Source organism: Vibrio chagasii, from assembly GCA_041879415.1.
In the GTDB taxonomy this organism is placed as follows: domain Bacteria; phylum Pseudomonadota; class Gammaproteobacteria; order Enterobacterales; family Vibrionaceae; genus Vibrio.
In genome coordinates this window covers 922,745-980,415 of sequence record CP090852.1, presented here as the reverse complement: position 1 = coordinate 980,415, position 57,671 = coordinate 922,745, and the positions used below count along the sequence as shown (strand labels likewise).

Annotated in this window: 56 protein-coding genes (1 of these 56 cut by a window edge); 22 read left to right on the top strand and 34 right to left on the bottom strand. The window is 44.5% G+C overall.

The window, feature by feature from the left end:
- Window positions 1-164 precede the first annotated feature (164 nt).
- On the top strand, window positions 165-962 hold the full coding sequence (locus L0991_18230) for a Cof-type HAD-IIB family hydrolase (protein ID XGB63970.1): 798 nt from the start codon (window positions 165-167) through the stop codon (window positions 960-962).
- A 91-nt stretch (window positions 963-1,053) separates the two neighbouring features.
- Here the strand turns inward: L0991_18230 and L0991_18225 are convergent, their stop codons facing one another.
- Entirely contained in the window at window positions 1,054-2,253 is a 1,200-nt protein-coding gene (locus tag L0991_18225) for an MFS transporter (protein ID XGB63969.1), read from the bottom strand.
- 193 nt (window positions 2,254-2,446) lie between these two features.
- Between L0991_18225 and L0991_18220 the strand changes: the two genes are divergently transcribed.
- Together L0991_18220 and L0991_18215 are read left to right on the top strand one after the other, a co-directional pair.
- The gene (locus tag L0991_18220; protein XGB63968.1) at window positions 2,447-3,094 is read left to right on the top strand and encodes a DsbA family oxidoreductase; all 648 of its coding nucleotides are present in this window, start codon (window positions 2,447-2,449) and stop codon (window positions 3,092-3,094) included.
- 34 nt (window positions 3,095-3,128) lie between these two features.
- Complete coding sequence (locus L0991_18215; GenBank protein XGB63967.1) at window positions 3,129-4,322, top strand: winged helix DNA-binding domain-containing protein; 1,194 nt, start codon at window positions 3,129-3,131, stop codon at window positions 4,320-4,322.
- 63 nt (window positions 4,323-4,385) lie between these two features.
- On the opposite strand, the gene L0991_18210 is transcribed toward L0991_18215, so the two are convergent.
- A complete protein-coding gene (locus L0991_18210; protein XGB63966.1) occupies window positions 4,386-5,324 on the bottom strand; it encodes a LysR substrate-binding domain-containing protein in 939 nt (312 codons plus the stop codon).
- Window positions 5,325-5,430: 106 nt separating this feature from the next.
- On the opposite strand from L0991_18210, the gene L0991_18205 reads away from it, so the two are divergent.
- Window positions 5,431-5,733, top strand: coding sequence for an antibiotic biosynthesis monooxygenase (locus tag L0991_18205; protein ID XGB63965.1), 303 nt, complete (start codon window positions 5,431-5,433; stop codon window positions 5,731-5,733).
- Window positions 5,734-5,735: 2 nt separating this feature from the next.
- On the top strand, window positions 5,736-6,710 hold the full coding sequence (locus L0991_18200; GenBank protein XGB63964.1) for a Gfo/Idh/MocA family oxidoreductase: 975 nt from the start codon (window positions 5,736-5,738) through the stop codon (window positions 6,708-6,710).
- Between the two features lie 110 nt (window positions 6,711-6,820).
- On the opposite strand, the gene L0991_18195 is transcribed toward L0991_18200, so the two are convergent.
- The 7 genes from L0991_18195 to L0991_18165 all read right to left on the bottom strand — a co-directional run bounded on the left by L0991_18195 (window position 6,821) and on the right by L0991_18165 (window position 13,402).
- The gene (locus L0991_18195; protein XGB63963.1) at window positions 6,821-7,462 is read right to left on the bottom strand and encodes a 2-dehydro-3-deoxy-6-phosphogalactonate aldolase; all 642 of its coding nucleotides are present in this window, start codon (window positions 7,460-7,462) and stop codon (window positions 6,821-6,823) included.
- Window positions 7,452-8,360 (bottom strand): 2-dehydro-3-deoxygalactonokinase, encoded by a 909-nt coding sequence (locus L0991_18190; protein XGB63962.1) that lies wholly within the window; start codon window positions 8,358-8,360, stop codon window positions 7,452-7,454. Before L0991_18190 ends, L0991_18195 begins: the two co-directional genes overlap by 11 nt.
- Window positions 8,361-8,500: 140 nt before the next feature.
- Complete coding sequence (locus tag L0991_18185) at window positions 8,501-9,646, bottom strand: mandelate racemase/muconate lactonizing enzyme family protein (protein ID XGB63961.1); 1,146 nt, start codon at window positions 9,644-9,646, stop codon at window positions 8,501-8,503.
- Between the two features lie 14 nt (window positions 9,647-9,660).
- The gene (locus L0991_18180) at window positions 9,661-10,929 is read right to left on the bottom strand and encodes a TRAP transporter large permease (GenBank protein ID XGB63960.1); all 1,269 of its coding nucleotides are present in this window, start codon (window positions 10,927-10,929) and stop codon (window positions 9,661-9,663) included.
- 9 nt (window positions 10,930-10,938) lie between these two features.
- Window positions 10,939-11,412, bottom strand: coding sequence for a TRAP transporter small permease (locus tag L0991_18175; GenBank protein ID XGB63959.1), 474 nt, complete (start codon window positions 11,410-11,412; stop codon window positions 10,939-10,941).
- Between the two features lie 148 nt (window positions 11,413-11,560).
- Window positions 11,561-12,616, bottom strand: a complete 1,056-nt coding sequence (locus tag L0991_18170) for a TRAP transporter substrate-binding protein (GenBank protein XGB63958.1) — start codon at window positions 12,614-12,616, stop codon at window positions 11,561-11,563.
- A gap of 60 nt (window positions 12,617-12,676) precedes the next feature.
- On the bottom strand, window positions 12,677-13,402 hold the full coding sequence (locus tag L0991_18165) for an IclR family transcriptional regulator (GenBank protein ID XGB63957.1): 726 nt from the start codon (window positions 13,400-13,402) through the stop codon (window positions 12,677-12,679).
- 224 nt (window positions 13,403-13,626) lie between these two features.
- Between L0991_18165 and L0991_18160 the strand changes: the two genes are divergently transcribed.
- Entirely contained in the window at window positions 13,627-13,965 is a 339-nt protein-coding gene (locus L0991_18160; GenBank protein ID XGB63956.1) for a Fis family transcriptional regulator, read from the top strand.
- Between the two features lie 379 nt (window positions 13,966-14,344).
- Window positions 14,345-16,576, top strand: coding sequence for a hypothetical protein (locus L0991_18155; GenBank protein ID XGB63955.1), 2,232 nt, complete (start codon window positions 14,345-14,347; stop codon window positions 16,574-16,576).
- A 72-nt stretch (window positions 16,577-16,648) separates the two neighbouring features.
- On the opposite strand, the gene L0991_18150 is transcribed toward L0991_18155, so the two are convergent.
- The 4 genes from L0991_18150 to ulaR all read right to left on the bottom strand — a co-directional run bounded on the left by L0991_18150 (window position 16,649) and on the right by ulaR (window position 19,568).
- Window positions 16,649-17,110, bottom strand: a complete 462-nt coding sequence (locus tag L0991_18150) for a hypothetical protein (GenBank protein ID XGB63954.1) — start codon at window positions 17,108-17,110, stop codon at window positions 16,649-16,651.
- 203 nt (window positions 17,111-17,313) lie between these two features.
- Window positions 17,314-17,556 carry a hypothetical protein gene (locus L0991_18145; protein XGB63953.1) on the bottom strand — a complete coding sequence of 81 codons (243 nt, stop codon included), beginning with the start codon at window positions 17,554-17,556 and terminating at the stop codon, window positions 17,314-17,316.
- Between the two features lie 66 nt (window positions 17,557-17,622).
- Window positions 17,623-18,690 carry an L-ascorbate 6-phosphate lactonase gene (ulaG, locus tag L0991_18140; protein XGB63952.1) on the bottom strand — a complete coding sequence of 356 codons (1,068 nt, stop codon included), beginning with the start codon at window positions 18,688-18,690 and terminating at the stop codon, window positions 17,623-17,625.
- Window positions 18,691-18,812: 122 nt separating this feature from the next.
- Entirely contained in the window at window positions 18,813-19,568 is a 756-nt protein-coding gene (ulaR, locus tag L0991_18135) for an HTH-type transcriptional regulator UlaR (protein XGB63951.1), read from the bottom strand.
- A 341-nt stretch (window positions 19,569-19,909) separates the two neighbouring features.
- On the opposite strand from ulaR, the gene L0991_18130 reads away from it, so the two are divergent.
- The 6 genes from L0991_18130 (at window position 19,910) to L0991_18105 (ending at window position 25,389) form a co-directional block, all read left to right on the top strand.
- Window positions 19,910-21,742 carry a PTS ascorbate-specific subunit IIBC gene (locus tag L0991_18130; GenBank protein ID XGB63950.1) on the top strand — a complete coding sequence of 611 codons (1,833 nt, stop codon included), beginning with the start codon at window positions 19,910-19,912 and terminating at the stop codon, window positions 21,740-21,742.
- 72 nt (window positions 21,743-21,814) lie between these two features.
- Window positions 21,815-22,282 (top strand): PTS sugar transporter subunit IIA, encoded by a 468-nt coding sequence (locus L0991_18125; GenBank protein ID XGB63949.1) that lies wholly within the window; start codon window positions 21,815-21,817, stop codon window positions 22,280-22,282.
- 9 nt (window positions 22,283-22,291) lie between these two features.
- A complete protein-coding gene (locus L0991_18120; protein ID XGB63948.1) occupies window positions 22,292-22,990 on the top strand; it encodes an L-ribulose-5-phosphate 4-epimerase in 699 nt (232 codons plus the stop codon).
- Window positions 22,991-23,010: 20 nt separating this feature from the next.
- Window positions 23,011-23,832: a pyridoxal phosphatase gene (locus L0991_18115; protein ID XGB63947.1), complete on the top strand. Its 822-nt coding sequence runs from the start codon at window positions 23,011-23,013 to the stop codon at window positions 23,830-23,832.
- A gap of 4 nt (window positions 23,833-23,836) precedes the next feature.
- Entirely contained in the window at window positions 23,837-24,484 is a 648-nt protein-coding gene (locus tag L0991_18110; GenBank protein ID XGB63946.1) for a 3-keto-L-gulonate-6-phosphate decarboxylase UlaD, read from the top strand.
- A gap of 8 nt (window positions 24,485-24,492) precedes the next feature.
- A complete protein-coding gene (locus tag L0991_18105; GenBank protein XGB63945.1) occupies window positions 24,493-25,389 on the top strand; it encodes an L-ribulose-5-phosphate 3-epimerase in 897 nt (298 codons plus the stop codon).
- Window positions 25,390-25,606: 217 nt separating this feature from the next.
- Here the strand turns inward: L0991_18105 and L0991_18100 are convergent, their stop codons facing one another.
- Window positions 25,607-25,816 carry a hypothetical protein gene (locus L0991_18100; protein ID XGB63944.1) on the bottom strand — a complete coding sequence of 70 codons (210 nt, stop codon included), beginning with the start codon at window positions 25,814-25,816 and terminating at the stop codon, window positions 25,607-25,609.
- Between the two features lie 243 nt (window positions 25,817-26,059).
- Between L0991_18100 and L0991_18095 the strand changes: the two genes are divergently transcribed.
- From L0991_18095 to L0991_18085, 3 genes are all read left to right on the top strand, one after another.
- On the top strand, window positions 26,060-26,665 hold the full coding sequence (locus tag L0991_18095; protein XGB63943.1) for a beta-phosphoglucomutase family hydrolase: 606 nt from the start codon (window positions 26,060-26,062) through the stop codon (window positions 26,663-26,665).
- Between the two features lie 33 nt (window positions 26,666-26,698).
- Window positions 26,699-27,364: a ribulose-phosphate 3-epimerase gene (gene rpe, locus L0991_18090; protein ID XGB63942.1), complete on the top strand. Its 666-nt coding sequence runs from the start codon at window positions 26,699-26,701 to the stop codon at window positions 27,362-27,364.
- A gap of 246 nt (window positions 27,365-27,610) precedes the next feature.
- Window positions 27,611-27,748, top strand: coding sequence for a hypothetical protein (locus L0991_18085; GenBank protein XGB63941.1), 138 nt, complete (start codon window positions 27,611-27,613; stop codon window positions 27,746-27,748).
- Between the two features lie 158 nt (window positions 27,749-27,906).
- Here L0991_18085 and L0991_18080 read toward each other — a convergent pair whose 3' ends face one another.
- The 13 genes from L0991_18080 to yiaK all read right to left on the bottom strand — a co-directional run bounded on the left by L0991_18080 (window position 27,907) and on the right by yiaK (window position 39,254).
- The gene (locus tag L0991_18080; GenBank protein XGB63940.1) at window positions 27,907-29,118 is read right to left on the bottom strand and encodes an MFS transporter; all 1,212 of its coding nucleotides are present in this window, start codon (window positions 29,116-29,118) and stop codon (window positions 27,907-27,909) included.
- Between the two features lie 71 nt (window positions 29,119-29,189).
- The gene (locus L0991_18075) at window positions 29,190-29,513 is read right to left on the bottom strand and encodes a hypothetical protein (GenBank protein XGB63939.1); all 324 of its coding nucleotides are present in this window, start codon (window positions 29,511-29,513) and stop codon (window positions 29,190-29,192) included.
- Window positions 29,514-29,522: 9 nt separating this feature from the next.
- Window positions 29,523-30,392: an L-ribulose-5-phosphate 3-epimerase gene (locus L0991_18070; GenBank protein ID XGB63938.1), complete on the bottom strand. Its 870-nt coding sequence runs from the start codon at window positions 30,390-30,392 to the stop codon at window positions 29,523-29,525.
- A gap of 9 nt (window positions 30,393-30,401) precedes the next feature.
- On the bottom strand, window positions 30,402-31,160 hold the full coding sequence (locus tag L0991_18065; protein XGB63937.1) for an IclR family transcriptional regulator: 759 nt from the start codon (window positions 31,158-31,160) through the stop codon (window positions 30,402-30,404).
- Between the two features lie 7 nt (window positions 31,161-31,167).
- Window positions 31,168-31,833, bottom strand: a complete 666-nt coding sequence (locus tag L0991_18060; protein XGB63936.1) for a 3-keto-L-gulonate-6-phosphate decarboxylase UlaD — start codon at window positions 31,831-31,833, stop codon at window positions 31,168-31,170.
- On the bottom strand, window positions 31,826-33,319 hold the full coding sequence (locus L0991_18055; protein XGB63935.1) for a carbohydrate kinase: 1,494 nt from the start codon (window positions 33,317-33,319) through the stop codon (window positions 31,826-31,828). Before L0991_18055 ends, L0991_18060 begins: the two co-directional genes overlap by 8 nt.
- Window positions 33,319-33,807, bottom strand: coding sequence for a YhcH/YjgK/YiaL family protein (locus tag L0991_18050; GenBank protein ID XGB63934.1), 489 nt, complete (start codon window positions 33,805-33,807; stop codon window positions 33,319-33,321). Before L0991_18050 ends, L0991_18055 begins: the two co-directional genes overlap by 1 nt.
- An 8-nt stretch (window positions 33,808-33,815) precedes the next feature.
- Window positions 33,816-34,658: a Cof-type HAD-IIB family hydrolase gene (locus L0991_18045; GenBank protein ID XGB63933.1), complete on the bottom strand. Its 843-nt coding sequence runs from the start codon at window positions 34,656-34,658 to the stop codon at window positions 33,816-33,818.
- A gap of 10 nt (window positions 34,659-34,668) precedes the next feature.
- Window positions 34,669-35,361 carry an L-ribulose-5-phosphate 4-epimerase gene (locus L0991_18040; protein ID XGB63932.1) on the bottom strand — a complete coding sequence of 231 codons (693 nt, stop codon included), beginning with the start codon at window positions 35,359-35,361 and terminating at the stop codon, window positions 34,669-34,671.
- 102 nt (window positions 35,362-35,463) lie between these two features.
- Window positions 35,464-36,438: a DctP family TRAP transporter solute-binding subunit gene (locus L0991_18035; GenBank protein XGB63931.1), complete on the bottom strand. Its 975-nt coding sequence runs from the start codon at window positions 36,436-36,438 to the stop codon at window positions 35,464-35,466.
- A 21-nt stretch (window positions 36,439-36,459) separates the two neighbouring features.
- Window positions 36,460-37,740 (bottom strand): TRAP transporter large permease subunit, encoded by a 1,281-nt coding sequence (locus tag L0991_18030; GenBank protein XGB63930.1) that lies wholly within the window; start codon window positions 37,738-37,740, stop codon window positions 36,460-36,462.
- The gene (locus tag L0991_18025) at window positions 37,740-38,228 is read right to left on the bottom strand and encodes a TRAP transporter small permease (protein XGB63929.1); all 489 of its coding nucleotides are present in this window, start codon (window positions 38,226-38,228) and stop codon (window positions 37,740-37,742) included. Before L0991_18025 ends, L0991_18030 begins: the two co-directional genes overlap by 1 nt.
- A gap of 24 nt (window positions 38,229-38,252) precedes the next feature.
- The gene (gene yiaK, locus L0991_18020; protein XGB63928.1) at window positions 38,253-39,254 is read right to left on the bottom strand and encodes a 3-dehydro-L-gulonate 2-dehydrogenase; all 1,002 of its coding nucleotides are present in this window, start codon (window positions 39,252-39,254) and stop codon (window positions 38,253-38,255) included.
- Between the two features lie 425 nt (window positions 39,255-39,679).
- Between yiaK and L0991_18015 the strand changes: the two genes are divergently transcribed.
- The 3 genes from L0991_18015 (at window position 39,680) to L0991_18005 (ending at window position 43,589) form a co-directional block, all read left to right on the top strand.
- Window positions 39,680-40,849 (top strand): glycerate kinase, encoded by a 1,170-nt coding sequence (locus L0991_18015; protein ID XGB63927.1) that lies wholly within the window; start codon window positions 39,680-39,682, stop codon window positions 40,847-40,849.
- Window positions 40,850-41,049: 200 nt separating this feature from the next.
- Complete coding sequence (locus L0991_18010) at window positions 41,050-42,501, top strand: catalase (protein XGB63926.1); 1,452 nt, start codon at window positions 41,050-41,052, stop codon at window positions 42,499-42,501.
- A 215-nt stretch (window positions 42,502-42,716) separates the two neighbouring features.
- Complete coding sequence (locus L0991_18005; GenBank protein ID XGB63925.1) at window positions 42,717-43,589, top strand: patatin family protein; 873 nt, start codon at window positions 42,717-42,719, stop codon at window positions 43,587-43,589.
- Window positions 43,590-43,688: 99 nt separating this feature from the next.
- Here the strand turns inward: L0991_18005 and L0991_18000 are convergent, their stop codons facing one another.
- The 3 genes from L0991_18000 to L0991_17990 all read right to left on the bottom strand — a co-directional run bounded on the left by L0991_18000 (window position 43,689) and on the right by L0991_17990 (window position 46,108).
- Window positions 43,689-44,684: a 2-hydroxyacid dehydrogenase gene (locus L0991_18000; protein ID XGB63924.1), complete on the bottom strand. Its 996-nt coding sequence runs from the start codon at window positions 44,682-44,684 to the stop codon at window positions 43,689-43,691.
- A gap of 222 nt (window positions 44,685-44,906) precedes the next feature.
- A complete protein-coding gene (locus L0991_17995) occupies window positions 44,907-45,239 on the bottom strand; it encodes a DUF1971 domain-containing protein (protein ID XGB63923.1) in 333 nt (110 codons plus the stop codon).
- Between the two features lie 68 nt (window positions 45,240-45,307).
- Complete coding sequence (locus L0991_17990) at window positions 45,308-46,108, bottom strand: ferredoxin--NADP reductase (GenBank protein XGB63922.1); 801 nt, start codon at window positions 46,106-46,108, stop codon at window positions 45,308-45,310.
- Between the two features lie 331 nt (window positions 46,109-46,439).
- On the opposite strand from L0991_17990, the gene L0991_17985 reads away from it, so the two are divergent.
- Window positions 46,440-47,333: an acyltransferase gene (locus L0991_17985; GenBank protein XGB63921.1), complete on the top strand. Its 894-nt coding sequence runs from the start codon at window positions 46,440-46,442 to the stop codon at window positions 47,331-47,333.
- A gap of 155 nt (window positions 47,334-47,488) precedes the next feature.
- On the opposite strand, the gene L0991_17980 is transcribed toward L0991_17985, so the two are convergent.
- The 3 genes from L0991_17980 to glgX form a co-directional block, all read right to left on the bottom strand.
- Window positions 47,489-48,217, bottom strand: coding sequence for a tRNA (adenine(22)-N(1))-methyltransferase TrmK (locus tag L0991_17980; GenBank protein XGB63920.1), 729 nt, complete (start codon window positions 48,215-48,217; stop codon window positions 47,489-47,491).
- A gap of 142 nt (window positions 48,218-48,359) precedes the next feature.
- Window positions 48,360-50,102 (bottom strand): diguanylate cyclase, encoded by a 1,743-nt coding sequence (locus L0991_17975; GenBank protein ID XGB63919.1) that lies wholly within the window; start codon window positions 50,100-50,102, stop codon window positions 48,360-48,362.
- 241 nt (window positions 50,103-50,343) lie between these two features.
- A complete protein-coding gene (glgX, locus tag L0991_17970) occupies window positions 50,344-52,323 on the bottom strand; it encodes a glycogen debranching protein GlgX (GenBank protein ID XGB63918.1) in 1,980 nt (659 codons plus the stop codon).
- A 433-nt stretch (window positions 52,324-52,756) separates the two neighbouring features.
- Here glgX and lamB point away from each other — a divergent pair, with 433 nt between their 5' ends.
- Together lamB and L0991_17960 are read left to right on the top strand one after the other, a co-directional pair.
- Window positions 52,757-53,995, top strand: coding sequence for a maltoporin LamB (gene lamB, locus L0991_17965; GenBank protein ID XGB63917.1), 1,239 nt, complete (start codon window positions 52,757-52,759; stop codon window positions 53,993-53,995).
- Between the two features lie 165 nt (window positions 53,996-54,160).
- Window positions 54,161-54,988 carry a MalM family protein gene (locus tag L0991_17960; GenBank protein ID XGB63916.1) on the top strand — a complete coding sequence of 276 codons (828 nt, stop codon included), beginning with the start codon at window positions 54,161-54,163 and terminating at the stop codon, window positions 54,986-54,988.
- Between the two features lie 477 nt (window positions 54,989-55,465).
- Here L0991_17960 and pulA read toward each other — a convergent pair whose 3' ends face one another.
- On the bottom strand, window positions 55,466-57,671 hold the 3' portion of the coding sequence (gene pulA / locus L0991_17955; protein ID XGB63915.1) for a pullulanase-type alpha-1,6-glucosidase. Its footprint extends 1,493 nt past the window's final position; the window shows 2,206 of its 3,699 coding nt (coding positions 1,494-3,699); its start codon lies off the right edge, out of view; its stop codon occupies window positions 55,466-55,468.

Here is a 57,671-nt window from a genome sequence, read left to right as displayed (position 1 = left end):
TCTCATTAGGCATAAACAAGATCTTAGATTTAGGCAAATAAACCAACCGAAAAGCATTGCACTTACTGGCTACTCTAACGATATAATCGAACGCAGAACCGTTACCCAAGATAACGAAAAATCATAATTTACAATTTTATTTATATTTATAGGTAAGCTCTGAAATGCCACAACAGAACATCAAATTTATCGCTGCTGATATGGACGGCACTCTGCTTAATGAACACGGAAAATTAGACCCAGAATTTTTTAACCTCTACGAGCGACTAGAAGCTCAAGACATTATCTTTGCTGCTGCGTCGGGTCGTCAGTACTACAGCTTAATGGAAACTTTTGCTCCTATTAAAGATCGCATGATGTTTGTTGCTGAAAACGGCACATTAGTGATGCACAAAGGTGAAGAACTCTACAGCTGCTTGCTAGATACAGATGCAATCAAAGACATCATCAAAGAAGCGCGTGCTATCGAAGGTGCCCATGTTGTGTTGTGTGGTAAGAAGTCGGCATACATCGAAACCAAAGACGAGCGTGCCCTAGAAGAGATCTCTAAGTACTACCATCGCCGTGAGCAAGTAGAAGACCTGTTGGCGGTTGAAGATGAGTTTATCAAGGTTGCTATTTGCCACTTTGACGGCTCGCAAGAGAAAGTAAACCCAAGCATCAACGCTAAGTTTGGTGAAAATTACCAAGTGGTTGTAAGCGCAAAAATTTGGTTGGATGTAATGAACGCTGAGGCTTCAAAAGGGGCGGTAATTAAGCATCTTCAGAACACATTAGGTTTCACTTACGAACAGACTATGAGCTTTGGCGACTACCTAAATGATTACGAGATGCTTAAAGAAAGTTACCACTCATATGCGATGGAAAATGCACATCCAAAACTGAAAGAGATAGCTCGTTTTGGCGCGCCAAGTAATGTTGATGCGGGCGTATTCCAAGTGCTGGAGAAGCTTCTCGCGTAACGTTCGAAATCCTATTTAGATTTATATCAAAGCCGACTCACTAACATGAGCCGGTTTTTTTATTGGAAATCTCGAATTTTGATAATTCGCTTTAACATTGATTTGCTAAGGTACATTCCGGCTTGATTTGTCTGCCAAGTTTACCCATCCAAAATGTGGCAGCCAGAACCACGGCTCCAGCAATGGTAAAACCATAAATAATCGCATCGGCTTGCGCCAGTACGGCAATCAACACATAGCTTAGGCTCTGGGTTAAGGTAGCGAACAGCGCTAGCCCTCCATCTACTCTTCCTCTTTGTTTTATTGCTACCGCATGGTGCATCCAATTGGTTCGGGCAATTCTATTGAGTGCGTTGAATGCACCGAAAATGAAAGTAAGAACAATAAGATACGCAGGATTCTCTGCTTGGCTCATCAACAATAAAGAGAGTCCGATGATGTACATCGCTATTTGGATGGTTGTTTTGTGAGACGCGGACTTCAGAATCAGTGGTAAAGATATCCCAATAATCAGTGCCCCCATGCCGAGAGAGATATTGTAAAGTGCAAGCCAGTCTCCGGTGATATTCAGTTCGGAAAACCAAATCGGAATTAAACGGCTCAAAAAGGTCACCATCGGATATGAGAGACAAGAAACGATCAGGAAACCGTAAAATTGAGGCGATTGAGAGAACACATCCTTAATTTCGACCAATTGCTGCTTGAATGGTGTGTTCACACTCTCCGTGATTTGTCTTCTGTAAGGTGTCACCAAGTAACTTATCGCTGAAATGCTCGAGGCAATACCTGCAAAAATCGCAAATTCAATAATGCTCCACTGCTCGAGTAACACAACGCCAAGAGCGCCAGCACCCAAGGTTGTTAACTGCAAAATAATCTCCTGATGACTCGAAATTTTGGCATATTCATCGTGGTCGTAATTCTCTTGCGTAAAGGCATTGTTGGTGTGCCAGGCGAGGCTACTTGAAACCCAAAAAATGAGTTGAGCGGCACCTAGGACGACAATAGAACCGACGCCAAACCAGTAAATTGCAGCGACAATAAATGCGGTTGAAGCCTGGATTAGCTGCGCGATGATCAAAATATTTTTACGAGAATGGCGGTCGATCAAAGCTGAAAAATAGGGTGTAGCAAGAAAGGTGGTGATCGTACAGACTAGAGCCGTGAGCGCAACAAAAGTGCCCATATTGGGCATTGCTAGCATTAACCATGGAAGTGCCAACATAAATAGCCCAGAGCTAATGCCATCAAAGAAGCGTCCGGTAAGGTAGGGTGGTGTTTTTCTTTTCATATCTCTGTCTCATTGTCTCTGTTTTGTATCACTCTACAACTTAAAGTTAACTTTAAGTCAAAGGCTAATTGAGAGAAATTTGAGAGCGAATACGCTGGTATTTGAACGAGTGTTCAGATTATTGTAGTCTTAATGGCAACACGGATATCCACTTCGTATTGGATATGCCTTATCAACGATATTTGGAAAGATTATGAGCAAGAAACTTCAACTCGATATTATTTCTGACGTAATGTGCCCATGGTGCGTCGTCGGTTACAAAAACCTAGAGCAGGCCGTTGCAGAGCTTGGCTTAGAACAACAGGTTGAACTTGAATGGCAGCCGTTTGAGCTGAATCCCGATATGCCGCAAGAGGGTGAAAACCTGCGTGAGCATATCATGAGAAAATACGGTTCTAGTGCAGAAGAAAGTCAGCGCTCACGTGAGCAACTGGCAGCTCGCGGCAAAGCGGTAGGGTTCGATTTCAATTTTTATGACAGCATGAGAATGGTGAATTCACGCCACTTACATGTGCTGCTTGATTTTGCTCTAGCGCACGGAAAACAGACTGAGTTGAAGCTACGCTTCTTCACAGCGCATTTTTCAGAGCAGAAAGATCTGTCAGATCTGGATGTTATTGCGCAAGAGCTTGAAGCGGTTGGGCTTGATTCAACCAAGGCACTGAAACGCTTAAAGAACACCGACAACTTAAAGCAAATAGAAGCGCAAGAGTTCGAATGGCAACGCATGGGCATCTCTGCGGTTCCTACTGTGGTTTTCAACCGCAAGAGTGCAGTCACTGGCGCGCAGACAGTCGAAATATACAAGCAGATCCTTCAAGAGCTTATTGCTGAATCATAAGCAGGTCATTGCTATCAATTAAAGTCTGAATTTCATGGAATCACTTTCACTCGGTCAAGCACAAAAAATTGTACTGCTTTCGCAAAAGCTGCCTCCTAAAAAGAAACGTAATGGCGGAGCTTTGGCGAACACGCTGTCTGCGATTGAAAACCTTGGGTATGTGCAAATTGACACTATTTCGGTGATACAGCGAGCCCACCATCATACGCTGTGGAATCGTAATCCAGATTATCAACTTCGCCATCTTGATAAGTTGTTAGAGCGTCGTGAGGTATTTGAGTATTGGTCGCATGCTGCTGCGTATTTACCAATGCGAGATTACCGTTTCAGTTTGCATCGAAAGAACGCGTTCGCAAGCGGTAAGCTGAAGCATTGGTATAAAAAAGACGAGGCCCTCATGGCACATGTTCTCAAACGCATTGAGAACGAAGGGCCATTAATGGCGAAAGATTTTGAAGGCGATAGACCAAACCCCGGTGGATGGGGCGGTAAACCTGCCAAACAGGCGCTAGAAACTTTGTTTATGCAAGGTGACTTAATGGTACCAAGCCGAGTGAACTTTCATAAGGTGTATGACCTAACCGAGCGAGTTGTGCCGAGTGGTATTGATACCTCTGAACCAACGGAACAAGAGTACATTGAGCATCTGATTATTCGTTATTTGGAAGCGAACGGTGTGGGAGTCGCATCGGAAATAAGCTATCTACTCAAGAACATCAAACCATTGATACAGAAGACACTCCAACAGATGCTTGAAGACAAGCGAATAGTGAAAGTGGATGTTCAAGGTGCTGATTACTACGTGTTGCCTGACGCGTTTGAGTTACTGAATCAGCCACTATCACGAATCAAGTTAAAGATACTTTCTCCGTTCGATAATCTGTTGATTCAACGTAAGCGAATGCAATCATTGTTTAACTTTGACTACCTTCTTGAGTGCTATGTTCCTGAAGCCAAGCGCCAGTTTGGTTATTTCAGTTTGCCGATTTTGTGGCAAGGTGAGCTGGTGGCGCGAATGGATTGCAAGGTCGACAGAAAGAATCGTTTACTCAATATTCGTAACTTGGTTGTGGAAGATAGAATCAAAAACCATGAGTCGTTGATTCATGCCTTATCTGATGAGCTTAAACACTTCATGGTGTTCAACCAATGTGATGAGATGGTCGTTCACAATACAACGCCTTCTGGCCTTGGCAGTTACTTGATGAGTCATTGGCAAACGCTTTAACCTTCATCGTTGCTTCAAAGCCATTAGTAACGTAGCCCACCTTAGTTACTTTGATCACTTTAGCTATTTAGAAAGCTCGGCTAACAAGAACTCGACAAAGGTTCTGTTTTTCAGAGAAAGCTGCTTGGTTTTGTAGAGTAGATGAATCGGCTTGGGCAAAGGTGCCATACCAGGTAATATTTCTAACAGAGCACCACGTTCAATCTCTTCTGCGATTAAGATAGTTGGCTGTAACAACACACCTACGCCTTGTAGGGCCGCATATCGCAATACATCCCCATTGTTCGACATCAAACGCACTTGACCTTTATTCCCCGTACTATGTGCTGCTTGTTGGTTCTTAGGGGCTAGGAGTGGCGGCTCACTGTTTTGGGTATTGCGTAGTTGGGTATCACGACCATTCACATCACGACGGCTGCTGTAACTAAATCCAAGCGATGGGTGCTGTGCGAGATCTTCTAATACACGAATTTCTGCATGCTGGTTTAGGTATTCAGGCGCTGCGCAGTAACACATCTCGTAATCACCTAAATATCTGGCGACTAAACTGGAGTCAGACAGGTCACCAATTCGCACAATTAAATCAATATCGGAAGAGTAGGGATCAACAAGATCGTTGTTCAGTACGAGCTCGACATTAATTGTCGGATTATTGGCAAGGAACTTCGCCACTATCGGGGCTAGCACCTTGTTCCCATAGGTCACTGGGCAGTTTATTTTGACCGTGCCTTGAGGTTGGTTTTCTAAGGTTTGAATTAGATTTTCAGCATTGCTGATGTCTTCCAGAATTCGTTTACATTCTCGATAGTAGAGCTGCCCCGAATCGGTTAAAGACTGCTTACGCGTAGTGCGATGAATCAGCTGAGAGTTAAGGCTCGATTCAAGATGATGGATATGTTTACTGATCATGGTCGCCGATAGATTGAAGTGGTTGGCGGCACTACGAAAGCTACCTTGCTCCACCACGTAAACGTAGACTTTCATGCTAGTTAACTTATCCATTGAACACTCTTGGTTGATAAATAATAAACAAAAGGTGAGTTTATCAATTATTAGGGGGTAATTATATTAATGGCAAACCAATAGTTGATTAAAATAAGAGCGTGAAATGCCTCAAACAAACGAAACTATCTTTGTTACTGCCGAACTTAAAATTAAAACCAACATTGAACGTGAGGCTGCGGTTGAAGCCATCGAACAGTTTTGCCTAGATATGCAGAGCGAACCGGGCTGCCTACAAGCGATTGCAACGTATGACTCAAGCCAACACGACCGAGTGATCTTGCTTGAGCAATACGCTAACCGTGAAGCCATTAACCAGCACTTTGGAATGCCTCATACGCAAGCATTTATCGAGCGTGATATAACAGAATTAGTACAAGCCTTTGAAACTCATAAGAAGGAGATCTAAGCATGAAATGGGGAATTCTAGGAACTAGCTTTATCTCTGGCGTTATGGCGGATGCGATTAAAGGTGATACTGAAAGTGAACTATATGCCGTTGCAGGTCGCACAGAGAAAACACTCAATGAGTTTGCCGAGCAATACCAACCAACACGAACCTTCAATAGCTATGAAGCCCTGATTGAAGATGAGTCGGTCGACATTATCTACATCGCGCTACCTAACCATGTTCACCACGAATATGTGATTAAAGCCGCTCAAAAAGGCAAAGCGATTCTGTGTGAAAAGTCGTTGTCGGTCGATATGGAAAAAACCGAACAAGCACTACAAGCGGTGAAAGAAGCGGGCGTATTCTTCGCAGAAGGTTTGATGTACTTAAATCACCCATTGATCGCCAAGCTTCATCAAGAACTGGCAACTGGTGAAATTGGTGAAGTACGCTCAATTCAAGGCTCTTACGTGGCGGCGATTGACCAGTTTGTGAATCCAGAAAGTAAAGGTGCATTGTACAACCTAGGTTGTTACCCAATGTCACTGATTCACTCTGTCACGCAACACCAGTTTGGTGAGAGCGTGTTTAATGACGTGCAGATCTCAGCCATTGGCCGACGTGGTCAAGATGGCAATATCTGCGAATCATCGGCGATGATGCGCTTCAACGACCACTTCACCGCGCAAATCCATACTGCAGAAGACCACGGCTTAAAGCATGGTTTTACGATTTTAGGCAACAAAGGCTGTATCACTCTCGACACTAACCCATGGTTACCGACCGAAGAGAACACATTTACAGTAGAGATCTATGAAACGTCGAAACGCGAAGTGAAAGTCGAAGCGCAAGGTGACGGCTTCCATTATCAAGTGCGCAATATTCGCCAAGCAGTCGAGCAAGGCGATACGCAACTCACAGCGCCAATGGCAACTCATCAAGACTCTCGCGTAATCATGAAGTTACTGACTGATTGGGAACAAGCGGCGGGCTAAAATAAATTTAAACGAAATACGGCTCATACTATTCTCTATGATCTCTTAGAGTTATTACGTAGAAAAATATGAGCCGTATCGTTGTTTCAAGCTTACTTTGTATGGATCACTTACTCAGCGATAGACGTTTTAAAGGCGATGTTGAATGCTTTGGCGTTGGCTCGAATCTCGTCGTCAGATAAGCCAGGCTTGTAGAGAGAGGCTCCTAAACCAAAACCTTTCGCACCGATGTCCAAGTAAGGTTTCATGCTCTCGGTGGTAGGGTTGATTCCTCCTACAGGTAAGCAGATTGCTTCTGGAGGCAGTACGGATTTCAGTGCTTTAAAACCATCAAGACCAAGCATAGATACTGGGAATAGTTTTAACCCTGTCGCACCAGCCGCAAGTGCAGCGAATGCCTCGGTCGGAGTGACAACGCCAGGGAAGCTTACGCAACCTGCTGCCGCTGACATTTTCACAACCTGTTCGTTGAAGTTTGGTGTGACAACTAGGTTTGCACCGGTATCTATCACTGCTTGCGCTTTTTCAGGTGTAGTGACAGTACCTGCACCAATAAGATATTGGTCTCCAAAGTGCTCGACCAACATTTTAATGCTGGTCAGTGCGTCTGGTGAGTTCAATGGCACCTCGATCATTGAGAAGCCTTCTTCAATCAAAATCTGTGTCACTCGAATACAGTCTACTGGTTCCACACCACGGATAATGGCAACGAGTGGTAGGTGATCACTTAGATTAAAGTCTTTATTTGTCATGGTTCATTGCCTCTTTAATTTTTAACATTCCAGCGATGAAAGTGTCATCGCCATTCACGTATTCGGTTGTTTTATCCAGTTGACGACATGCTTGGTCATAGCGTTCTGATAGGGCTTTTCCGCCTACTAAGTAGATGCTCTCTTGATGCAGTTCTCGCACTTCGTTGCCGATTAACAGCCCTGATAAGTAATCAAACACTTCATTTTCTTCTAGATTGCCGAACAGACGGTGTGTTCTGGTTTTGAAGAGTTGATTGGTAATTGACGAGTTCGAGCTTTCTTTTACCCCTTTTACAAAAGCAGCGTTAGAGCTGACTTGTTCAGGTAAGCCACGTCCTAGGATGGTGTGTGTTGACAGTGCGGAAAAAAGCTCTCCGGTCATGTAGGTTGAAAACGAGACCAACTTACCCGCTTCAATATTTGCGTGTTTGCTGTGAGTACCCGGAAAGGCTGCTTCAAGCGTTGGTTTTCCTGCTAACTCTAGAAGTCCAAATAACTGAACTTCTTCGCCCCGCATTACGTCGTAGTTGCCATGTTCATCACAATGGCTGACACCCGGAACGATGGTTGCTGTTGCCCCCCAAGGAAGCTCGAATTGGTGGGTGTTTTGAGCCAAGGATTCCACATTAGTTGGAGTGGAAACATACGGGACGTTAACCCAACCTTGTGCAGAGCCAACCATGCCAGCCATATAAATTGGTAAGTGTTGGTAATCGCCAAGCCACTTACTTAGTAATGATTCAAGTTCGGTTGCAAAGGCACCATCCTCAACTTGAAGTAGTCCCATCTTTCGTTCTGTTTTATCAACGACCTTTCCTTTTTCATCCATGGCAAAGGCACGAAAGTTTGTCGTTCCCCAGTCCAGAATTAGCCAACTGATTGTGTTTTTTTGATTCATAATTACAGCTCACAGACGCGCCCTAAGGCGCGCAGTTTTAGGTTTAGTTGATGTCTTTACTTTGTGTATCTAGGTAACTCTTTCGTTTAGTTAACTTTGCTTATTTAGTTAACTCCGCTTATTTAGTTAACTCCGCTTAGTTAGTTAACTTTGTATTGCTTGATGATGTCAGTATTCACATCTACGCCTATGCCCGGTTTGGTAGAAATTTGTACCTTGCCGTTTTGCATCTTGATGCCATCGCAAATGAGATCTTTGCGGAATGGGTGTGAAGACTGGTCAAACTCAAGCATTGGCTCGATAGGGTTGAGTGATAGTGGTGAGCTTGGTAGTGAAGCAATAAACTGCAAAGAAGCCGCAATACCAATGCCAGAACCCCACACGTGTGGAATCATCATGGTGTGGTTTGCTTGTGCCATTGCTGCAATCTTTTTACATTCCGTGATACCGCCTGAAGAACATAAGTCAGGTTGAATAACATCGAGTGCTCTCTGTTCAAGCCAAGGGCGGTATCCCATCTTTCCGAATAGTTGTTCACCAGCGGCGATATAAGTTTTAGAGAGGTTTTTGATTTCTTGGTAGCCAGTGATATCTTCAGGTGCCAATAGTTCTTCCAAGAAATACAGATTGAATTCTTCTGTTTCCTTGATGATGCGACGTGCTGCAGCCGCGTTGTAAGCACCATTAGCATCTGCCATGATTTTCACGTCATTACCGACGGCTTCGCGAATTGAACGAATGAAGGCGATATCTTCCTCTACACCGAATCCAATCTTAAGCTTGAAGGCTTCAAAGCCACCATCGACATAACGGTGTGCTTCTTCGATCGCGGCTTCTGGGTATTTTGCGTCTGCAATACGATAGAAGCCTGTAGCATAAGGGGTGACTTCCTTGCGGAATGCACCACCTATGAGGGAGTGGATCGGTTTATTGAGAGCCTTACCAATGACATCCCACAGGGCAATATCAACACCGCTGATCGCGTTTACTGCAGAACCACCTTGACCATATGGACGAGTCACGTTGTACATCTCTTCCCAAAGTACCTCTACGTCGAACGGACTACGTCCAAGTAGAAATGGCTTAAAGGTATGCTCGACAAATGCAGCAGCGATGTGTGGGCTTTGCAGTCCATGACACAAGGCCTCACCAAAACCGATAACTCCTTCATCGGTAACAATTTCAATGATCATTGAGCTACGGTTATGAACCCAGCCCTGAGCAAAGTAAAACGGTGTCTCAAGTGGAACTGAGATTGCGTGTGGAATGACATCAATAATTTTCACAATAAATACCTTACTTAAATCAGAACCAGAGAGATCTGGGGAATAAATACAATCAGTGTTAGTGCAAACATCATGGCTAGGAAGAACGGAATAATTGCTTTTGAGAGCTTCTCAACAGAGACCCCAGAAACACTTGAGCCGACAAATAAGTTTAGACCTAGAGGAGGCGTGATAAACCCGATAGCCAGAGTTACTACCATGATGATGCCGATATGAACTGGGTTGAAACCGAATAACATGGCCACAGGAACCAGAATAGGCGTCAGGATAATGATTGCAGCAACTGTCTCCATGAAACAGCCAACGACAAGTAGCAGTGCCACCATTAAAATAATGAAAATTACTTTGCTATCCGAAAACTCCAGCATAGCGTTAGCAATCTGCGTCGGGATTTGTTCAAGCGCTAAGTACTTACCAAACGCGGTCGCTGTACCCACAATCAACAATACAATCACTGAAGTAATCACAGATTTAGTGAAGATTTGCGGCAAGTCTTTGAAGGTTATTTCTTTGTAGGCAAATAGACTTACTACCAGGCCATAGACTACAGCTACGACACTCGCCTCTGTTGGAGTGAATATACCGCCGTAGATACCGCCTAGAATGATCACAGGAATGAGTAGTGCTAACTGAGCATGCTTAAACTGAACCCATACTTCTTTCCAGCTAAACGGTTCGTCTGACCCTTTGTAGCCTTTCTTCTTTGAGTAGATGTATGCCCACGCCATCAAGCACAGTGACACCAAGACGCCAGGGATGATGCCTGCAATGAACAAATCACCAATGGAAACGCCAGCAGATACACCGTACATCACCATAGGAATGCTTGGCGGAATCATTACACCAATCGCGCCTGCTGCAGTAACAACCGCAGTTGCAAAGCCTTTGTCATAACCGTATTTGATCATCGCAGGGATCATGATGCCACCGACGGCTGCAACCGTTGCTGGGCCTGAGCCAGAGATAGCAGCGAAGAACATACATGTAATGATCGAAGCAATCGCGAAGCCACCTGTGATGTTTTTTACCAGTGAGTTAGCAAAGTTCACCAAACGCTGCGAGATACCACCGCTGCCCATGATGTCACCTGCCAGAATGAAAAATGGCACTGCCATGATTGGAAACGAATCAACAGACGTGATTAAGGTACTCACAAGGAAATCAACGCTTAGCGTACCCGTCGAAATAATAGTGAGCAGCGTTGCCATACCTAGTGAGATAGCAATAGGTACAGAGGCAATAACGAGCAGTGCGAATGTCGCAAACAAAATAAATACTGACATGATTACCTCTTATTTCGCTGCTTTGATGTCGTCAGTGGTCGAGACCATCTGTTGAATCAATCTGAGAGTCGTAAGTGCAAATCCTACTGGACCAGCTAAGTAAACTATCCACATCGGTAGCCCAAGCGCTGGCGATGTTTGTCCCAACTGATAGAGGTGTTCTACCATTTGTGTGGATTTAAATAAGATCACGACGGAGAAAATCAAAAATACACAATCTGAGAATAGGCTTAGGTACTTCTTTTCTTTGTCGTCAATTAACATAGATATCGCTTCAATTTTAATATGGCTCTTTTTTGCAACGGCAAAACTGATGCCGATATAAACTAGCCAAATGAAACAGTAGCGAGCTAATTCTTCAGTCCAAGCAATTGAATAATCGAATGTTCTGGATACTACTTGTAAGAATATTGCTGCCGTCATAATAACGAGCAGTATTACGGCTATCGTATTTTCAAAATACTTGTCTAACCAATTCAACATAATAAGATTCCTTATCCACTTGTTACTTAGAACGATTACTTCTTATGGTTTATTTTTATAACCATGAAAAACTAAGTATTAAAATAGTCAGTATTAAAATAGTCAGTATTAAAAAAGTAAGATTCTAAATATAAAGTGATGGCTTGAGTTACTGAGTTGCTAATTCACTTTCTGCTTTTTTAATTTGCTCTTGGAAAGCGGATACAACATCTTTACCAATGATTGGTGTGTATTTCTCAATAACTGGTTTAGTCGCTTCTTGGAAACCAACCAGAGCTTCAGGTGTCAGGGTTACGACTTCCATGTTTTTCTTAATAACATCCAAGCTTTCTTGGTTTACTCGACGGTTAACCTGGCGCTCGTAGTCGCCAGCATCAATTGCTGCTTGGCGCAAGACTCTTTGGTCGTGACGGCTTAGCTTGTTCCATGTAGCTTGGCTAACAATTAGGGCTAAGGGTGTGTATACATGGCCGGTGTTTGAAATAGTTTCTTGTACTTCGAACAAGTTGTTTAATGCGATATTCGGATATGGGTTTTCTTGCCCGTCAACGGTACCTTGTTGTAGCGCTGTGAACAGTTCGTTGAACGCCATTGGTGTTGGCGTTGCGCCCATCGCATTCCATGCGTCCAAGTGAAGTGGACTCTCCATTGTTCGTATCTTTAAGCCTTTAACATCTTCAATCGTTCTAACTGCATGCTGAGAATTGGTAAGATGGCGAAAACCATTTTCCCAGAAATCTAGTCCGACTAAGCCTTTAGACTCTAGTCTTTTCAACATATCGTCAGAAAACTCGCTTCGGAGAACTTTGTCAGCTACATCTTCGCTGGTGATCATAAAAGGTAGGTCGAACACATTGTATTCTGGGTAGAAATTAGCAAGCGGACCTGTTGATGGAATAGATACATCAAGTGTACCTAACTGCAACATTTCAATGGCTGCACGATCATCACCTAACTGTGCTGAGGGGTATATATCCACCTTCAGTTCGGTAAATTTTTCAACGATTTCTTTGAATTTAGCAGCACCATCATAAATTGGGTGTTTGTTATTAGAGCTCATGCTGAAACGCAGTGTTTGAACTTGAGATTCACCAGCCGCAATACTCGATTGGCTATTTCCTTGAGAGTTAGTAGCAATTGCTGCACCAATGATTGAGGCGACAAACACCCCACCAATGGCTAGAATTTTTCCTGTTCTAGACATAGTCGTACCTGATTAATTTATTATTTATAATTTAAGTGTAAGTTACATACACTTGTAGGGTTAATTAAGTTGCTTGGATATTTTCTGACAATATTCAGTAATAACAGGGATTAATTCTGTCATTCTCTCGTCAGACATATATTCTTTAATACTGGTTACTGAGATAGCCGCAATAATATTGTTATATTTATTTCTAATTGGCACGGCAACACAGCGCACAAGATCTTCGTTATCTTCTAAGTCATAGCTATAGTCATACTTAGAATATTCATTCATTCGTTTTAGCATCGAGTCAACGTCATGATTAGTTTGTGATGAAATTAATCGAATCCACTCCATCTTTGGCATATCAATCATTAACGCTTTTCCAATCCCTGTTGCGGACATCGGGAGTCGGTCTCCCACTTGGGAGCGTAGTTGAATGGCACGCTCTCCAGGGATCTTATCTAGGTAGAATATTTGGTCTTCATCTTTAATGCCTAGATGAACTGTGTCTTTTGTTCTTGCTGCTAGCTCACGTAGGAATGGCTTAGCAATTTCTTTGAGAGGCATGTCCTGCTGAGCACGGATACCAAGCTGAATCATCTTAGTCCCCAATACGAGACCAATTCCTTTAACTTCACGGATATAACGAGCTTCTATTAGCCCTTGGATAATTCTGTGCACGGTCGATTTCGGTAACTCTAAATGTTCGCATACATCTTTCAGTTGTCGATTACCTTCAGCAATCGAGTCGATCACTGCGATAGCTTTAACCAATGCTTGATTACCCTGTAATTTGCTCATAAAACCGCCTCTCTTTGTATGGGTGGAAATATAGCCGCTGTTTGTTATTGATAATGTGATAACTATCAACATTCCACTCTGTGAAACAATAGTCCCACATTGTGGAATTTTCAGCTGAGGTATAAATACTTTGCATTTGAAACATTCACAGTGTCCAATATCGGTTAAGACTACATTGACCAAAAAACCTTATATTTTAAGGTGTTAAATAGGGGCTTTGCTTCATGCGTAAATCAGACAAGAAGATCGAAAATCAAATTAGAGATGTGCTAACTGACGTTTGTGAAGATACGTTGAAAGGCTATGACGGTTTTCTTTGGGTGACTCATACGGTCAATTTTTCTTCCTTTCCACAAAGCTTAAAAATCGTTTGTGTGTTCGATAGCAATCAAGATAGAACGAATTTCTTAGAGGCTGATGGTCAACAACAAGTGGCTTCCGTTATTCAAAGCGCATTCAATCAGGGTGGGATTAAGCTGAAAAACATTGATAAGCACTTAAGCTTCGATACACAAGAAAATTACGACCGTGACCACCAAGGTAAGTGGAATTTAAGGCTGTAATTCTCCCCCCAGAACATCTTGATATTCGATCAACGGTGACGGAATTTGGTGGTGTTGCTATGGAAACACCACAATCTCTCTTTACCCAAAATTCTCATTTTGAGAATAAATGCCCTCTCAATTTTCACTGCCTGTGAAACTTACCTTACGAGAAAAATTAAGATTATAAGTTTTTAGCTTTCCCTATAACGTCCTGAGTTTACGTCTCTATTTATATGGAATGAATGATGGTAACTATCGTTCAGACGGAGCATCCTTGATCAATACTTATATCTAACCAATACTTTTTCTTATTTTGATTCCTAAATTGACACGTAAGTTGGCTGACTTTTCGTCTCGTTATATGAGTTACGACAGTATCGATTAGGAAGTTTTGATAATGAAAACCTACATCCTCTGGGTACTAGCACTCAGTGCATCATACTTGGTTGCTAGTCACTCGTTTGCCGTTGGTACAGCGGTAGTATTACCTGGGCAACATGAGCCCGGCACTGCTCTCGACGGTTCCCCCTTATCTGCGGACGATGTTATTGATTGGGAGATCGCCAACAGCGACATTGTATTCGGCGCTTATTCAGACATTGCTGACAACCAACACGCTATAACCATTGGCTATATGTACAACCAAGCGATGGCGGTGAGTTCGGGTTGGTTGGAGAACGACCTTCGCAATCAAGCCGAGTTGGATGGCATTAACTTCGAAGACTATTTCCTTCACTTCTCCGAAGATACAGTTATCGCTGAAGTTGATAAAACGCACGGTGAGAACACACTGTTAAATCGAAAACCCTTAATTGTTGGGTACACAGCCAGTGAGGATCACGCGGGATTTTGGCTTTACCAACAACCACCTTGGGATGCAGATGTATTTGAGAATTTCGAAAGCGGTGGGGCGCTTTATATCTACCATACGGAGCCGTTTGATCGTATAACCTTCAAGTTTTCTCAGTTCGCTACGGGTGGTGAGTTTTGGATTGAATACCCGGCTGCCGTTGATTCTCATGGGATAGTGTCTCAGTGGGAGAGGCTTGAGAGTAAGAAAGACAGAACTCTCAACATGACCAAAAACCAGTCTGTGATTTGGAACCCACCAAGTGACTGGGAGAGAGCGGCGACACATGATGGCAGTGGTGCAAGCTATGGTGGTGGGCAGTATTTTGGTTCAACTTTTGTAAGAGATGGCGGGCGCTTTTATGTTGTTAGGGTTCGTTGGCAGGGGGATAACCCACAAGACCGCCCACGTTTAAAAGATGTGAAGCTAAAAAACAGTTTTCCGACGGTGAAACTGAATGATGCACCCACAGTCACGCCAGACGGAAGTGCTATCAGCCAATGGCGTAAAATCCGTGGTTTTGATGTTGCTGCAGACCTCAATGGTGATAACTACTTGTCACAAAGCGAGTACCGTAATCGCACAAATAAAAACGCCACAGCTCGCTTTCGTTGGGAATCGAGAGTCATTCCATTTGGTCGAATGTGGAGTGCTGATTCCTCGTGGGCGCTAACGAATATGGCTAATTTGGACTACCTGTCGGCAATACATGGCTATTACCAACAAAGTTGGGGCGAACAAGGCCTGAATGGCGCTTACAACGATGATACCAACAAGCTGATCGGCGCTAATCAATTCTTTGTCTACTCCGGTGGACATGTTCAGGAGCTGGGTGCTGTCGCTGGCTCAAGTGAAGCGGATGAGCGTTATAAACTGCAATTTTCAGAGTTCCTGAAAAATCTATCATTGCTAGAAAGTGCTGCGTTGATTGGATTGAACATAGGCACGGCAAATTTGCTAGGAAGAAATGGCCAGTCTCACTTGCGCGAAGCCGGATCACTATATCTCAGAGAGCACTATATCTTTCCTTCTACAGGTTTTAGTGGTTATTCAGGGATATCAAAACACTGGGATAACTCTGCACTCGCTTATGCTGAGCAGGGCGTTATTTTTCAGGCAACTACGCGCTATGGACGAGTTCATCACTACGGGAATAGTGAACAAAACTGGAAGCAAGATCAGTACTCCGCTTTGGCGATTTACCATCTGAGTCGCCACCCTCACTACAGCTACTTTAACCAATGGAATAATGGTTATGTTTATGGGAGTGGCAATACCACATCAGATAATTTTTGGCGGGGTGGTATACCGAAGAATTTGGCGTATCAGCCAAGCTCGCTGTTAGCTATTGAGCTAGGTGAGCCAGCGAACCACATTCCACAAGGCTTTGACGCCATTCCTCTAATGCTCTCGACAAGTACGCCTGTGCCAGCCGATTACACCATAGTCGGTGATGCATCGATGAACGAGATGGTGCACCAAGACTTACCTAATGGTATGACGCATGTATTGCCGACGTTTACCTATTTTATTTACCAATCTGAAGAGCAAGTGGTTGCTGGTGGGCCTAAAGATATGGTGTTAGCGAGAGAGTTTGATCATGGGCGAGTGCTGTATCGCACCGATTTCCACGGCAAGAGCGCAAGTTTTTATGAGACAGAGAAACTGACGATTACATTGGATGTGCCGATGAAGCCGGTCGATGCAGATGGCAACATTGGTGAATATGTTAATCAGATAGAAATTGGTGGGTATGAAGGGCTGTTTCTACTTTATTAACGTGAAACTCGAGGTGCTTTAAGTTGTTTGTCGGGCTTCTATTTTGGAAGCCCGCTCTTTGCCAACATTGAATTAGGCTCTTGAAATCAGCTTGTTGTTTTTACACTGTTTGAACTCTTTAGCGATCCATGACTTTTCATTCAAGCCATTGTCAATTAGGGCGAATAGGTAACCATCAACCTTGCTTGAAGCCGCTGGGTATTCTTGAAATACGTGCTTAGGGTAACCGGGATACTCGGCCTCATATTCACTGTCCAGTTGCTTGCCCTGTTCTCGCCATTTAACGAATAGCTCTGAAGAAGAGGTTGGATTCTTGTATTGACCTAGAATCCGTTGGTGATGAACCAATGCTACTTTAGCGCAGTGATTAGTTTGAACGACTTTCTGTATTAACTCAGCTTGTGTTTCGCTCATTGTCTTCGCGAGTGCGTTTTCTTGTTCGATGCGCTCTATTCGCTCACCAAAGGTTTCAGCGTGTGCAGAAAAGACAACAGAAATGGGTAAAACTAATGCCAAAAGGCGCTTGCAGAACATAACCTAACTCATTGAATGGATTCGTGACTATTATGCCGTTGAGTAACAATATTATTAACGAATAAAGGGACTTAATTGTAAGAATTATTTTTATCGAGTGGATTAATAAATGCTTATCTCTTTAAGTTATTCGCCTCCTGAATGTTTGGCTATTTGGCTAGTAAGTATCACTTATTGCCTTGCATGAGATATTTACGCGTTGATTATAAATGTTGAATATCAATCTCTTGATAAGGGAAGCCAATGGCCTTAGCTGCATTTAGCAAGGCTTGCTGACTCTTAAACACCCTCGGCTGCATCTTTCTGTCAGACTCAAGAAAACTATTTACGCCCCATTTATGGCTCTTTACGAGCAGGTAATAACCATTAGTTCCTGGTGGAATCACTCCAATTGCAGCTTTCAAATCTCCCCGGCCAAAATGCTCTTTGAATTCACGTAGCAACATACCAACTTCCTTATTTTAATATTAAAAAAGGGAGCAAAGTGCTCCCTTATTGAGTGAGGTTAATGATTACAGGAATGCGCGGTAAGGCAGTTCTGGATCATTCTTGAAGATGTCAGCAAAGCCACGGAAGTGCTGGTAGTGCATGCGACCTTTGTCTGTTGGGTAAGTGTATTTACCACCCACTTGCCAGAAGAAAGGTGCGAAGCCGTATTGAAGACGCTCTTTCTTCATGTTCCATAGCATTTCGATTTCACGAGGATCGTTTTGGAAGTTAGCCCAGATGTCATGGTGGAATGGAACAACCACTTCACAGTTTAGAGATTCAGCAGCACGAAGAATATCTGAAGACGTCATTTTATCAGTCACGCCACGTGGGTTTTCACCGTAAGAAAGCAGTGCTACATCGATTTTGTGGTCGTTACCGTGCTTCGCGTAGTAGTTCGAGTAGTGAGAGTCACCAGAGTGGTAAACAGAGCCGCCAGTTGTTTCTACCAAGTAGTTCACTGCGCGATCATCCATGCCATCCAGAATGTCTTTATCGATAGAAGACGTACCTTCTGGAAGAGTGACAAGTGCTGTACGGTCGAATGCGTCTAGAACCTTGATGTTTACGTCTTTAATGCGAATCTCGTCACCAACTTTAGCTATAACACAACGATCTTCTGGCACACCCCATTTCATCCATAAGTCAACACACGCTTTAGGACCAATGAATTTCACGTGATCGCCACAGTTTTGTAGAACTGCTGCTGCAACGTTGATATCGATGTGGTCGCCATGGTCATGCGATGCCATTACTGCATCAATTTCTTTAATCGCAAATGGGTCTAGCGGGAAGATAGCAGTACGTAGGTTTGGTTGAAGCGCTTCAACACCACCCATACGCATCATTTGGTGTTGGTTTTTCATTTTTTGAACCGCTTGTGTCTTCTTACCAGTACCACACCAGAAGTCCATTGATAGGTTTGCACCTTCTTCAGATTTTAACCAGATACCAGTACAGCCAAGCCACCACATAGAGAACGTGCCTGGTTCAACTACAGTTTGTTCAATCTCTTCATTTAACCATGTGCCCCACTCAGGGAATGTATTTAGGATCCAAGATTCGCGAGTGATTTCGTTTACATTGCTCATGATAATACCTTTTATTTCAATAATTTGATTAATTTTGGATGTAGGGAGCCGAGCGCCTTAATTTGGACTAAAGCACTGAGCTGAAATTTATTATTATTTGAGGGCGGGTTAGCCCATTAGATTTACACTAAGATGACTTGCGTCCCTTGAGCTTCAATCTTTTTAACCACGTCTGGGTTGGCATCTTTACCGGTGATTACGATGTCTATTTGCTTAGCATCGCAAAACAGCATTCCGGTCCTTTGTCCAACTTTAGAGCTGTCTACCACAACGACTAACTTGTCGACTTGTTCCAACATCTGTTGCTCGGCAACGGCGGTTAGCATGTCGGCTTTATAGAGACCCGCATCAGTTAGCCCTTTACCAGACGTAAACATCCAGTTCCCGGCATAGCCACCCAAAGAGTTTGGTGCTGGGTTTAAAAAGATGTTTTGTGCCTTGTTGTATTGGCCACCAATGATGATCACGTCGTCATGATCTTCGTTGATCAGGTAGCTAGCGAGTGGGAAATAGTTCGTCACGATCTGAACGTCTTCTCCACATAACTGCTGACCCAGTAGAAAAGCGGTTGAACCACAGTTTATGACTACGGTGTCACCCGCCTGACAAAGCTCGGCAGCGGCATGCGCTATTTGAGCTTTCTCTTCATAAAACTCAGTACTGTTGATATTGAGCGGTGACCACTTTCTCTTTTGGTTTTCTATTCTTTCGGCGCCATTTCGTACCTTTCGAAGTCTGCCTAGCTCATCTAATTTTGCGATATCACGTCTAGCCGTAGCCGGTGAAACACTAAAATTATCAATAATATGAGAGACGTTAATCGTCTGCATTTCTTCTAGTAACGACAGGATGCCGTTGTGTCTTTGCACTTCGTTCATATTTATCACTCTATTTGTCGCTGTGACAATTTGATGATTACTTTTGATTTGTTTTGATTCTAATAATCACATTTATGATTGTCAAATCCTTGCTGCTGTAAAACAGGACTTAAGTCACAAGTTTTTATAAGTCATTGTTTTTACTAGTTTTTGTGTTTTTTGGTGTGATCCAATGCCCAATTACCCACATTCTAATGGTGGATAATTGATATAAATCAAAGTAATCACAAGTGAGCATTGAATGATTACTTTTGATTGTTAAAGTTTGTCTCGTGAGCAAAACAAGACATCACTGAATCCTACAAATCATTAAAAATACAAATTATATCAGGGGTAAAGATATGGAGTTCTTATACGATATCTTCTATATTTTTTACAGTCAGGTTATGACCAAAGCACCTTTACTGCTTGGTATCGTAACTTGTCTCGGTTACATCCTTCTCAAACGTGACGCAACAACCGTTATCGCCGGTTCAATTAAAACCATTGTTGGTTTTATGATTGTTCAAGTGGGTGCGGGAACACTGGTAGCAGGTTTTAAACCGGTTATTGAAAAGATGAGTGAAATTCATGGACTGACAGGCTCGGTAATCGACCCTTACACCTCCATGATGGCCACCATGGAAACCATGGGTGATAATTACTCTTGGGTTGGGTACGCAGTCCTTATGGCGCTGGGTATTAATATCCTATTGGTTGCCTTCCGCCGAGTTACGGGTATCCGCACCATCATGCTTACGGGACACATCATGTTCCAACAAGCTGGCTTGATTGCTGTTTTCTACTTCGTGCTCGGCGCGGGTATGTGGGAAACCATCATCTACTCTGCAATTTTGATGGCTCTATACTGGGGCATCTCTTCCAACATCATGTTCAAGCCTACACAAGAAGTGACAGGCGGAGCTGGCTTCTCTATTGGTCACCAACAGCAGTTTGCATCTTGGGTTGCAACGAAAGTTGCTCCGAAGTTGGGTGATAAGAACGACAGTGTAGATCACATCAACCTACCGAAATGGCTACACATCTTCCACGACAGTATTGCTGCGACTACGTTAGTTATGACGGCATTCTTCGGCATCATTCTTCTCTCTTTCGGTCTTGATAACCTTCAAGAGATGGCGGGTGGTACACACTGGCTTATTTACATCTTCGAAACGGGTCTGAAATTCGCGGTAGCGATTCAAGTTATCGTAACCGGTGTACGTATGTTCGTTGCCGAGCTTTCTGAAGCGTTCAACGGTATTTCTCAACGTCTCATCCCGAATGCGGTTCTTGCGATTGACTGTGCGGCTATCTACGCATACTCACCAAACGCAATGGTATTCGGTTTCCTTTGGGGTGCAGTGGGTCAATTCACAGCAGTATTGGCGATGTTGGCTTTCGATGCGCCAATCATGATTATCCCTGGCTTCATTCCAATGTTCTTCTCTAACGCAACGATTGGTGTGTTCGCTAACCACTTCGGTGGCTGGAAAGCTGTGATGAAGATTTGTTTCGTGATGGGCATTATCGAGGTGGTTGGTTCAGCTTGGGCGATTCACATCTTCGCGCAGTCAGGTACTGAGTTTAACGGCTGGATGGGCATGGCTGACTGGGCTCTTGTATTCCCACCAATCATGCAAGGTATCTCTAGCTCTAGCATGTTCTTCTTTGTTGTTGTCGCACTAGCGGGTGTTTACATGTACTTCGCATCTAAGGCACTGCGTGCTGAAGAAGACGGCGAAGCGCAACAAGCGCAAACCATGACAGCAGTAACGCCAGAAGGCGTAGAAGTTGAGGTTGAAGCGCCTAATTCTCAAGCGGCTACGTCAGAAGCGCCTCTGAAATCTCAAGCGGTGACTGAGGCTCCACAAGCGAGCGGCGCCACTGAACAAAAACCAGTACGAGTTCTTGTGTGCTGTGGCTCTGGCCAAGGCTCATCAATGATGTGCTCTAAGAAGATCAAAGAGTTCTTAGATAAGAAAGGGGTTCCAGCAACCACATTCAACAGTGCAATCACAGACTACAAATCACACTTAGGTTCATTCGACATCATCGTTACTTCGGTTGCGCTGGCTGAAAAGATTACCAACCTACCGGAAGGTAAACAGCAGCTAGCAGTGAAGAACATGATCATGGTGAAAACCTTTGGTGATGAGCTGATTTCACTTATCGAAAACAACTTCCACAAATAATTGAACTAGCCCAGCGGCAAAGCGGCTGGGCTAATAAAAATACTAATAACAAATTACTAAGTGAGCAAAACAATGAACTTGAAAGAATCTCTGATTACCAACAACTCAATCCAACTAAATGCAAAAGCAACCGACTGGCAGTCGGCTATCAAAATCGGTACTGATGCACTAGTTAAAGCTGGTGTGGCTGAAGAGCGTTACTACGACGCGATCATCAAAGCGATTTCGGCTGAAGGCCCATACATCTGTATTCATGACGCATTTGCTCTACCACATTGCCGCCCAGAAGATGGCGTGATCAAAACAGGCTTTGCGTTAACGGTCCTAGAAACCCCAATTCTTTTTGATGATGTAGACGAGCCAGTCGATGTGCTGATCACCTTGGCAGGTAAAGATTCAGAAGAACACATCGAAGGCACGATGCAGGTCGCGAACCTAATCGAGTTTGATGAAGACTTCTCAAAACTACGTGCATGTAAAACACCGCAAGATGTCGCGAACCTGATTGATATGGCGCTCGCACAAGCTGAAGCGGCTTAAGGAGTCGATATGTCCAAATATAGCCAATTGAAACAACGTGTTTTAGAAGCGAACTTGCAGCTTCCTAAGTACGGCTTAGTGACCTTTACCTGGGGCAATGTTTCTGAGTTTGACCGTGAAAATGGCGTGATAGCGATTAAACCTTCAGGTGTTGAATACAGTGACATGACGGCTGAAGACATGGTGGTAGTGGATTTAGATGGCAACATCATTGAAGGCAAGCTGAATCCTTCAAGTGATACTGCTACTCACCTGGAGCTCTACAAAGCGTTCCCAGACATCGGCGGCATTGTTCATACCCACTCTCGCAGTGCAACGATTTGGGCGCAGGCGGGCATTGATATTCCAGCTCTGGGCACGACACATGCTGACTATTTCTATGGTGATATTCCGTGCACTCGCAAGCTCTCGAACAGCGAAATTGCTGAGCAATATGAGAAGAACACAGGTTTAGTGATCATCGAAGAGTTTATCCAGCGTCGCATAGACCCGATGGCTGTACCGAGTGTGATTGTGGCAGGACACGCACCTTTCTCTTGGGGCAAAGATGCTAAAGACGCCGTACATAACGCGGTGGTGCTAGAGGAAGTGTCAGCAATGGCATTGGCTACACGCTCGCTAAACAGCGGCATTAAGATTCAGCCTGAGCTATCAGACAAACATTACCTACGTAAGCACGGTGAAAATGCTTACTACGGGCAGCAATAAGCGTGATGTGAGGAGAGGCGATGTATCAAGTATTGGCGTTAGACCTTGATGGAACCGTGTTGACCGATGATCACACTATCCATCCTGAAGTGAAAAAAGCGATCCAAGAGGCCAAGCAACATTGCCATGTGATGATCGTGACCGGTAGGCATCACACCGCAGCGAGGCCTTATTACTATGAGTTAGGGCTAGACACTCCAATTATCTGCTGCAACGGAACCTATGTGTATGACTACCAAACCGAGGCCGTTTTAACTCAGAACGCTATCGAACATCAGCACGCTCTGACGTTCATCGACCTAGCGCAGGAACATAAGCTGAAGATGGTGATGTACATCACCGATGCGATGACTTACTCCAACTACAACCCATTCGCCTACATGTTGGCGTTGGAAGAGTGGGCTGAGCAAGCGCCAGAGCACCACAAGCCAAATATCTATCGTGTGGATTCATTCTCAGAAACGGCGAAGAACACCGAGTTTGTGTGGAAGTTTGTGGTGGAAGGGGAGCAAGAGTCGGTTGATCGCTTGATGCAAACGCCTTGGGTCAAAGACCACTTTAATGGCGAACGTTCGTGGTCGAACCGAATCGACTTTGCCGCCAAGGGAAATAGTAAAGGCTTACGCCTTGCTGAATACGTGAATGAACTGGGGTTTCAGCCCTCCCAAGTGATTGCCATTGGCGACAATCACAACGACATATCAATGCTTCAATACGCAGGCTTAGGTGTAGCGATGTTTAATGCTGACGACACCGTCAAATCGAACGCTCAAGCCGTATGCAAAACAGACAACAATCAAGATGGCCTTGCCCATCTAATACGTGAACAAATTAAAGGATAAAACCATGACTAAACCAATGATTCAAATCGCCCTAGACCAAACAAACCTGCCTGCTGCTATTGAAGTGGCGAACAACGTAGAGAGCTACGTAGACGTGATTGAAGTGGGGACTATCCTTGCGTTTGCTGAAGGCATGAAGGCGGTTTCGACACTGCGTAAAAACCACCCTGACCATATCTTAGTGTGTGACATGAAAACCACAGATGGCGGCGCGATTCTGGCTCGTATGGCATTTGAAGCAGGCGCTGACTGGATTACAGTTTCAGCAGCAGCGCACATTGCAACCATTGATGCGTGTAAGAAGGTCGCTGATGAGTTCAATGGCGAAATTCAAATCGAGATCTACGGTAATTGGACAATGGAAGATGCTCAAGCATGGGTTGACCTAGGTATCACACAAGCGATCTACCACCGTTCTCGTGACGCTGAGTTGGCGGGCGTGGGCTGGACAGAAGCGGACTTAGTGAAGATGCGTGCTCTTTCTGAGCTAGGTATCGAGCTTTCTATCACTGGTGGTATCGTGCCAGAAGACTTGTACCTATTTGAAGGCATTAAAGCGAAAACCTTCATTGCTGGCCGCGCGTTGGCGGGTGAAAAAGGCCAAGAAACCGCTGAAGCACTGAAAGAGCAAATCAACCGTTACTGGAACTAGGAGGCGTTATGTACCAAAACTTAACGCGCCATCGTGTCGGGCTTTATGAAAAAGCCCTTCCGAATGACTTAAGTTGGGAAGAGAAGCTAAAAACGACGAAAGAGTTAGGCTTTGATTTCCTTGAAATTTCGGTTGATGAATCCGATGAAAGACGCAGCCGTTTAGACTGGTGCGATGAAGAGGTCTATGGCCTACGCCGTTTGTGTGAAGAGCATCAAGTGCCGTTGCAGTCGATGTGTTTGAGTGCACACCGCAAGTTCCCATTTGGCTCAGCCGATCCGAAAGTGCGAGAGCAAGCCGTTATCCATATGGAGAAGGCCATTACGTTGGCGTACAAGTTGGGTATTCGCACCATTCAGCTTGCAGGTTATGACGTGTATTACGAACCTGCAGACAAAGTGACACACCTACGTTTTATCGAAGGTATGAAGCTCTCGGCACAACTGGCGGAGCGAGCAGGGGTGATGCTAGCCGTTGAGATCATGGATACGGATTACCTTAACTCTCTGAGTAAGTTTGAAGTGTTGAGCCGTGAGATTGATTCGCCTTATTTCACTGCGTATCCAGATGTAGGCAATATCTCAGGTTGGAACTATGACATAGTGACAGAGCTTAAGCTGAGTAAGCCGCGTATTACGCAGATCCATCTTAAAGACACGTATCGCGTCACTCCTGAATATAAAGGGCAGTTCCGTGATTTAGTGATTGGTGAGGGAGAAGTCGATTTCAATGCGATCTTCAAAACATTGAAAGAAACGGAGTGTGTAGTACCACTTGTTATCGAAATGTGGGCGCAAGATGAACACTGGAAAGAGGACATCTTGAAAGCTCAGGTTCGCTTAAACGAAGTTTGTCGTCAAACGGGAGTGATGCCCCTGTTTGGGAATGAATTGCTTGGAAGCTAATCGTTTGGACAAGAAGCGTTTGGAAGCTAATCGCGTAGATTGAGATTGCGCAAAAATAACAGAATAGCAGCTCAGTTGGCTTAATCGATTAGCGAGTCAAACATCGCTAATGTCAGAAAATTCATGCTCCTTTCTGGCAATAAAAACGTGCAGCATATTGCCCCCAATATGTTGCACGTTCTGCTTTATCTGTGGTGAAGAACTCGATCGCCGTTGATTAGATAGCAACAGTGATGTGGTCGCGTCCTACTTTTGCCATCTCCATCAGAACCTCAGTGTGGTACTTCTTCTTCACGGTAACGTGAGTACCAATTTCACTGGCAATCTTTACGATTTCTAGTGCGTCTGTTGGGTGTAGAGAAGAGTCTTTTGCGATTTCGATGTTTACGCCTAGTTTGACGAGTTCAATTGCGTCGGTTGAATGCATGGTCTTTTTCCAAAATTGAATTTTGGTGGACTATATCACTTTCATTTTATTCAACTCTATACGCATTCCTCAAAAACGGATATCGATCCGATCAAAATAGGATTTCAAGAGTAAAAGCACTCATTGTTTGCCACTGCAAAAACTATTTACCGTATTGGTGGCGGAGATCATATTCACAATAAGAATTGATAGTTCCGGTGCGCTGTTCTTATTATGATAAGTGGTAAAAGGATTAAAAAAGTCATGCCGAATTTAGACAAATATAAAGGAATTATCTTTGACTTAGATGGTACCTTGGTTAATTCCATGGTTGCCCACGCCCATGCTTGGGAACTGACTTGCAGTAAGTTCAACATCCCTTATGACAAAGAGTGGTTGGATCAACTGGGTGGCATGCCTTCACGCAAAGTCACGCTTGAGATCATGAAGCGATATGACTTATCTCTTGACCCACAACTGATTACCAAAGACAAAATTGCAAACTTCGAAGCAATTGAGCACAAGGGCGACGTACTACCGGAAACCTACGCCATATTAGAGCGTTATTATCAGCTCAAGAAAGTGGGTATTGGTACGGGCGCACAAGCTAAGCATGCTAAAGCCATTCTAGATACCACCGACATTCCTTCAATGATCACTGCGCTTGTGACCTCCGATGATGTCGATAATCACAAGCCTCATCCCGATACGTTTTTAAAAGTCGCGCAGCAACTTGATGTATTACCAAGTGATTGTGTTGTTTTTGAAGACACACTCATAGGACAGCAAGCGGCGAGTAGTGCCGGAATGGACTGTTTTATGGTGGAAGAGGGTGTCGTCACCACCTTCATACCGGCCAACAACGAATAACTCAAATATACAATACTGATCTCAAGGAACCCTATGAAAGATTACCTTATCTCGCCTTCCATTCTGTCTGCTGATCTTGCTCGTTTAGGCGAAGATGTTGCAAATGTCATTGCAGCTGGTGCTGATGTGATTCACTTCGACGTAATGGATAATCATTATGTACCTAACTTAACCTTTGGTGCTCCGGTGCTAAAGGCTCTGCGTGATTACGGTATTACTGCTCCTATTGATGTCCACTTAATGGCAAAACCCGTTGATTCAATGATCCCGGATTTTGCAAAAGCAGGGGCGAGTATGATTACTTTCCATGTTGAGGCGTCTGAACACGTTGATCGTACGCTACAGCTGATCAAAGAGTATGGTTGCCAAGCGGGCGTAGTGCTGAACCCTGCAACACCGTTAAGCCATTTGGATTACATCATGGATAAAGTGGATCTTATCTTAGTGATGTCTGTGAATCCTGGATTTGGAGGCCAATCGTTTATTCCTGCGACGCTAGATAAACTGCGTGAAATTAGAAGACGTATTAACCAATCGGGGCGCACAATTCGTTTAGAAGTAGACGGTGGTGTGAAAGTAAATAACATAAAAGAGATTGCTGATGCCGGTGCTGATATGTTTGTTGCTGGGTCGGCGATTTTTGATAGTGAAGACTATCAGCAGACGATTGACGCGATGAGAGCGGAATTGGCTAAGTAGCGCCAACAAAGGCTCGACAATTAATAGGCTTGGATTCCTCTTGGTTCAAAGGGGGCTCCAAGCCTTTTTTGTATCTCTCAATCTAGAGTGAATATTGTTTAGAAGAGCCTTAAGGTGTGGTTAGCTTATCTTTAGTGTTACCAAACTAACGATTTACCATTGTGTAATAAAACTACAGAAATTGTTGACTTTAATCACATTTAGGAGGAAAATTAGCCATAGATCACACAACAACGAGAACGAACAATGAATGCTACAGTAATCACAAACGAAAGCAGCAAAACATTAGTAAAACCTTCTGTAATGAATGAAGTTCTTTTCTTTGCAAAGTCTACGGCAATTATGGGTGCAATCATCCTACTTGTTGCTTCTGCTTGGGTTTAATCTCAACAGATAAACACTAGCTAAGTGTGATCAGGGGTGATGCAATATCACCTACTGATACAACTTAGCTCAAGCTCAATCCAACCCCTCTACACTTCCCTTGTACTTCCTTCAGCAGTCATGCTGATCTCTATCTCATCGTTATATTTAAACGCTATTTAAGCGATTGATTTAGCTTGGTGCTTCACCACCGACCAATACAACACGACCATGCCGATATAAGCCAATGCTGGCGCAATATAGCTCATACTCAGCGTAAATGCGTCAATTAAGCTCGCTTGTACAAAAGGCAATGCAATTCCACCAATAGAACACATGATCAGAATCGCGGCTCCTTGTGAGCTCTGTTTGCCAGCTGCTTGAAGCGCTTGAGCGTAAATGATCGGATAAAGTGTCGAGTTGCAAAGGCCGACGACCAGCAGTAAATAGCCTGTCCAAAGGTGATCAAGCAGCAATGCGGTGATACTGATAACAATAGCAACCAAGCATGAACACAAAAATAGAGTATGTGAGTTCAGGTGTTGGCCAAACTTGGCAAACAACAAACGGCCAATGAACATAAAGACCCAATACGCAGCAATGATCTGGGTGGCTGAGATAAGCCCTAAATCACCATACTTTGCGTCTGCCAAATAGGTAATAGTGAAAGTACCAAAACTCACTTCAACCCCAATGTAGAACAGAAGAACCAGAGCCAATTTTAAGAAAGAGCGATTTTTCAGTAACGTAAGTAACCCACGCCAGAAGCCGGTTAGCTGCTTAGGTTTAATATCAGGGATATCAATGCGCTGAAAGAATACGAGCAAACCAAGGAAAAAGAGCGCGATCAGTAGAAAGAGAATGGAGACTTGCTCGGCTGTGCTGTTAATTTGATAACTTGTCGCTATCACTACTACCGCACTCAGTACTAAAGGCCCCAACACTGTTCCTATCGAGTTAGATGCTGTTGCGATGCTTTGTCTAATCACGCTTTTATCGGGTGTTGAAAGCAGAGACACATAAGGTGAGCTGACGACTTGAATGGCAGAGAGCCCCGATGCCATTAACAAGATACCAAGTAAGGTAAGCGTTAAGTCTTGTGAGCGAACTAAATAAGCCATCACCAAGCAGCCTAATACACACCAAAGCAAACAGAATTTTAATGTGCGGCGGTAGCCGATTTTTGCCATTACGAACGACGTCGGAAGCGAGACGGTCACTCGAGTGATGAAAAACGCCATCGGAAACAGCATTGCCATTTTATAGTCGAGATCGAAAGCTTCTTTGTAGTAGGGAATGAGTGAGTTACTTGAAACGGTGATTAGCCCCCAGATAAAAAATATCAGAGACAGCAAAACCAGAGGGGCATCTTTTAACGGGAATACTTTCATAGTGATTCCTTATAAATAGCGACAAAAAAAGCAGAAGATGATCTTCTGCTTTTGAACAAAGGTGCTAGGAATTAGTCACGTACAAAATTAATGTGATGAACATGAATATTGTATTTTTCGATGATCACCTTAGTGGCGTGCATGCTCCTAATGCGAGCGTCAGAGTCGAGAGCTTCCGCCATTGCTGACTCACTTTCGTAGCTGTGCTGCATCATAAGTAGCAGGTTTTTATGGCTTTCTGCTTCAATCGCTTCCGGTTTATTCAACGTTAAACCCTGATTATTCGGGAAAGTGCGAATGATCGGTGCGACTTCATTTTCCATGTATTGGTAGAAGTCTTGTTTTTGCTCTTCGGTTAAATCAGCTTCGAAAAATGCGGTGCGAAAAATAGTCATGGTCGCTCCTTATAGCTCAAAGCCAGATTGGTTCGCGATTGACTTCAAGGTTGCTTTCGCTTGTTTGATGTCTTCTAACCAGTTGTCATTTTGAGCCCACATCTCGATCACTAGTGGTGCGCTGTAATCAATGTCTGCCAAGGTTTTGAAAATTGAAGGGAAGTCGACTTGACCTTCACCAATCACAAGATCTCGGAACTGACCTTTACAGGTTTCAGAAACGCGCAGTGTATCTTTTAGATGCACCTGCACTAGGTGGTCACGGCTCAGTTTCAGCTCAGTACAAACATCGTAATTCCAACCAGAGATATTGCCGACATCTGGGTAGGCCATGAAGTAAGGAGATGGGATCTCACGTTTTAGTACTTCAAACTTGCTTAGCGAGTTGAGGTAAGGCGTATCCATGATCTCTACGCCCAGCATAATGCCAGCGCGTTCTGCCATTTTGGTTGCTTGCTTCATGCCATCGATAAAGCGTGCATGTGTTTCAGCTGATTGCGGTTCGTAATACACGTCGTAGCCCGCCATTTGAATGCAGCGGATACCCAGTTTGTATGCAAGAGAAATCGCTTTCTCCATGATGATGAAAGACTCTGTACGAATCGCTTCATCCATAGAACCGAATGGGAATTTACGGTGTGCGCTTAGACACATTGATTGGAAAGGCATTTGATGCTTTTCACATAGGCGGCGAAGCTCGTAAATCTCTTCGTCTGACCAATCGAGACGTGCACGACGCTCGTCGGTCTCATCGACAGAGATTTCGACAAAGTCGAAACCCGCGTCTTTAGCATAAATAAAACGTTCTTCCCAAGTGAGAGAAGCCGGCATTGCTTTCTCGTAAATACCTAATCTGAATTTGTTTTTAGAATCAAACATTCTTTTTCCTTAAAAGAGTTGTTGTTCTATACGCGCCGTGATGTCTTGGATTTTGTTGGCAATTTCTTCATAGCCTAACGCTTTCATTTTTGGCGTTAGTGAAGAGACACTTACCGCGTATACAGGGGATTTGTTCTTGTCGAAAATAGGGACAGCAACACAAGAAATGCCTGCTTCGTTCTCTTCATCATCGAGCGCATAACCGCGTGCTTTGATCTTGTCGAGAACATCGAAAAACTGAGATTTATCGAGAATCGTATTCTCAGTTAATGGCTTCATGGTGCTGACATTACGCTGCCAGTAGGTTTCGCGCACAGCGTCAGAGCTGAACGCTAGGTAGCATTTACCAGCGGCAGAGCAGTACATAGGAGAGTGCAAACCGACGTATGTGCGAGTACGAAACGCGGAATTTACCGGCTCAAACTTATCTTTGAAGATGATGTTGTCAGCGTCAAAAGAGAGAAAGTTCACCGTCTCATTCACATCGTCGAGCAGCTCAGAGAGGTAAGGCTTAACAGTGCCAGTCACGTCAGAGTTGATGGCTGCGTGACCTAGCTGAACTAGCTTCATTGTTAAGCGATACTCTTTGCCTGAGCACATTTGAGCAACATAACCAGAGGCTTCAAACGTTGCCAAAATACGGTGGACAGAAGACTTATTGAAGCCTGTCCCTTCAGACACTTTCTGTAGTGAGACGCCATTAGGATAATTCCCAAGGAACTCCAGAACAGTCAGTGCTTTAGACAACGATTTAATTTGCTCACTCATATATGTGCTACCAGTGTTTACCTATTTCAGTATGGAAATTTTCTGCAATATCACGTCCATTGCTTCCGGCTAAAGCGCGGCCAGCAATAAATGACTTTGCAGACAGATTCTTAAACAAATGCAGATCGTCTGGCACAATACCACCAGTAATGGATAGTTCAATTCCTATATCCGATAATTTCTGCATTTTTATCAAATCTTCTTCGGTCCAGCTCACACCAGCCAGTTCCGCATCGCGTGAACGGTGATAAATTGCTTGCGTTATACCCATATCGACCCAAGCGCGCGCGTCATCCATCGTCCAGTGGCCGTACAGTTCAATTTGTACTTCACCGTTAAACTCGTCAGTGACTTTCTTCGCTGAGCGGATAGTTTCAATGTGAGCGGCTGCGCTAACGGTTACCCAGTTGGCACCGGCTTCCATTGCTAGACGGGTCAAAATTGCGCTCGCATCGGTGATTTTCATATCACACACGATAGTGTGGTTTGGGTACTTTTCTCTCAGGATTCTTACGCTGTCTACGCCGTGAGCAAAGGCCAGAATCGTCCCGATTTCAATCACGTCGAGCTTGTCAGCGACATGCTCAATAGACGCGAGTGCGGTATCAATATCCGTAGCATCAAGCGCCATTTGTAACAAAGGCTTAGATGGTTTTAGTAAGGACTTAGGCATCCATTTCTTCCTCAAATTGTTTAAACAACTGAACCAGTCGTTGGTAGTGCTTGTATTTCTTCTGATATTTTTCGTAGTTTGCTAGGTTCGGCTCAACACGAGAAGCTGAGTGAGTAACGCTTTGCGTGCACTCTGCTAAAGAAGCAAATTCACCAGCGCCAACCATAGCCATCATGGCTGCGCCAAGTGACCCTGTTTCATCTACGTCGGAGACTTCAACTGTCATTCCGGTAAGGTCTGCCAGCATTTGCATCCAAACAGGGCTGGAGGCAGGACCGCCCGTCACTTTCAGCAGATCCGCTTTCGGGAAACGCTGACGCATACGTTCAAGATGAAGGTTGTGACAGAATAGAATGCCTTCCCAAATCGCTTGAATTAGATGGCCTTTGGTGTGGTGAGACTGTAATCCGTAGAAGCCAGATTTAAGCCCTAAGCCTTGGTTTGAACCATAAAGGAATGGCACGAAGTAGACCGAGCTAGATGCCGGGTCTAATGCATCGACTAATGCTTGATTCTGAGCATGGTCGAGCTTGCCATTTTCACCAAGGTAGTCAGCAAACCACTCATAGTTACCTGCTGAGGTTGGGCTTGCTTCATGAATGATGTATTCCCCATCGACCGCATAGTGGCCATAGACAAAGTTGTGCGTCTCTTGAGTGACTTGCTTGGAAATACCAGAGGTTACTGCCCAAGTGCCCATCACATAATTCAAGGTGTCTTCTGATGAATTAATACCAGAGCAGATGGCTGTTGAAACCACATCAAATAGACCACCAAAGACTGGAGTGCCAAGTGCAAGGCCTGTCTCTTCAGCGATAGCGGCTGTAATTTTGCCTGCTTGCTGCTGAGGTTTTACTACCGGTGGCAGCGCATCCCAGATCTCTTCAATACCGAAGGTTGTCAGCAGTGCTTTATCGTACTCGCCAGTAATGGAGTTGAAGACATTGCTTTCTGAGATGTTGGTCAGTTCAGCGGCAACTTCACCTGTTAAGCGATAACGTAGGTAATCGTGCGACATCATGACCGCTCCGATTTGGTCGTAGCGCTGACGGTCGTTCTCTTTGATCCAGCGAATGATCGATACTGGGTGACCTGTCCACAGAGTCTGCAATGTGGTCGGGTAGATCTCTTGTGCTTTGCCTTGCTCTAACCACTCTTTAACGATGGGTAGCGAGCGAGAGTCTGACGACATGATGCCGTGGCCCAAGTTTTTGCCTTGCTTGTCTAGCAGGTAAACACCTTTACCTTGCGCTGAAATACTTAAGCCTTTGATGGCTGTTGGCTCAACCTGTGTGGTTTCAAGTAGCTGTTTAATCACGGCTACAGCGTTGCCCCACAGCGCGTCTAGGTCACGTTCTACCCAACCTTGCTTTTCGTTAATGACGCTCGCTGAGACACGTGCCAAGCCTTGCTGTTCGCCTTTGGCATTAAACAGCGCGGCTTTCATAAAGGTACCGCCAGAATCAATTCCGATGTAGTAATTCATTATTTGGCATCCAGTAAGTCATTGTGAATTTTTACTACCAACTTTCTAACAATCGAGCTGTCGTCATTTTCAATGTTGGTGATATGAACGGTATCGGGTGTGAAGAGATAGAACTGCTGCGGTTTGGCATGAATAAAGTTCAGTTCAACACCTTCGAACTCATAAAACTGCAGATCTCTCTGTTCGTTGTAAGGTTCTACGAGCTTGTGGTCACCAGTGTCTTTAGACCAAGCCATGATCTCTGAACCTTTAAGTACAATTTGTAGATCTGAGTAGTGCTTATGTACTTCTGGCTTAAAGCATGCGAGTGGTTCTTTTTTGTATTCCAGTACAACGAACCAAGCTTGGTCTGCATCAAAACCAGGCAAGGTGTGGCGGCCAATCGCTAGAGCATCGGTATCTAGACTGTTGATATGCTCAAGCACATTTTGAACAGCGACTGGGTAGCTTCGGGTAAATTTAGAGGGTTGAGTATTTCCGACTAGCATAAAATTCTCTATTTAAATAAGCGGCTTAAAAGCTCTGCGAGCCCTGTCTTGTCATCGTTATTTTTTTCTGTGACAAGGTGTGCGGTGTTTTTAACGGTGTCGTCGGCATTGTGCATGGCTACGCCGAGACCTGCGGCTTGCAGCATCGAGATATCGTTGTGGTTATCACCAACAGCGACACACTCTTCAAGGCGGATGCCTAGTGGCTCGATGTAACGAGTAAGTGCATTGCCTTTACTGTTTCCTTTCGCTGCGAAATCGACGCGATCGATCCAAGAACGCTCGCCATTAAAGTGGTCTTGGACAAATGGAAGTTTGGCGAATTGGTCGACTTCTCCCTCGACGACAAATTTCCAAACGTACTCAGATGCAGCGGCTTCATGATGGAAGTCGTCGACTTTCTGGATGTTCGGACGTTTCGCTGGTGGAAATGTCTCTGACCATTCAAGTAGCGCTTCCATGTATTCGATAGGGCGACTTTTTGAGTAGAGCATGGCGTCACGCACATACATCACCATCTTGAGAGCATGGGCTTGAGAAAGCGTGATAAATTCAGCAGCCATCTGTTTGTCGATGGCATTCTCTTCAAGAACGGTATTGGTTTGGTAATCAAATATATAAGTGCCGTTACAGCAAATGATCGGCGTCGATAACCCCAACTGTTCGTAGTAAGGTTTAGCAGCAACATGGTGACGGCCTGTTACTATCACCACATGTGTGTTTTTTGCGATGCTCTTGATAGCGTCGATTAACTCTTGGCTGATGGTGTGCTGAGAGCTGAGCACTGTTCCATCGAGATCGAGAGCTAGAAGCTTATGTTTACAAGACTTGAGCGGTGATGACGTATGCATGTGCGAGGCCTTACTTCTGTCCGTAGTATGAGTTCTTGCCGTGTTTACGGTTGTAGTGCTTATCAAGCAGTTCTGGTTGAATCGCGACCTCTGGGCTGATTGAGCGGGTTGCGGTTGCCATTGCTGCGATTTCTTCCATCACAACAGCGTTGTGGACAGCATCTGAACCATCTTTACCCCAAGTAAACGGTGCGTGACCGGCAATGATTGCACCTGGCATTGCTTGCGGATCAATATCGCGTTGGTTGAATTCTTCGATGATCACAAGACCCGTGTTTTTCTCGTACTCAGATTCAATTTCTGCTTTGGTAAGGAGTCGGGTACAAGGTACATCGCCGTAGAAGTAGTCGGCATGTGTGGTACCTAGTGCTGGAATGTCTCGGCCTGCTTGAGCCCAAATCGTCGCGTTGCGAGAGTGCGTATGAACAATGCCGCCAATTGATGGAAACGCTTTGTAGAGTTCAATATGAGTTGCGGTATCGCTAGATGGGTTCATTGTCCCTTCAACACGATTACCTTCAAGGTCGACAACCACAATATCGTCTGCCGCCATTACATCGTATTCAACACCAGAAGGTTTAATCGCAATGACACCACGCTCGCGGTCGATTTCAGAGACGTTACCCCAAGTGAAAGTCACAAGGCCGTATTTAGGAAGTTGTAAGTTAGCTGCGAGAACGCGTTCTTTTAATTCTTGGTACATAGTGATTTGCCAATGTTCAATAAGTAGAAGTCAGAAGGATGGAAATTAAGGCTGCCTCAGTGGATTGGCTGGACAGCCTTCATCGGTTGATGTGCTTTAGGTTTACTTAGCTGCAACCTTGATCTTGTTGATCATCACATCACCGTTTTTCTCAATGTATGCGTTCCATACTGGTTGAATCGCTTCTTGGAAGGCTTTGCCATCAACGTCGCGGTTAACTTGCATACCATTCGCTTCAAGCTGAGAAATCATTTGCTCTTCTTTCTCAACGCTTAGCTTACGTTGCATTGCGACTGCTTCAGCCGATACTTCTTCGATGATTTTTTGTTCTTCAGCACTTAGTTTGTTGAACTTGCGTAGGTTCATCGTCAGAACCAATGGTGAGTAAGCGTGCTGTGTCAGGCTTAGGTACTTTTGTACTTCGTCAAACTTGAACGACAGCGTTACTGGAATTGGGTGGTCCTGTGAATCAACAACGCCTGTTTCAAGTGCTGTGTATAGCTCAGAAACTGGTAGCTGTTGTGGGTTAGCACCTAGCTCGTTGAACATATCGTTCAGTGCTTTAGAGCCGTTTACACGCATTTGCAGACCTTCAACATCAGAAGGAACACGAATAGGTTTTTCGTTGTTGGTCATGTTGCGGTAACCGTTCTCAGGGAAACCAAGACCTTTCAGACCGAATTTCTCGAACTTAGTTAGCACTTCTTTACCCGGTTCACCGTCCAGTACTTTGTATGCCGTTTGGCGGTCTGGGAACATGAACGGCAGAGTGAATGCTGCTGATTCAGGCATCAGGCCGTTGTAGTTGTTCAAACCAACCATCGTTAAATCAACGATGCCAGCACGAGAACCGTCGATCATCTGCTTATCACTGCCTAGCTGACCTTGAGGGTATACGTTGACTTTGATTTCGCCATTTGAACGAGCTTCTACTTCTTTCTTAAAGAAAAGAGATAGGTCTTGTTGCAGGTCAGACTCTGGTGCAGCGTGTGCAAGCTTAAGAGTTGTTGCAGCAAACGTGTTAGCGCTCATCGCGATGGTTGAAGCAAGTAGAGTCATTTTTAGTAGGGTTTTCATTATTATTTTCTCCGTCGAGGATTAACCAATGACATACGACATTGGCACAGTGATAATGCTAGGGAAGATGACAAACAGTGTGAGTAGGGCCATGTATGCAGCAATGAAGGGTAGTACGCCTTTCACAGCAGTCGACATTGGCACTCGAGCTACACCACACACTACGTTCAGTACGGTGCCTACTGGAGGCGTAATCAGACCAATTGAACAGTTGATAACGAACAACAGGCCAAAGTAAGTTGGGTCGATTCCAGCCATTTTGATAACAGGCATCAGTAGCGGAACCAGAATAAGAATGGTCGGGCTTAAATCCATCACCATGCCAACACACAGAACAAGCAGCATGATTACGGCCATTAGTAGTCGAGGGCTATCGACCAGTGGACCTAACATTTCAGCAAGCTGTTGTGGTAATTGAGCGACAGTAATTAGCCAAGCTGCCACCATGGCACAGCCAACCAAGAACATAACCATTGCTGTAGAGCGGCCAGCATTAAGTACAATGTGGTAGAAGCTCTTTAGCGTTAGCTCTTTATAAACAAACGTTGAGATGAAGATTGCGTACGCTGCTGCGACAACCGCCGCCTCTGTTGGGGTAAAGATGCCGAAGCGGATACCCACAATGATGATGACAGGCAAGAATAGAGCCCAGATACCATCTTTAAGTGCTGCGCGTTTTTCTGCTTTGGTTGCGCGCTCAGAGGTTGCTAAGTTCTCTTTGCGAACCGTCATGCGCCACACAAACATCAATGTCATACCCATCAATAGGCCAGGAACAATACCGCCTAAGAAAAGGTTTTTAATTGAAATACCGCCGGCAACACCGACTAAGATAAGTGGAATTGAAGGTGGGATAACCGGGGCGATGATGCCGCCTGAAGCGAGCAGACCCATTGATGGTGCTTCTGGGTATTTAGCTGCTTTCATCATTGGGTAAAGGATACTTACCAATGCTGCTGCATCTGCTACCGCTGAACCTGAAAGGCCGGCAAGTAGAACCGAAGTCATGATGGCTACGTAACCCAAGCCACCTTGGCGGTGACCAACATACGTAGTAGCTAGTCGAACAATACGTTGTGACAAGCCGCCCGACGCCATTACTTCACCAGCAATTAGGAAGAATGGGATTGCGAGTAGCGTAAAGCTGTCGACACCATTAATTAAAGACTGCGCAAGAATGTCCGCACTAAAGAAATCCATGTGCAGCATCAGTGCCATTGAAGACAATAGCAGTGCAAACGCAACAGGAAGACCAAGTAAGATTGAGACAATCAATACCGATAAGAAAATGGCTAACGTCATTATTCTTTCTCCTCTTCTAAGCTATCTAGTTGCCAGTCAGGGTTGAAGATTCGAACAAACGCAATCACACCCATTAACACGCCTGACACCACGCCAGCTAAATAAAATAATGCTGAAGGAAGCCCTGTAAGTTGAGAAATATCTGACCAGTTAGACATCATTTGACGGTATGAACCGATATAAAGCATGCCGACTGAAACCAGTACTACCACCCAACAAATTCGTCTTAGTACGGGTACTGCTTTAGGGAAAAGTCGTTCAGAAAATTCCGCAACAGCGAGGTGCTCACCTCGGCGCAGCACAACGGCTGCACCGAGCATCACAATCCATACAAGACCAAGGCGAGATAGTTCTACAGAGGGACGAAGACCAGAGGAAAAGCCGTAACGCAGCACTACGTTTGTGAAGACCAGTACAATCATACAAGTCAGAATAACGGCCATGATGACGTCGATACTTTTCCAAATACTCTTAAATACACTTTGCATAAAGCTTTCCCCACCTCAGGCTAATTACAGAGACGTAATTTGGTCCCAGATTCCATCGTTGATTTCAATACCGCCAGCCGCTGCGTGCTTGTCGATGAAGTTCTGAATTTCAGAACCTGCAATCATTACTGAACCTGTTTCTGCTGGCTCTGATGCCAAGACGTAGTCACGGATACGCTTCATCTCTTGTGCGTATTGGCCTTCACCCATTGTTTTGCTCAGGTCAATCGCGATAAGGAATTGTGAAACGCCGAATTCGCCGCCCATGTCTTCTGTTAGTGCTGGAACTGAGTTGCCACCAGTGATTGCGGTTAGCATCATGTCTAGCACGATTGCCATTGAAGAGCCTTTCCAGAAACCCATTGGCAGTAGACGTTTGTTTTCCCAAAGTACGTGTGGGTCTTTGGTTAGGTTGCCTTCGTTGTCGAAGCCACCCACAACAGGAAGTTCTTTGTCTGCAAGTACGAAGTTTTGTAGTTGTCCGTATGAGAATTGTGTCATTGAGCAGTCAACCACGACTGGTGGATCGCCTGCGATCGCCATGATCAGAGGGTTAGAACCAACGCGGTGATCTTTACCACCCCAAGCTGGCATTACTGCAATAGAGTTTGTTGATGCGATACCTGCAAAGCCTTCACGAGCCATTTTCAGAACGTACGCACCGCCACGCATCCAGTGGTTTGAGTTACGCATACCCACCATGCCGATACCGTAGTCACGAGCCAGTTCCATTGCACGTTCAGCACAGATAAGACCGTTCAGTACGCCAGGGCCAAAATTACAATCCCATTGCTCAAGTGCACCCATGCTGTTCACACATTCAGGCTCTGCGTTAAGCTTGATTTGACCTTTGTCTACTTGGTCAATGAACACTGGGAAACGGTTGATGCCGTGCGAATAAGTACCCTCATTAGCCATCTCAACAAAACCTGCGGCAAGCTTGGTTGCCATCTCTGGTTTCATGTCTCGAGCTAGTAGGATTCGTTCATATTCTTGTTGTAGTTTTTCAGTGGATACTAAAGGCATCTCTGTTCTCCGATAATGTAAATTCCATAATGCGGAATGAATTATTGTTGAGATTCCAAATTAATACTGTGAGCAAAGTGGCGCTTTATTTTCTTATTAAGTTTTTCTCTAATAACTGTTAACGAGTTAAAAAATGAAACAAAAAGATTCTTTAATTCCATAATGCGGAACAAAAAGCGTGCCCAGGATCAGGTTTCCAAGACTAAATCGAATGAAATTCGATAATTTAGCGGGAATAAACTTGTCAAATTATGGAATTTGAGCAAACCGTAACTTTACTGAATATAAAATAGTGGTGTTGAAATCTGAGGGAGCGGTCAAATTCAGAGAGGGAAATGCGCACTGTTGGCCTCTCTTCTATATAGTGGTTTTGTTGTTTTGGAATTATTTTGGTAAATCTTCGTTAAGTGTTGGAGTCAGCTTTTATGAAAATAGTTATCGCACCAGATTCGTTTAAAGAATCTTTATCGGCGGTATCGGTGGCGGCGTGTATTGAAAAAGGTTTTCGTGAAGTCTTCCCCGACGCGGATTACGTGACCTTGCCTCTGGCTGATGGCGGTGAGGGCACGGTGGATGTTTTGCTGCAAGGTTTATCCGGGGAAAAGCGAGTAACGCAGGTTGAAGGGCCGTTGGGTGAACGTGTAAACGCAGAATGGGCGATGCTTGAGCCATCCGCACGAACCTCGAAAAAAATGGCACTGATTGAGATAGCGGCGGCATCGGGTTTAGATTTACTAACGCCAGAGCTGCGTAATCCGTTGGTGGCTTCTTCATACGGTACAGGTCAGCTCATTTTAGAAGCGATGAAGCAGGGCGCTCAAACGATCATTCTTGGCTTAGGTGGCAGTGCAACCAACGATGGCGGCGCGGGGATTGCTCAAGCGTTAGGTGGTAAGTTGCTCGACAGTACAGGGCAAGAGCTCAGCCGAGGCGGTGCCGTGTTATCGGAGTTAGCTTCTATTGATTTAGCTGACATAGATTCGCGCTGCACGGATATCGAACTGATTGTTGCGTGTGATGTTGATAATCCGTTATGCGGTGATAATGGTGCCAGCCATATCTTCGGCCCACAAAAGGGAGCAACTCCGGAACAAGTTTTGATGCTTGATAACGCCCTTGCTCACTTCGCACAAGTTTCTGAGTCACAAGGTTGTGTTAACGGTGAACAGTCGGTTTACGAACGTACCGGTTATGGCGCGGCTGGTGGCACACCGATGGGGCTGAGTTTGCTATTCAACATGCAGATTAAACCGGGCATTGAGATGGTGCTTGATGTATTACAAGCTGATGAGATATTGAAAGGTGCCGACCTTGTGATTACGGGGGAAGGGCAGATGGACAATCAAACTCTGCAAGGAAAAACACCTTATGGCATTGCTAAACGAGCGAGTCTACAGGGTATTCCGACGATTGGGATTGCAGGCTCGTTGGGAACTCAAGTTGAGGCTTTGTATGGTGAAATGGCCAGTCTATTCGGAACCGTACGTTCTCCCCAGCCTCTTGAACAAGTGCTGCAAGAAGCCGCATTGAATCTAACCAGAACAGCAAGAAATATTGCATCAACGCTGAAATTAGGTCAGACGATTCTGAAATAAAGTATTGTTATACAGGTGCTTAGTTAACTCAGTCGTTCGATAGGTTTTATAGATAGCAACGATAAATATAAACGATTATATTTTCCGGCAACTCAGGTCTATTCTTTACCCATATTATTTTAGTGGTTTTTAAAGTATTGAATCCACTTAAATCGAAGATATGGCAACGATGCGATATCTTTTACCTTAAGGAATAGACCATGAGTAAAAAACTAACTACAGCTGCGGGTTGTCCTGTTGCTCATAACCAGAATGTTCAAACGGCGGGCAAACGTGGCCCACAGCTTCTACAAGATGTTTGGTTTTTAGAGAAATTGGCTCACTTTGATCGTGAAGTGATTCCAGAGCGTCGCATGCACGCGAAAGGCTCAGGTGCTTACGGTACATTTACCGTGACCCACGATATTACCAAGTACACCAAGGCAAAACTGTTCTCTGAAGTTGGCAAGAAAACCGACTTGTTTGCACGTTTTACGACAGTAGCGGGCGAGCGTGGCGCGGCTGACGCAGAGCGTGATATCCGTGGTTTTGCATTGAAATTCTATACTGAAGAAGGTAACTGGGACATGGTGGGTAACAACACGCCTGTGTTCTTCTTACGTGATCCTCTTAAATTCCCAGATCTAAACCATGCGGTGAAACGCGACCCACGCACCAACATGCGCAGCGCGAAGAACAACTGGGATTTCTGGACTTCTCTACCTGAAGCACTTCACCAAATCACTATCGTAATGAGTGATCGTGGTATCCCTGCGACTTACCGCCACATGCACGGTTTTGGTAGCCACACGTTCAGCTTTATCAACAGTGACAATGAGCGTTTCTGGGTTAAATTCCATTTCAAATCTCAGCAAGGTATTAAGAACTTGTCGGATGCTGAAGCAGCGAAGCTGATCGGCGAAGATCGTGAAAGTCATCAACGTGACCTGCTAGAAAGCATCGATAACCAAGACTTCCCGAAATGGACACTTAAAGTTCAAGTGATGCCAGAAGCGGACGCAGCGAAAGTACCTTACAACCCATTCGATCTTACTAAGATCTGGCCACATGCAGACTACCCATTGATTGAAGTAGGTGAGCTAGAGCTTAACCGTAACCCTGAAAACTTCTTCGCTGAAGTAGAGCAGTCAGCATTCAACCCTGCTAACGTGGTTCCGGGTATCAGCTTCTCTCCAGACAGAATGCTACAAGGTCGCTTGTTTGCTTACGGTGATGCGCAGCGCTACCGTTTAGGTGTGAACCATCAGCATATTCCAGTGAATGCACCTCGTTGCCCAGTCCACAGCTACCACCGTGACGGTGCGATGCGTGTCGATGGTAACTTTGGCAGCACACTAGGTTATGAGCCAAACAATGAAGGCCAATGGGCAGAGCAACCAGATTTTGCAGAACCAGCATTGAATCTTGACGGTGCGGCAGCGCATTGGGACCACCGTGAAGATGAAGATTACTTCTCACAACCGGGTGATTTGTTCCGCTTAATGACTGCAGAACAACAAGCAATCCTGTTCGATAACACAGCACGTAACTTAGGCGGCGTGCCTAAAGAGATTCAGCTGCGTCACCTAAGACACTGTTACAAGGCTGACCCAGCATACGGTGAAGGTATTGGTAAGCTGCTTGAAATCGATGTGAGTGAATTTAAGTCATAATCGATTGGCTTGATTTGTTAAATGAAAGGCCGTTGAGTTAATCACTCAATGGCCTTTTTTGTTACCTGTTTTAAATAAGTAATTAAGTTATTGAATCTTAGCCTATTACCTAACGATAGCTTTTTCCTATCGAAGTAATAAATTATGCCCATTATCTTTATGATTTGGGTGGGATTATCCTACGGCTATCAGTTTATAAAGTAGTAGAGTTTGAGATGAGTAAAAGTGCATTAATCGTTGAGGGTGGGGCAATGAGAGGCATCTTTGCAGCCGGAGTATTAGACGCCTTTATGCAAGATGATTTTCGTCCTTATGATTTTGCGATTGGTGTATCTGCGGGTGTGTCGAATCTGGTTGGTTACTTATCTCAGGCGCCAAAACGCAGCTACAGTGTGATTACCACGATGGCGACCGATAAAATGTTCTTTAATCCAGCTCGCTTCGCTAAAGGTGGCAACTTGGTTGACGTGAAGTGGTTATGGAATGAATCAAACCAACGTTACCCACTGGATTGGGGAGAGCTATTTTCAAGCATTCCACTTATTGCAGCGGTGACTAACGTTGACACAGGCAGTGCAGACTACTATCACATCAAGCCAGAAAATCTCTCGAACGTGGTTGAGGCAACAACTGCCCTACCTATCGCTTATCGTGAAACACCGTGTTTCTCTGGTGGTTGTTATACCGATGGTGGGGTCGCGGACTCAATCCCAGTTCGTGAAGCATACCGCCGCGGTGCACGAGAGATAACTGTGATTCTTTCCCATCCACTGAGCTACCGAATGAAGCCGCAGAAATATCAATGGATGCTGAAAAAGCTGTTAAAGAAATTCCCCAACATTGCAGAGTCGATGGCGGTGCGTGCTGAAAACTATAACCAATCATTGGAGTTCATTCGTAATCCACCAAAAGATGCGACCATTAAGGTGATAGCGCCACCTGAGGCGTTCGCGGTTAAGCGACTCACCATGGATAAAGCAGTATTGGATGCAGGTTATGAGATGGGCCTGAAAGCAGGGGAAGAACACCTGGCGATTCGCAAAGGCACCTATGGTTTAGATATCGAGGACTGCCACTTCTGCATCTAGTTCTGTTTACCATACAGGTATAAATCAAGAAGCCACGCTGTTCTCAAGAACTGGCGTGGCTTTGTATTTGTAGAGCTAGTTTGTTTTTAACTCAGTCCGTTATTGGACAAGTTCGTTGCCGCTAGTGTTGCCTGCAAAGAAAGCGTCAACGCTGGTTAGAGTTGTGTTCGCAATATTGAACAGAGCATCTTTGGTTAAGAAAGCTTGGTGACCAGTGAACAGCACGTTGTGACAAGCCGATAGACGGCGGAACACGTCATCAACAATTACGTCATTCGATTTGTCTTGGAAGAACAGTTCTTTCTCGTTGTCATACACATCAAGACCAAGCGCACCAATCTTACTCTGTTTAAGCGCTTCGATAGCCGCTGTGGAATCCAGTAGTTCACCACGGCTGGTGTTGACGATCATCACTCCGTCTTTCATCTTCTCAAATGCAGTCGCGTCTAATAGATGGTAATTCTCTTTACTCATTGGGCAGTGCAGAGAAATCACATCCGATTCTTTGTAAAGTTCGTCTAGCTCTACATATTTAGCGCCTAGCTCAACGGCTAGTGGGTTTGGGTATGGGTCGTAACATAAGATGTTCATACCCAAGCCTTTCAGAATACGCATGGTCGCTAGGCCAATTTTACCGGAACCAATCACACCCACAGTTTTGCCGTAGAAGTTAAAGCCAACCAAACCTTCTAGAGAGAAGTTTGCATCACGAGTGCGTTGGTATGCCTTGTGAAGTTTACGGTTCAAACACATCATCATGCCGACAGTGTGCTCAGCTACTGACTCTGGTGAATAAGCAGGAACGCGCACCACTTGCAAGCCAAGCTCTTTGGCTGCGTCTAGGTCGACCTTGTCAAAGCCAGCACAGCGCATTGCAATCAGTTTTGTACCGCCTTGTGCAAGAATCTCTAACACTTCTCGCGATAGGTCGTCGTTTACAAATGCACAAACCACTTCATTGTCGTGCGCCATTTTCGCTGTGGTTGTGGTGAGGCGAAAATCATGGAAATGAAACTCAGCGTTGAGTTCGCCTTTCGCAAGGTTGAATGATTTTTCGTCGTATGATTTTGAGCTAAAAAAAGCAATGTTGAGCATGGCTTCCTCTCTTACCTTAAAAATGAATACCCCAATTATGTTTATTTGATAAGGGGTAAAAGCTAACAACTCCGTTCAGTGTGCTAGAGTTTTTTTGTATTGTCTATCACCATTAGTCATTGTAATTACTATGGTTATTTGGTCTCTTGTTGTTATTTACTGAACATCAAAAATCACATTACGATGTAGCTTGCTTATAAGTTCATCAATGCAGAATCGGTCTTACTTTCGAGTATTGAACATTTTCTTGGTCTCTTTTTCTGACCAGAAGTTAATGTTGAATTGCGCGTCGTCACTCAGTTCTACTCGGTGCCAATATTGAGGTGGACTAGTGGCAAATTGCCCTGCTTCAATAGTGATAACGGTTTCCGGTTCTGTCGCTTCTGCATCGGCAAAGCCATAGAAAGTGACGGTGCCTTCCATTACGCAGATCTGACCAAACACGCCTTCTGCTGTATTGTGATGATTGAGCAATGCTGCTGGGATGTTGTCTTTAGTGAAAAACGGTGTTGAACGTTGGATTTTCCAGTGAGAAGGAATACGTAAATGACTCATATAGAACCTCTTATTTAACTTTAACTGTTCTTTGAAATAGATACTTCGGTGTTTTAGGTGGCCTATCTTTACCAGTAATTTTCACTGCTGAATTGACCAGGCTTCCTACGTAAGTGTTTTTCGAAACCTAAACTTGTTAGCGCGTCACTTGTGTCACGAACCATTTGCGGATTGCCGCAAAGGTAGAAGAAACTGCGGGTTTGATTGAAAGTGACAGACGCGGCTTGCTCGAGGTCGCCTCCAAGTAACAAACTTGGGATTCGTCCGCGCAAAGTTCCGGTAACTGATTCTCTAGAAATAATTGGCACATATTTAAGTCTCCCTTGAAAGTGATCAACGAGTTGAGTGATACGATCGCGATAAGTCAGGTCTTGCTCTGTTCTTACGGCATGCACCAGAACCAGGTTTTTGAATGAAGAGGCTTTGTCTGAAGCCAACTCATTTTGCTGTATCTGCATGCTCTCAAGCATTGAGATAAACGGGCCTACCGCGGTTCCGGTTGAAAGCATCCATAGATCGTCGGCGATCTCTGGGATTTCATCTAATGTCATAAAACCACTTGGGTCTTTCCCGACAAAGATGTCATCGCCAGCTTGCAATTCGTGAAGTTGAGGCGAGAGCTGACCGTTCTGATCCTTAATAATCAAAAACTCTAGATGCTGATGGCCTTGCTCATGCTCTGGTGCATTCACCATGGAATAAGCACGTCTCACGAACTCACCTTCGTTATTGAGCAAACCAAGCTTAGTAAACTGGCCTGCTTGATAAGAAGAGACAGGTGCACTGACTTGGAGTGAGAACAATTGATCTGTCCATTCTGTCTTGTTTAGGACTTTGCCTGTGACTAAACCATGAGGAATATCTGTCATATCATCACCTTTAAGAAGAGAAGTTATCTCATTAAGGATACTCAACTATTTACACTTTAGAGTTGCATGTACCATGCCAATAATGAGAATGCTTATCAATACTGGGTTTAAGGGTGATTGTTGGAGCTAATGCTGTCAAAAAGACAACGTCAACATTGTGTCCAAATGACTCCTTTGTGTATTTTGGTTTCTTTTTAATAGGCTTTAGCAAGTTGAATACTGTTGAAATGGGTTGAGTGGTTTGACCCCTAGGATATTCAACCAATTACTGAAGAGAATAATTTATAGATGCGTATAATGGCGGCTTTCGTTCTCAATATAACTGTGTTTTATGCTTGATAATCTTCGTATGGCCTTGAACGTATTGTTCGTGACCATTAATACTGCATTCACCGCATTGGCTGTGAGTTTGTTTGCCCTAATCAAACTTATTTTGCCAATCTCTGTCGTTCAAAAATCATGCACTCGCTTAGCTAACTTCACATTCTGGTGCTGGGCTTCTCTCAATTTATGGATGTTGAACGCCAACAACGACATCGAATGGCAAGTGGAAGGGGGAGAAGATATTTCGACCAAGCAGTGGTATTTGATGATGTCTAACCACCTAAGCTGGGCGGATATTGTGATTTTGTCTTCGATCTTAAAAGACAAAATGCCGATGACTAAGTACTTCTTGAAACACGAATTGCTGTACGTACCATTTGTTGGTTTGGCATGCTGGGGTTTAGATATGCCATTCATGAGACGTCACTCTCGTGAGTTTCTATTACGTAACCCTGAACGCCGTAATGATGACTTCAATGCAATCAATAAAGCGTGTACTAAGTTCAAATTAGCACCGACAACATTGGTTAACTTTGTTGAAGGGACTCGTGCAAACCATGAGAAACTTGTGTCAGCGAAAACTCCTTACCGCCATCTATTGAAGCCGAAAACGGGTGGTGTGGCTTTTGCCTTATCTGCAATGGGCCCAATTTTGGATGGCATCGTGGATGTGACTTTAGCTTACCCTGAAAACCAAACCTCTCCGTTTGAAGATATGCTGAAAGGCAAAATGACTAAGGTCGTTGTGCGTATTAAATTGCATCCAATGGATGAGAACGTGAATGGTAACTACTTCGAAGATAAGGCATTTAAACGTCGCTTCCATAGCTGGTTAAACAACACTTGGAAAGAGAAAGATGCCTACCTTGATACGATCTATGGGGGTGATAAGCCTTCTTAGGTAGAGACAGTTGATGAGGCTGATAAGCTTTATAAGAAACAAGAGCAGTAAGCTCAAACTGAACAAATAGTATTAAAAAAGCCGATAGCTCATTGAACTATCGGCTTTTTTATTGATTCGACTTTCTTAACCTTCAACAATCAAGTTAGTACTTACTATGGCTGAACCGATTGGTAGGCATCAATAATATGCTTCACTTGGCTAGGTTTACCTTGTTTCTCCTGCCCTTGATGGATACGCAAGTAGTGCTGCAGTGTTTTAGCTTTGTACTGCTGAGATACCTTAATCTGCTCATCGCTGATTGGAGCCCATATCTTGTCACCGACGTTTGAAATCTCGCTTACTGTCGAAGTATCTACTCTTTCACCTCGGTTATTGCTGACCAATAAAATTTCGTAGTAGCGGCGATTCTCCTCAATCAACACCTCATCAATCAGGCCGAACTTGAGCGATTTTAAGTGGCTTCTTAGCTCAAATTGCTGATGAACAGGGCAGAGCAAGAAGTCGATTGTTTTGTCTGGATGCTGGCGGTGAATATCGTCCACAAGCTTCTGTGTTAGATCGCCACCGACTCCTGCAATGATGACCAGATGCTTGCCTGTGTGTTTTTCCAATGGGATTGCAGAGACATCCATACAGTAGACTTGCCATTGGCTAGTGACTTTTTGTTGTGCCATCTCGCTTTGGGGAAAGTAACGCGCCAGTTTGCTTTCTAGCTCGCTCATTAGGGACGGAACAATATCGACAAAGTGAATGTTAGGGGCTTTGTTATCCGCCAACAGTTGAACGCCCAAGAAGCCATGATCACAGCAACAGTCCCAAATGTGTTGGTAGTCATTACTGACAAGGGAGTGGAGAGTTTGCAGTCGGTTACTTAGCTTCATAAGGTTCGTATCGTCAGAAAGGTGAGGTTGTCGTGTTGAACGCGCATTGTAATGACTTTCTATAAAAACAAAAGCACCGAGAGCGTGAACCCTAGGTGCTTTGTTTTCATCGGTATCCGAGTAAGGGATTTGCTAGGGCAACTTACGAAGCCTTTGCAACTACCCTGATGTGGCCTTCAACTCGATTTTTTCCAAGTTGTTGAGCGATAAGCTTTGCTTGCTCAGCAAGTGCTAGGGCTGTATCTGGCTCTCCCTCTATTTGAGAAAAACCGACACTCACGTCTATAGAGAGGCTGATGTCTGGCATCACAATCGTTTTCTCTGCTACGCCAATTCGGCATTGATCCAGTTGGAACTTGGCGTCGTTAGCGTCGTTTGCTTTGAATAATACCGCGAACTCTTTGCCTCCAACACGAGCAAGGCACAGCCCTTTAGGCTTCGGAAAGTACGAGCGCAATGCCTCAGCTGTTAGCTTGATCATCTTGTCACCCACGGCTTCACCATAAGCACGGTTTAAGTGATCAAAGTTATCGATATCGAGTAGAGCGATATAGGTTTCTGGCTGGTTGGCGTAGTTTTCCAATGCAAGGTTGAAGCTACTTTTATTATCTAATTGCGTCATTAGGTCTTTACTACTCAACTGGTGCTGAAGCAGTAAGTTAGACAGTGAGACTTCCGTGAAATCTCTGATCATACGTAAGATATTCTGGCTAATAGGCAAGTTCGCATTCACATATAACACCGCAATTAACTGCTGACGTGAGTATAAAGGGAGGCAATAGTGGCGCTGGTCTATTTTGAGTTTACGGGCGAGTGGATCGGCGTCTTTACCGTTTCGATAAACCATAGCGTTTGCGACAAAACGTTCTGAGAGCGCTTTGTCACAATGCACAGTTGATTTGTTCCCATGATAATCAAGCGTACTGTATGAGTGGTTCTCTGGTTGATATAGGCAGAACTGAATACCTTTATGGTAGGTAAAGTTATCCAAAATAGACTTGAGTTTGCGTTTAAAGCTCGCAAGGTCTTCTACTTTATTTAGCTGAGATAAAGAGACATTTAAACGATAAGCCAGGTAGTTGGCACCAATCCACAGTAGAAGGAGCGAGCCAAGTACCACGCCTGTTAACGTAAATTGATGTGAGCTAGTTAAGATATCATGACGATCGGTGCCCGCAATAAACACCCAATTCAAGATGTTGTCTGCATCAAATACCGATATTTTGAAGTTATCTTGATAGTAGTACTCGTGCTTACCGGCCAATTGTCCCTGTGAAAGCTGGTGGCTAATTCCCGCATGATAGCTAATGGACTTCGAGCCAATTCGTTTTGGATCTGGATGGAAGACGAGTCGTTCAGTTGCTTTATCTACGACAAATACATAGCCATTATTTAGCGTTTTTAAATCTCTTAAGCCTTGTGTGGTGTGTAGTAAATCAAACTCAATCCAGATTTCTTCGTTGAGCTTTTCTGCTGTGTGTTTAACCGCGAAAACCCATCGAGCATCTGCTTTCTGGTAAACGGAAGAGATGTAGAAATCTTCAACAACACCGTCTATTGAATGCCATTGTATTGTGGCGATTTGCTCATTAGAAAGAGGAAGGCCACGGGTGGAGACGTAGTGTTGGGAGTTAGGTTGGTATCGGATGATATCGGAGAAGTTTGGTGTTCTTTTTAGAATATTATCGCTGAGTTCACGAAACTTTTGGTCGCTAAAGTCGGTAGTGTTGGGTAAGCCTAGGCTAGTTTCTAAGAAATAGAGTTTGCCGAACACGGCCTCGATGTTGGAACGAATAGTCGAGCTTGCGATGCGAATGTTTGATGCTGATTGGTTGGTTGCTGCGGTCTCTACTTTTTCTAATTGAGCTGCTGCGAGGTAAAGCATTCCTCCGGTTAATAAGATTATGTATGGTTTAAAAAGCCGAATAAGTGTTTTAGGTAAAGCCATGATATCCAAAGACGTGATAGATTCATTTTTATAGTACGGCCATACTAAACAGTTTTATTAATCACATCAATGCAAATGATTCCATATAAAAGAATGAGTTTTGTGATATTCAGCTAACAAAAAAGCCAGCTGAAAACATAGCTAGCTTTTATGGTTTTTGCTTTTTTATTGAGCGGGGTTAACTTTCACTTAACTCAGTTTTGTTTGGTGAGTAGTGCAAAATAGCCATCGATGTCGGTGAGAGCAACATTTCCCCTTCAGCGTGACCTGGTTTGACATTTCTCAGGTTGGTATCACATATCGTCACCCAGTTTTGTTCACGATCATTGGGTAAGCTGAAACGTGCTGGGGCATTGGTTTGGTTGATGAGGTAAATGAGTTCATCGCCATCTTTACCTATGCCAAGGTGTAGTGCCACTGAACTTAAGCGGTTCCAATCATCATGCTCCATCAATGTGCCATCGACACGGCTCCAGAAAATACGGTTAGAGTTACGTTTCTCGCCACTGAATGCCTTGATAAAAGGCACCATGTACTGCTGTCGTGCGGCGATCATCTCAGATAGCCAAGTTTTGAAGTAGGTCTTGCGCTCTGAATCTTCCCAGTTCAGCCAACTCGTCTCACTATCTTGGCAGTAAGCGTTATTGTTACCTTTTTGAGTATGGGATAACACGTCTGCGGTCAGAATGTGCGGAATACCGAAAGCAAACAGCAGGCTCGCCATGAAGTTGCGCTTCTGCTTTTCACGAGTCGCGATAACCAACAGGTTTTCGGTTTCACCCTCTACACCGTAGTTTTCAGAGCGGTTGTCACCATGTCCATCACGGTTACTTTCACCATTTTCTTCATTGTGCTTATGCTTGTACGAGACAAGATCTTGCATAGTGAAGCCATCATGGTAAGTGATGTAGTTAACAGTGAGTTTGTAAGGCCAGTGCGCCGCACTGTAGATATCACGAGAACCCATAAGTCGCGTAGCAAACTCTTTAAGGTAGCCTTGATCGCCGCGCCAGAAACTACGTGTAATGTCTCTCAGTTTGTCGTTACATTCGTTCCAACCAAACGGAAAGTTACCCACTTGGTAGCCATTAGGGCCGATATCCCATGGCTCTGCGATTAATTTGGTCTCTTTAAGCACTGGGTCTTGAGCCACGGCTTTGAAGAAAGCGGCCTCAGGGTTGTAGTTGTCTCCTTCGCGTCCCAATGTGGCTGCCAAGTCAAAACGGAAGCCATCGACTTGGAATTCGCTTACCCAGTAACGAAGCGTGTCCATAACTAGGTTGAGTGCTGGCTGGTGGGTGAGGTCGACTGTATTCCCACAACCGGTGAAGTTTGCGTAATGACAGCCGTGCTTAATATACGTGCGGCTATCCAATGCTTTTAGGTTGAAGGTTGTTCCGCCTTCGCCACCTTCCGCTGTGTGGTTATACACCACATCTAAGATCACCTCGATACCATTGCGGTGCAGCTCACGAATAGCCGTTTTGAGTTCTGTGACGGCGTCTTTTTCTGCATAGCGAGGGTCTGGCACCATGAACAAATAAGGGTTGTAGCCCCAATAGTTCACTTTACCCATATCAAGCAGGTGTGGTTCGTGCATGCAGGCCGCAATGGGTAAAAGCTGTAGAGAGTTGATGTTTTGTTGCTTATAGAATGCAAGCATCTCTGGGCTCACTAACCCCAGATAACGGCCTTTGGTATTACTAGCTACTTCAGGATGAAGTTGAGATAGGCCTTTAACATGCGTTTCAAATAGAACGGTCTCTTCACGGCTAATTCGTGGTTTTTCGACGTCTTGCCAATCGAAGGCATCATCAACAACGATACACTTTGCCATCGCAAAGCTTTTCTCATTGCTATAAGGAGTGGTGTAGTGGAGCGGCTCGCTTATTGCTTTAGCATAAGGGTCAGAAAGTAATATTGGACCATTATCTGTTTCTGCAATAAAACCGTATTTTTGCCCCGCCTTAATACCTTCGATAAATACATATCGAATATCAGCGTATTCATTGTCCAATTTATAAGTTGTGAATTCATCGTTCTCATCAAAAAGAGCGAGTGAGAGAGATTTACAGTCAGGAGAATAAATAGAGAAGTTGCAGCCAGTGTTACCTAGCGTTGCGCCTAGCGGATAAGGGCGAGCGAGCGTTCTAGTCATTGCTTGATTTCTTGTTCGTTTATCAACATCAGTGAACTATTAGTAAAAGGCTTTGTCACAGTAAGGTCAAGCATCTTCACAGATTAATTACGGTTAAAAAAATAATTGATCGATGAAGTTCAAATTATATATTTGAAGTAGATCTCACTTATGCTGAATAATTAGATCTTCGTGCTGTCTACTCCTCCTAGATTAAGTGATCTACCTCTTTAAAACACCATTCTGTATATTTTCTACTCCCCTCTAGTCCCCCTTAATTTAGTTGGGGGTGGAGGAAGTCAAACTTGTCATCCCCTCTTAATATTGACCCCGTTGAAACGAATCAGGGGAAACCCTAAACCTCTCTATCTTACGACTACCATAACTGCCTTTGGTTGCCGCAAGAGAGCAAAATATAAAAACCTAAAATAAATCGTCCTTAATGGAGTTAAGAATGAAAAAAGTAAGTTTGATTGCTGCTGCAGTGGCGACTACGCTAGCTGCTGGCTCTGCGTTCGCTGTTGACTTTAATGGTTACATGCGTGCTGGTACTGGTATCAGCGGCAACGGTAATGGTGATATCTCAGTTAACAAAAACGGTATTGGTCGTCTAGGTAACGAAAATGACAACTACTCTGAGTTTGGTTTGGCTGAAGAACTAAAAACTGGTGAGCAAACTTGGCGCGTTGAGTCAATGATTGCTTCTGGTGCTCCAGGCGCAAATGGTTGGGAAGATTCTGATTTTAACGTTGCTCAGTTCGCAGTTAAAGCGAAAGGCGTTCTATCTTTCGACCAAGAAGCGACTCTTTGGGCTGGTAAAACATACTACCAACGTAAAGATATCCACATCACTGACTTCTACTTCCTAAACACATCTGGTACTGGTGGTGGTGTTGAAAACATCTCAATCGGTGACCAAAAACTATCTGTTGCATTAATCCAAGATGGCGCGACTGATGATTCAACTGGCTACATCTTTGATGCTCGTCTAGCGAACATCGGCCTATGGCAAGATGCATCTCTAGAATTAGCACTAGCGTACAACTTCGCAACTGATTCAGATAACGCAAGCGAGTCTGCTGACGACGGCCTACTAGCTTCTGCAATTGTACATCAAGGAACGAGCAACGGTTTCCACCAAACAGTACTTCAGTACGGTACTAACGGTTACGGCGTACAAGCTGCAAACTTCTGGGGTTCTGGTTCTTACTACGCACGTGGAACTGAAGCATTCAACGAAGCATCTGGTTTCCGTCTAATTAACTGGGGTGTAATGAACCTTGGCGAATCTTGGGAAATGGGTCACCAACTAGCTTACCTAGCAGGTAGCGATATCGGTGGTCAAATTGGTGGCGACGGTGACGACTCTAATAAAGCGACAGGCAAAACTTTTGACATCGACCAGTACTCTGCTGTAGTTCGTCCAATGTACAAGTGGAACGACACAATGCGCACAGTATTTGAAGCTGGCTACAACGCTGGTGAGCGCATTGCTGACGGTGGTCTAGCGAAAGAAGACTTCGGCAACGCTAAATTCACAGTAGCTCAAGCTTGGGCTATGGGTGACAGCTTCTGGGCTCGTCCTGAAATCCGCGTTTACGGCTCTTACATCCTAGATACTGAAAACAAAGATGCATTCAACGGCGACGATACAGAATATGTATTCGGTATCCAAGCTGAAGCTTGGTGGTAAACACTTAGCTTAACCAATCCTAAACTGTCCTAATTCATAGCCGGCTCGCGTCGGCTATTTTTTTAAGGAATGTACGATTAAGTGGATCGTTCCCTAGGTGAATAGTTTTCTTTGTGGTAATTAAAGTTAGTAAATTTCTTAAAAAAATAACAAGAAGGAAGAGTTATGTATTTTAAAGCTCTAATGTTGAGTGGCTGTGTTGCGTTGGCCGGTTGTCAATCTGCACAAGTTGTAGAGCAGGTGCAAGTGGCACAAGCTGAACAAGTTAACTCTCTTGCAAGTCTTCAATTTGCCCCGATGAAGCTTCCGAGCTCGGCAATTTTCGATGTAACACCAGACAGCCAAATTTTGAACTATCAGGGTATAAACAGCCCTGTAGTAGCGATCGAGCTACCAGCGGATCGTGGTGAATACTCTATTAAGATCACCAGTATGATCGGCGACACCGCGTTTGTTCCTAACGCGGTTATTTTTGATAAAAACGGTCGTGAGTTAGAGCGTTACGGTAAAGATAGCTTCGAATATGCGAAGCCTAGGCTGCATTTGGGCAACCGCCTTGTCGCAGAAAACGATTTTTACCCTCCGACAACGGCTGAGTCTGTTTACTTAGTTATCTACACAGAGCAAGAAGACCTTGATGGTTTTACTGATGTTATTCACCCTGCTCGTTTAGACGCGGAAGGCCGTGGTAACTACCTACCAGAAGTAAAAGATATTCCAGTTCCAAACTCAAACGTTGGTAAAATCGAAGTCGCTATTGATCGAGTTGGTTTCTTCTCGTTCGGTTCAAGCAGTGAATCTAACGCTAAGCCAGCGGCAGCCACGAAGGTTGAAACAATTCAACCAGAGACGCAAACTTACTATCACAATGCGATTAAAGCCGCTGTCGAAGCAGACAATATTCCAAAAGCTTTGGGTCTATTAGACGAAGCGAAAGCACTAGGTATTGAAGGCGCACAAGAAGTCTTTGTAAAAGCAGTTAATAAAAAGTAACTGATACAATTACAAAGTCTGTTTTAAGAGAAGGGACCCTAGTAGGGTCCTTTTTTATTGCTAGCTATAAATGAAATATTCACATTGGTTGAAATCAATTAGCTCGAAACAAGCGAGTTTATGAATGCTGTCGAATCTCATAAGCCGTCGATTTTATTAAATACGATCCTTAGTGGTGTAATATTCTTTGGAGTAAATAGCTTTATCCTACACAGAGCCTCTCTTTTCTCCACTTAATATACTTAAATCAAATACAGTGACTTACGATTATTCGGGCTGCAGTACAGATGAAGAAGAACTGTTCTATCTAGAACGCAAGAAGTGAGTTCATCATTGAAGTTGAATGTGGCTCACGGATAGTAGAGAAGGCATATTTAGGTTGGAGTTTGTTGGAGACACAAAAAAGGGAGACTGACGTCTCCCAAAGGCTAGCTTTCGCTGGTTTTATTATCTGTGATTCGAACCTAAGCTTTGCGCTTAATTCTTGGTGACCGATACTACTGCTTTATCTACATTGTCATCCAGCTCGTGAATCGCATTCAAGGTGAATGTGTAGGTTCCAGCTTCAGTCACGTTTAGTTGGCAGTTGCCACCAGTTCCTAGGTCGATTGACCCATCAGCAAATTCTACAGAATCGCAACCAAAGTTAGGTGCCTTCCAATCAGCATCCGCAAACTTGAAGCCATAGCTCCCCGCGTCTAAGTTGCCTGTTACAGAATAAACCCCATTAGCAACAAAGCTCATCGCCCAATCATCAACAGGATTCCAACCATTCATATCACCACGCACGTACACGGTTGTTTGACCGTATGGAGGAATGCTAGATACATCCTTGCCTGAGTTATCAACTGGCAAACCAGCGCCTTGCGCACCGTTTTGTGCTTGTACAAACACAGCTGTTGTTAGTGCTGGAACTGTGAATGATTCATTAGCAAAGCTCGCGCCTTTCACTATGTCATCCGCTGAGTTTTGTTGAACGTCATGAAGAGTAAAACTTGTCGCTCCGGCGATCTTGAACGTTTGAGACTCATTGGTTGAGTTTACAACTGCGACAATGGCGTCATTAGCGGGATCAAGGTCTTCGCCTGCGGATACACCATCATCGATAGACATCACGATTAAGCCTGCGACTTGGTCTTCGCCAACGTTACGGAAATCGACTCGCTTCATGACTTCGTCAGCTGTATCTAAGCGGAAAAGCTCACTTGAGCTACGGATCTTTAATAGCTCTAGGAATTGCTGCTTAGTTAACTCGATGTCGTCTGCGTCTGGTTTTGCCGTTGGATCAGCAATGATGGTTTTGATCAGATCCCAGTTTGCTCCGTCTTTGTCCTCACGAGGCAAGCCGACATTCCAGTTGCTGTCAGACCCATCGAAGAAAACACGGTTGTACCAGTCACCAGAATCGTAAGAGTCACGCTGCATAGACTTCGAGCGCAGCAGTTCTGAACCCATATGGATGAATGGTATGCCTTGGCCCAACATCACAGTAGAGATAGATACTGACTGCATACGAGCACGCTCTGCCGAACTAGTGCCAGTTGCAATTTTGTATGCGTTGTTGTCCCAAAGTGTTTGGTTGTCGTGTTTTGATACGTAAGAGATGTTCTCTGAAGGCATCTTGGTGTAACCCGCAGGTGCGCCATTGTAGTCGACGTTTTTACCCAGTTTGGTAACGCCTTTGTAATCAATCAGTACGTATTCAGCGAGGTTACCTGCCATCCCTAAGCGAACAAGATCTTGGTTATGTAAGCGACCATTGATGGAGTCTTGATCTGTCTTGGTTTCTTCATTGGCGATAGCTGCGTTACCAAAGCCTTGATTAAAGCGAAGCGGGTGATTCCCTTCTGAGTCAACACCGCCATCGAACGGGCTACCACCACGAACAGCATCACGCAAACGGTCTGAGAATGTGCCGATTTCTGTGCCTGCCATGTTGATTTGGTTTGCTTGGTCGAAGCGAGCGTTGTTGGCGACTTCACCAAAGTCCCAACCTTCCCCGTAGAACAGGGTATTCGGGGCAATTTTACGCACTTCTTCCAGCGCTTCGACCATCACGTCTTTTGGCTGGTGGCCCATTAAGTCAAAACGGAAACCGTCGATCTTGTAATCATCAGCCCACACCTTGAGCGAGTCGACCATTAACTTACCCATCATTAGGTTTTCTGTCGCAGTGTTGTCACAACAGGTTGAGTTTTCCACGCCGCCAGTATTCACATTAAGTCGGTGGTAATACCCAGGGACGATCTTATCCAGTACGGATTTATCATTCACGCCAGATGCATTGGTGTGGTTGTATACCACGTCCATGATCAGCTTAAGATCCATGTCGTGCGTGGCCTTAACCATTTGACGGAACTCTAGAATACGCTTAGATCCGTTTGGATCCGTCGCGTAGCTTCCCTCAGGCACGGTGTAATGGAATGGGTCGTAACCCCAGTTGAAGCTGTCGAGCATTCTTAAGTCGTTCATTAATGCTTGTGCGTCGCCTGTTGAAGGGTCATAGCCGTCGAGCACATCTTCAATCGTTCGGTTTTCATCTTCATTACCACATAAGGCAGCGGCGGGTTTTACATCACACAGCTTCCCAACGGTATCGGTGATATCGATGCGGCTTGCTTCATCTTCATCAACGGTAGCAATATCGAAAGCTGGCAAGATATGCAGAGTCGTCAAACCTGCA

Coding starts and splice junctions, on each gene's coding strand:
- L0991_18025 (XGB63929.1), bottom strand. CDS start 38,228: ATGCAAAGTGTATTTAAGAGTATTTGGAAAAGTATCGACGTCATCATG.
- L0991_18120 (XGB63948.1), top strand. CDS start 22,292: ATGTCCAAATATAGCCAATTGAAACAACGTGTTTTAGAAGCGAACTTG.
- L0991_18220 (XGB63968.1), top strand. CDS start 2,447: ATGAGCAAGAAACTTCAACTCGATATTATTTCTGACGTAATGTGCCCA.
- L0991_17960 (XGB63916.1), top strand. CDS start 54,161: ATGTATTTTAAAGCTCTAATGTTGAGTGGCTGTGTTGCGTTGGCCGGT.
- L0991_18095 (XGB63943.1), top strand. CDS start 26,060: ATGCCGAATTTAGACAAATATAAAGGAATTATCTTTGACTTAGATGGT.
- L0991_18195 (XGB63963.1), bottom strand. CDS start 7,462: ATGACAAATAAAGACTTTAATCTAAGTGATCACCTACCACTCGTTGCC.
- L0991_18180 (XGB63960.1), bottom strand. CDS start 10,929: ATGTCAGTATTTATTTTGTTTGCGACATTCGCACTGCTCGTTATTGCC.
- L0991_18125 (XGB63949.1), top strand. CDS start 21,815: ATGAACTTGAAAGAATCTCTGATTACCAACAACTCAATCCAACTAAAT.
- yiaK (XGB63928.1), bottom strand. CDS start 39,254: ATGCCTTTAGTATCCACTGAAAAACTACAACAAGAATATGAACGAATC.
- L0991_18175 (XGB63959.1), bottom strand. CDS start 11,412: ATGTTGAATTGGTTAGACAAGTATTTTGAAAATACGATAGCCGTAATA.
- L0991_18070 (XGB63938.1), bottom strand. CDS start 30,392: ATGTTTGATTCTAAAAACAAATTCAGATTAGGTATTTACGAGAAAGCA.
- L0991_18015 (XGB63927.1), top strand. CDS start 39,680: ATGAAAATAGTTATCGCACCAGATTCGTTTAAAGAATCTTTATCGGCG.
- L0991_18030 (XGB63930.1), bottom strand. CDS start 37,740: ATGACGTTAGCCATTTTCTTATCGGTATTGATTGTCTCAATCTTACTT.
- L0991_18105 (XGB63945.1), top strand. CDS start 24,493: ATGTACCAAAACTTAACGCGCCATCGTGTCGGGCTTTATGAAAAAGCC.
- L0991_18215 (XGB63967.1), top strand. CDS start 3,129: ATGGAATCACTTTCACTCGGTCAAGCACAAAAAATTGTACTGCTTTCG.
- L0991_18190 (XGB63962.1), bottom strand. CDS start 8,360: ATGAATCAAAAAAACACAATCAGTTGGCTAATTCTGGACTGGGGAACG.
- L0991_18085 (XGB63941.1), top strand. CDS start 27,611: ATGAATGCTACAGTAATCACAAACGAAAGCAGCAAAACATTAGTAAAA.
- L0991_18055 (XGB63935.1), bottom strand. CDS start 33,319: ATGAATTACTACATCGGAATTGATTCTGGCGGTACCTTTATGAAAGCC.
- L0991_17995 (XGB63923.1), bottom strand. CDS start 45,239: ATGAGTCATTTACGTATTCCTTCTCACTGGAAAATCCAACGTTCAACA.
- L0991_17975 (XGB63919.1), bottom strand. CDS start 50,102: ATGCTTTACCTCGCAGCAGCTCAATTAGAAAAAGTAGAGACCGCAGCA.
- L0991_18130 (XGB63950.1), top strand. CDS start 19,910: ATGGAGTTCTTATACGATATCTTCTATATTTTTTACAGTCAGGTTATG.
- L0991_18110 (XGB63946.1), top strand. CDS start 23,837: ATGACTAAACCAATGATTCAAATCGCCCTAGACCAAACAAACCTGCCT.
- L0991_18050 (XGB63934.1), bottom strand. CDS start 33,807: ATGCTAGTCGGAAATACTCAACCCTCTAAATTTACCCGAAGCTACCCA.
- L0991_18210 (XGB63966.1), bottom strand. CDS start 5,324: ATGGATAAGTTAACTAGCATGAAAGTCTACGTTTACGTGGTGGAGCAA.
- L0991_18200 (XGB63964.1), top strand. CDS start 5,736: ATGAAATGGGGAATTCTAGGAACTAGCTTTATCTCTGGCGTTATGGCG.
- L0991_18045 (XGB63933.1), bottom strand. CDS start 34,658: ATGCATACGTCATCACCGCTCAAGTCTTGTAAACATAAGCTTCTAGCT.
- L0991_18065 (XGB63937.1), bottom strand. CDS start 31,160: ATGAGTGAGCAAATTAAATCGTTGTCTAAAGCACTGACTGTTCTGGAG.
- L0991_18170 (XGB63958.1), bottom strand. CDS start 12,616: ATGTCTAGAACAGGAAAAATTCTAGCCATTGGTGGGGTGTTTGTCGCC.
- L0991_17990 (XGB63922.1), bottom strand. CDS start 46,108: ATGACAGATATTCCTCATGGTTTAGTCACAGGCAAAGTCCTAAACAAG.
- L0991_18165 (XGB63957.1), bottom strand. CDS start 13,402: ATGAGCAAATTACAGGGTAATCAAGCATTGGTTAAAGCTATCGCAGTG.
- L0991_18150 (XGB63954.1), bottom strand. CDS start 17,110: ATGTTCTGCAAGCGCCTTTTGGCATTAGTTTTACCCATTTCTGTTGTC.
- L0991_18145 (XGB63953.1), bottom strand. CDS start 17,556: ATGTTGCTACGTGAATTCAAAGAGCATTTTGGCCGGGGAGATTTGAAA.
- rpe (XGB63942.1), top strand. CDS start 26,699: ATGAAAGATTACCTTATCTCGCCTTCCATTCTGTCTGCTGATCTTGCT.
- L0991_18225 (XGB63969.1), bottom strand. CDS start 2,253: ATGAAAAGAAAAACACCACCCTACCTTACCGGACGCTTCTTTGATGGC.
- L0991_18060 (XGB63936.1), bottom strand. CDS start 31,833: ATGCCTAAGTCCTTACTAAAACCATCTAAGCCTTTGTTACAAATGGCG.
- ulaG (XGB63952.1), bottom strand. CDS start 18,690: ATGAGCAATGTAAACGAAATCACTCGCGAATCTTGGATCCTAAATACA.
- L0991_18035 (XGB63931.1), bottom strand. CDS start 36,438: ATGAAAACCCTACTAAAAATGACTCTACTTGCTTCAACCATCGCGATG.
- L0991_18040 (XGB63932.1), bottom strand. CDS start 35,361: ATGTACCAAGAATTAAAAGAACGCGTTCTCGCAGCTAACTTACAACTT.
- L0991_18100 (XGB63944.1), bottom strand. CDS start 25,816: ATGCATTCAACCGACGCAATTGAACTCGTCAAACTAGGCGTAAACATC.
- L0991_18080 (XGB63940.1), bottom strand. CDS start 29,118: ATGAAAGTATTCCCGTTAAAAGATGCCCCTCTGGTTTTGCTGTCTCTG.
- L0991_18205 (XGB63965.1), top strand. CDS start 5,431: ATGCCTCAAACAAACGAAACTATCTTTGTTACTGCCGAACTTAAAATT.
- L0991_18230 (XGB63970.1), top strand. CDS start 165: ATGCCACAACAGAACATCAAATTTATCGCTGCTGATATGGACGGCACT.
- L0991_18005 (XGB63925.1), top strand. CDS start 42,717: ATGAGTAAAAGTGCATTAATCGTTGAGGGTGGGGCAATGAGAGGCATC.
- lamB (XGB63917.1), top strand. CDS start 52,757: ATGAAAAAAGTAAGTTTGATTGCTGCTGCAGTGGCGACTACGCTAGCT.
- L0991_17985 (XGB63921.1), top strand. CDS start 46,440: ATGCTTGATAATCTTCGTATGGCCTTGAACGTATTGTTCGTGACCATT.
- L0991_18075 (XGB63939.1), bottom strand. CDS start 29,513: ATGACTATTTTTCGCACCGCATTTTTCGAAGCTGATTTAACCGAAGAG.
- L0991_18010 (XGB63926.1), top strand. CDS start 41,050: ATGAGTAAAAAACTAACTACAGCTGCGGGTTGTCCTGTTGCTCATAAC.
- glgX (XGB63918.1), bottom strand. CDS start 52,323: ATGACTAGAACGCTCGCTCGCCCTTATCCGCTAGGCGCAACGCTAGGT.
- L0991_18160 (XGB63956.1), top strand. CDS start 13,627: ATGCGTAAATCAGACAAGAAGATCGAAAATCAAATTAGAGATGTGCTA.
- ulaR (XGB63951.1), bottom strand. CDS start 19,568: ATGAACGAAGTGCAAAGACACAACGGCATCCTGTCGTTACTAGAAGAA.
- L0991_18000 (XGB63924.1), bottom strand. CDS start 44,684: ATGCTCAACATTGCTTTTTTTAGCTCAAAATCATACGACGAAAAATCA.
- L0991_18115 (XGB63947.1), top strand. CDS start 23,011: ATGTATCAAGTATTGGCGTTAGACCTTGATGGAACCGTGTTGACCGAT.
- L0991_17980 (XGB63920.1), bottom strand. CDS start 48,217: ATGAAGCTAAGTAACCGACTGCAAACTCTCCACTCCCTTGTCAGTAAT.
- L0991_18155 (XGB63955.1), top strand. CDS start 14,345: ATGAAAACCTACATCCTCTGGGTACTAGCACTCAGTGCATCATACTTG.